We start from the raw sequence: 55,551 nt of genomic DNA on the forward strand, positions 1-55,551 counted from the left end.
GCGTCCCTACCCCATAGGCCATCGCATCGTCCCAAAGCAGCAGCGTCGTATCAGTGCCTGGAGGTGGCAACCCTTCGTCAAACCTAATGACCAGCTGGTCGATAGTTGACCAGCCGGTCCAAATAGCCTCTCCCTCAATATTCCACTGTGGTATAGGTCGAAAGAGCACGCCAGCCCGAACCGATGGCGGCAAAGTTATCGTGGTCTCTGCCTCACCGTCAGGGAAAAACGGCGTGAAAGGCCCAGATGGGATTGTGAAGTCGGCCTCAAGGTCATTGAGATCAGCCCGCACCTCGCTCCGGTACGTGAGGCCAATTTGCCATCGGTCGTTGGGCGCAATAGTAGTTCCCAGGTTGTAGCCGAAGCCCACCGCATCTCCCTCTACTTCGACAGCACCCTCTGGATTTCCGGGCACCGGCCCGAATCCCGCATCTTCTCCGACTCGAGACAAGTTGATCTGTCGTCGCTCCGTCAACTTTACATAAGCTACGTTCACACCCCCTGCCACTGCGGCCTTCGGGTTTATCTGCCAGGATACCGTCGGGGTTAACATCGTGGCCTGGACACCAACATACGTGATCTGAAACCGGCCGTCCCAATCCGTGGGCCAATCCGTTGCGACTCCGAACGGAGTATAGAGGCCGAGTCCTGCGGTCAAGTCGTGACCGATTGGCGCTGTGACGTACAATTGCGGCAGGAAAAACGCTTGGGGCTCCTCTTCCGCGCCTTGGCCTGTTTGAAGCGGGCTGTACTCGGTGTCAGGAACGATCACGGTTGTACCCACTAACACCTCCGAGGTACGGAGCTGGGAGATCCCTGCCGGGTTGTAGTAGATCGCTGAGGGGTCGTCTGCCTGTGCAGTAAACGCCCCTCCCTTCCCACTCGCCGCAGCACCCTGTGCGGTAACCGCGAATCCGGCGCCAAGTGCGCTCTGGGTAAAGAACGCTCCGCTGCAAGTCAGCACGAGAGCGTGCGCTACTACGCATCGGCTGCTCCGCAACAATGCCCAGCCACCACGAAGACCAACCAAACATTCGAGAAAACGACGGCAATTCCTTCCGAGTGCGTACGCTTCGGTACACGTCGTTTTGTAGGCCATCGCGCTCCCTCGCTCCCCGAAGACCTTCCCTGGCCAACTGGGGTCCGCCGGATTTTTAAAGTATATATCTCTTCTTTAAACGGACGCAAGAGAATATTCGGATGTGGCATATCCCGAGCTGCGGTAAAGGCACACCGGTGCCCATACCGACACCCGTGGCGGTCTAGACCCAATACCTACGGATTAGGGCTGGGGATACGAAGGCTCGGTTCTGGAGGTGTGCGCAGACCGTGGGACGGCTGTTGTGGGGAACGACCCGTCAACGCAAACGAAGGACGACTTTAGATCTATACGACAAGATTTTGGTGGGGGCGGCGGGAATTGCACCCGCGTCCGAAGACCGTCAGCTCTCAGTGCCTACGTGCGTAGCCCCGTTTCAGATTCGCCACCGCCGATGCCCGGGGCGGGCGCGACGACCGCTAGCTTGAGTCGCTCTCGCGGGCCTCCCTCAAGCGGGGAGGACCAGCCAGCCTGTTTGTCGGCGCCGTTTCGTAGGACAGGCCGCCTACGGTGAAACGACGCGCGGCTTCAGCCGCGAGTGCCAGTTCTTGATTGGCAGTGGTCGGCGTTTGATCGCCTCGCGCTTGTCGGCTGCGCATATATGCCGGGGGCACCCGACATTGACAAGCCGAACGAAATGCCTCTATGATTGCATCATTATGATGAAACATATGACGCATCGAGGTCACCGATGAAGGCGATCACGTTAAGGAACCTTCCGGCCCCAATTGCTCGTCTCATCCAGCTAAAAGCCAAACAGGACAAGAAAAGTATCAACAAAACCGTCGTGGGTTTGTTAGAGGAGTGCACGGGGGTTCGGGGGCCGAAACCCGAAAAGCCCGAGTATCACGATCTGGATAGCCTGGCGGGATCCTGGACGACCGAAGAGGCGGCCAGGTTTGAGCAGGCCTTGGCGCAGCAGCGCGAGATCGACCCCGATGTGTGGAAATGATGCGGGCGATGCTCGATACGTCGGCCTACTCCGCCTTCATGAGAGGTCACGCCGACATCCACCGCGTCCTCCAGCAGGTCGACGAGATCTGCTTCTGTCCGATCATTCTGGGAGAACTGCTCGCAGGCTTTTCGAGAGGTGGTCACAAGAAAAGGAACGAGAAGGAGCTGGAGCGGTTTCTCGCATCGCCGCGCGTCGCACTCGTGAACTTGGACCAAGAGACGGCTGAGCGATACGCCGTCATTCTGAATTCGTTGTGGAAAGCAGGAACCCCCATCCCGACCAATGACCTCTGGATTGCTGCGAGCGCGATGCAACACGGACTGCGCGTGGTCACCACGGACGCCCATTTTCAGAAAGTGACTCAGGTCATCGTGGATCACTTTCCGCCCCAGTAGCGCCCTCTCTATGGCGGGTGTGTGTTCATCCCGCAAGAGTGGTCCCCTCGCTCAAAGCGGCCCTTGTGCCCGACCGCCCGAATCCCCTAAGATCCGCGCCATGGCGTCCTCCCTGGCCACGGTAACTCTTCCGCAAGTTCGGGCCTTGGCGGCTCCGGTGGTGTTCCGCCGTGGGGTGGAGTACCAGCGCGGGGGCGCGGTGGTACAGCTGACGCCCACGGCAAGCGGCACGCTCTGGGCGCGCGTGCAAGGGACGGAGGCCCTGCCCTACACGGTCTCGGTCTCGCCGGTCGGACCTGCCGGGCTCCTGTGGGAGTGCACGTGCCCGTTTTTCGAGGGCTCGGGCGAGATCTGCAAGCACGTGGTCTCAGTCTTGCTGGAATGGATCGCTCGCCGCGAGCGCAGGACAGCTGGGCATCTCATCAGTGTCTCTCCGAGGACAGCTGGATGGGCGCCGACGTGGTCTCCGTGGTCATTTCCCGCCCAACCGGATGTGTTCTCCGCGCCGTCATTGCTCGATCCCGTGTCGTGGGTGGATCTTCGGCTGGACCTGATCGAGTATCCTGACGGTCCCCCGCAGGTCGAGCTCCGCTTCCAACCGCCTGGAACCGACGAGGATGCCGTCCTTACGCTCCCGGTGAGCCTGACGCCCGAGGCGCTGACCACGTTGCGGGGGCGCGCCAAGTTCTCGCCGCAGGCTCTCGATACTAAGCTCCTGCGAACATCGCTGCTTCCTGAACTCCGTGCCACGTACGACGCGGAGGGCCGCTTGGTGCTAACGCCTTCTTTCCGACATCCGTCTCGGACCGGCCGGATGCCTGGGCCGCGCATGGTCCGCGTCAGCCCGACGTGGATCTGGTCCGATGGCGTGTTCTTTCGCAATGAGGTCGTGCCTGACGCCTTTGACGCCTACTTCGAACCTGGAGCGCCCTCTGTTCTGGAGGGCGATACGATTCGCCGGTTCTTGGAAGAGGAGGCGCCGCGCCTGGCCCAATACCCTCGGTACCGCCCGGCACCGGACGTCGCGGCCAGCCGCCTTCTCCCCCCGCCGGAACTCAAGGCCGTGTCCGCGCAAGGCAGAGACCGCGACTGGTTGTGGCTCGATCCAACGTACGAGGTGGGCGGGCACAGCTTTACGCTGAGCGAATTGTTGACAGCCGCCGAATCCAAACAGCGCCTGCGGCGCGGCCACGACTGGATCGCCCCGCCCCTGGAGCTGGCTCCTGCCTGGGAATCGGTTGGCGGCCGCGTAGAGCAAGGGCGCGTCGCGTTGCCGCGGCTGGGGTATCTGCGCCGCCGGGCGGAATGGGCCGGAATTGACGTTCAACGGGACGCAGCGGTTCGGCGCTTTGAAGCTGATCTCGACCGCATCCACCCCCCTGCCCCGGCACCGGACCCGCCAGGCTACAAAGGCTCGCTGCGGCCCTATCAGCGAACAGGCTACGACTGGCTGTGGTTTCTGCATACCAACGGATTCCACGGCATCTTGGCGGACGAAATGGGGCTGGGGAAAACCCACATGACCATGGCCCTGTTGCTCGCCGCCGCGCAGGAGGACCCTGGGCGGCCTTCGCTCGTGGTCTGCCCTACCTCGGTGCTTGATCACTGGGAAGACAAGATCGGCGAGTATGCGCCGTCCTTGGCGCCACAGCGCTACCATGGGTTTACCCGCGGGGCTCTGGCGACCGGCACGCTGCCGCCCGTGGTGCTGACCACGTACACCCTGCTGGCCCGCGAGATCGAGGTCTTCAAGTCCTTGGAGTGGAACTACGTAGTCCTGGACGAGGCGCAGAAAATCAAGAACCCCTCGACCCAAACCGCCAAGGCCGCCAAAGCACTCTCAGCGCGCCACCGTTTGGCGCTGACCGGCACGCCGATCGAGAACCGGCTGGCCGAGCTGTGGTCGATCTTCGACTTTTTGCTGCCGGGCTATCTGGGCAGCGTCCGGTCGTTCCGCCAGGAGTTCGAGCGGCCCATCGCCAAGTACAGCGACCGGGGTAAGGAGGCCGTGCTCAAGCGCGCGATCCACCCGTTCAAGCTCCGCCGACTCAAGGCCGACGTGCTCAAGGAACTCCCGCCCAAGGTGGACGACATCCACCACTGCCGCCTCTCGCCGGCCCAGACCGCGATCTACCGGGCGCTGGTCGCGCGTGAAGGCCAGCGCCTGGCCGAAGACATCCGGCTGGGCTCGCAGCCGATCCCGTATATCCACGTCTTCGCGCTGCTCTCGCGCCTCAAGCAGCTCTGCGATCACCCCTCGCTGGTCATCAACGGACCCAAGGGACGCGCGATGCCTTCTGGCAAGTTCGACCTGTTCGCCGAACTCATGGAGGAGGCACTGGATGGGGGCGCGAAGGTCGTGGTCTTTACGCAGTATCTGGGCATGATCGATCTGATCTCGGCGTGGCTCACAAAGCACCGCGTCGACTTCGTTGAGCTGCGTGGCGCCACGCGCGACCGCCGCGCCGTGGTACGTCGGTTTCAGACCGAGCCCGCGTGCCGCGTGTTCGTCGGGAGCTTGCTCGCCGGCGGCTTGGGCATCGACCTCACTGCGGCCTCGGTCGTCATTCATTACGATCGCTGGTGGAACGCGGCGCGCGAAAACCAGGCCACTGACCGCGTGCACCGCATCGGCCAGACGCGGGGCGTGCAGGTGATCAAGCTGATCACCCGAGGAACATTAGAGGACAAGATCGACCGGATGATCCGCGAAAAAGCCCGACTCCTGGACTCGATCGTGGAAGAGGACGCGGCCACGCTCAAGGCGTTCACGCGGGAGGAGCTGATCGAATTGCTGACGAGTTCGCCCGGGGACGCGGAATAAACCGCCCTCCGTGATCAAACGATCCAAACTCCGTAAGGACTTCGCGCGCCTGCTCACTCAGGACGCGGTGGCGCACGCCAACGGGGTGCCGGTCACGTACGTTAAAGCCCTGGCGCAATGGCTTCCGAGCTCGCCGAACGCGGTGACGGCCGAGCAGCATGCTGCTCGGCCGTCACGGAACCGCGTCTTCTGCGAACGGTCTCACAAAATGGTGGAGGCGGCGGGAATTGCACCCGCGTCCGAAGACCGTCGGCTCTCAGTGCCTACGTGCGTAGCCCCGTTTCAGATTCGCCACCGTCGATGCCCGGGGCGGGCGCGACGACCGCTAGCTTGAGTCGCTCTCGCCGGGCCTCCCTCAAGCGGGGAGGACCAGCCAGCCTGTTTGTCGGCGCCGTTTCGTAGGACAGGCCGCCTACGGTGAAACGACGCGCGGCTTAAGCCGCGAGTGCCAGTTCTTGATTGGCAGTTGTGACATTCCCAGTTGTTTTACGAGCCCTCTGGGACCTCGGCACGCCACTCAGAACGTCGGAATCTCCGTCGAGCCTATTCGCCCCCCTTCGTTTGGGCCGGAATCGGCCCATCTGCTGCGTTGCGCCCTCCGCTCCGTTCCTCACGTACGAACCAGTACGCTCCGGTACGGTGCTCGGCTGCGCCTTGCATCTGGGCCGATTCCGGCCCAAACGCCGTCCTTTCGCTAACTCCTCTGTCGCTCACGAACGCCGCGCCGAATTTCGCGGTCCGCTTCGCGGCGTTTGATCGACTCGCGCTTGTCCGGGCCGGTTTTGCCCTTGGCCAGCGCCAACTCGACCTTCGCGCGACCGGCTTTATTAAAATACAGTTTCAGCGGGATGATCGTCAACCCGCGCTCTTGTGTTTTCCCCAGCAGGCGCTGAATTTCCTGCCGGTGCAGCAGCAGTTTACGCACGCGCAAAGGGTCGTGGTTTTGGATGTTCCCATGGCTATAGGGTTGAATGTGGGCGTGGTACAAGAGCACTTCGCCGTTCTCAATGCGCGCGAAGCTGTCCTGGAGACTGGCCTTGCCCTCGCGGAGGGCCTTGACCTCGGTTCCCATCAATGCGATGCCGGCTTCGAACGTCTCCAGGACATGGTAGTCGTGAAACGCACGGCGGTTGCTCGCGACAATGTGCTCGGCCCTCTGGGTTTTCATCGCGCCGATTATACCATTGACGCTTTTTGCCGCCGGCCGTAGCGCCGCGGTCAAAGCGCACGGGGGTTGCTCACACCGCAATGGTTTTCGTTTGGATTGACGCGGTTCGCGGAAAAGCCGTAGGATTCCGCGTCGGAGACCGGCGTGCGTCCTACCGAAACCCTCATCCCCTCGCTCTTCGCCTCGTTCGGACTCACGGCCAAGCTGGACGAGCACCGGTTGATCGCGGCCTGGCCTCGGATCGTCGGGCCGCAAATCGCGGCTCACGCAGCGCCGCAGGAGGTGCGCGGCAAGACGTTATGGGTCGTGGTGGACAGCTCCACCTGGCTCCACCAACTGACGCTGCTCAAGCCGCTCTTGTTGGCAAAGCTTGGCCCGCATGTGGGGAAGGCCGTGGTACGGGACGTGCGGTTCGTGATCGGGGAGGTCTCGGCCCCTGCTGACACCGGCGCCGCTCCTCCTCTATCGGCCGCGCCCCTGACTCCCGAAGACGAGGCTGCGGTGGACCAGGCCGTGTCAGCGCTGCCCGACGCCGACCTCCGCGAGAGCCTGGCCCGGCTGTTGCGCAGAGCCGCCGCGAAGCCGAGGCGGGGCCGCTGACGTCACGCTTTGGGGGGCGCCTCAGGCTCGGGACCCAGGTCCGACGAACCGGACGGGGCTTCGTCCTTTTCCCGCATGATCGCGGCGGCTGCGACGCGGTCGCCTTGGGCCATCTCGATCAGCCGCACGCCCTGCGTGTTCCGTCCGATGACCCGAAGCGTGGCCACTGCCAGGCGCAGCACCTGCGCCCCGGCGGTGACCAACATGACATCGTCCTCGGGGGCCACCTGGAGGACCGCGACCACGTCTCCGTTGCGGGCGGTCGTCTGGATCGTGATGATGCCCTTGCCGCCGCGGCTCTGCGACCGATATTCGGCTAAATCAGTGCGTTTGCCGTACCCGTGTTCCGTGACGGTCAGCAGGGTGGCTGCCTCGCGCCGGTGCACCACCTCCATGCTGATCACTTCGTCGCCCGGCTCCAGCTCGATCCCCTTGACGCCGTAAGCGGTTCGGCCCATCGGGCGCACGTTGGCTTCGGGGAACCGAATCACCAGCCCTTTTTTCGTGCCCAACAGCACCTCTTCGTCTCCGTTCGTGACGAGCGCGGAGACGAGCTGGTCGCCTTCTTCCAGGCCCAGCGCGATGATCCCCCCTGCTCGGGGGTTGGAGTGCGCCGAGAGTTCGGTTTTTTTGACCGTCCCGTGCTTGGTGGCCATGACCACGAACCGGTCCCCGCGGAACTCGGAAACCGGGAGGATCGCCGAAACGGTCTCGCGTTCTCCGAGCTGGAGCAGGTTGATGATCGGCTTGCCCTTCGCCACCCGACCCGCTTCGGGAACTTGGTGCACCTTGAGCCAATACACCTTGCCGGAGCTCGTAAAAAAGAGGAGGTAGTCCTTGGTGGAAGCCGTGAAGAGCGTGGTGACGAAATCCTCCTCCTTGGTCCCCATGCCGATCTTGCCCTTGCCCCCGCGGCGCTGGGCGCGATACAAGCTGACGGGGTTGCGCTTGATGTACCCCGAGTGCGAGACGGTGATGATGACGTCTTCCGGCGCGATCAGATCTTCCAGCGAGATCTCCGCGCTCTCCTCGACGATTTCGGTGCGCCGTTCATCGCCGTACTTGGTCTTCAACTCGGTCAGTTCTTCACGGATAATGCCGCGCACCAACGCGTCGCTCGCCAGGATCGCCTTGAGCGATTCGATCTTCTGCAGCGTCTCTTGATACTCCGTCACCAGTTTTTCCCGCTCCAGATTGGTGAGCCGCTGCAACCGCATGTCCAAGATCGCCTGCGCCTGGATCGCGGAGAGGGCAAAGCGGGTCATCAACCCGGTTTTGGCCGCTTCGGGGTCGGACGCCGCGCGGATCAGCGCGATCACGGCATCCAGGTGATCGATGGCTTTCTTGAGCCCTTCGAGGATATGGGCTTTTTCTTCGGCCTTGCGCAGCTCGTACCGCGTGCGGCGGACCACGACCTCGCGACGGTGTTCGATGAAGTGCGACAAGAGACCGTGCAGGTTCAGGATCTGCGGTTGGTTGCGCACCAACGCGAGCGTAATGATCCCGAACGTGGTCTGGAGCGGCGTGTGTTTGAAGAGCTGATTGAGGATCACGGACGCGATCTCGCCGCGCTTGAGCTCGATCACGACCCGCATGCCTTCGCGGTCGGACTCGTCTCGCAGATCGGCAATGCCCTCGATCCGTCGCTCCGACACCAACTCCGCGATCTTCTCGAGAAGCTTGGCCTTGTTGACCTGGTAGGGCAACTCGGTGACGATCAAACTTTCCTTGTCGGTTCGCGGGTGGGTTTCGATCCGCACCCGGGCGCGCAGCGTGAGCGAGCCGCGGCCGGTCCGGTACGCTTCGCCGATGCCGCGCGAGCCGTAGATAAAGCCCGCGGTGGGAAAATCCGGCCCCTTGATCACGCCCATCAACTCGTCGATGGTCACCGCGGGGTTGTCCAGCAGCAGAAGCACGCCGTCGACTACTTCCCCCAAGTTGTGCGGCGGGATATTGGTCGCCATGCCCACGGCGATGCCCGCGGCGCCGTTGACGAGCAAGTTGGGCAACCGGGTGGGCAACACCAGCGGTTCGGTCTGCGTGTCGTCGTAGTTGGGCCCAAAGTCGACGGTTTCCTTATCGATGTCCGCGAGCAGTTCGTGGCCGATCTGCGCCATGCGCACCTCGGTGTAGCGCATGGCCGCGGGCGGGTCGCCGTCCACAGACCCGAAGTTCCCCTGCCCGTCGACCAGGGGATAGCGCAGGGAAAAATCCTGCGCCATCCGGACGATCGTGTCGTAGATCGCCGCGTCGCCGTGCGGGTGGTATTTTCCCATCACGTCGCCGACGACTCGCGCGGACTTCTTATAGGCCCGATTCCACGCCAGGCCCATCTCGTTCATCCCGAACAAGACGCGTCGGTGCACGGGCTTGAGCCCGTCGCGGACATCGGGCAAGGCGCGACCCACGATGACGCTCATGGCGTAATCCAGGTACGCCGCGCGCATTTCGTCTTCGATGTTGATCAGGACGTTCTGTTCGGGCATGGGTGCGTGCGGTCTCCGCGGTGTGGCGTGGTCAGGACCGGCCCGCGTGCCTGCTGGGAGCGCTGACGGGTCGCCTCCGGATCATCAAATGTCGAGGTTCTTCACTTCCTTGGCGTGTTTTTCAATAAACGCGCGGCGCGGTTCGACTTCGTCGCCCATCAGGACGGTGAACATCTCGTCCGCAGCAACCCCGTCTCCGGGGTTCACTTTGAGCAGGGTGCGTTTCTCGGGATCCATGGTGGTCTCCCAGAGCTGCCCGGGGTTCATCTCTCCCAAGCCTTTATAGCGTTGGATGGCCATGCCTTTTTTACTGTGCTCCAGGATCGCAGCCAAGAGGCCGCACGCCGTCGAAGCGGTCCGCTCAGGGCCCGCGGCTTTAGCCTCGGCGGCTTTTTCGCGGAAACGGTACGGCGGCGTGCCCAAACCCAGAGCGGGAGGGGACACCGTGCCCAGTTCGCGAAACTCGCCGGTCGTGATGAACGCCTGGTCGATGTCCAACGTCTGTCGCAAACCCGAAGCCAGATAGCGAACCACGAGCTTGTGCGCCTTGTGCTCGTCGTCGGCCGCCACATCCACCTCGGCGGCTAGACCGGGAAACGCTGCCAGGCGGTTTGCGAGCGTCTCGCGCACACGGCGCAGGCGCTTGGCGTCGCGCAACATTTCTCGGGTCACATCGTCGTCCACCACCAGCGTTTCGATCAACTCGGTGGGAATCTGGCGCCGACCGAAGTGTCGCACCAACCCGTCGTAGCGCACGAGCTTTTTCAAGAACGTCGCCAAGGTGCGCCCCGACACCCAGCCATCGCCGGTCGCTACCTCGATATCCTCAACCACCGCCTCGAGCAGGTAGGCCTTGAGTCCTTCGTCGTCTTTGATGTATCGCTCCTGCTTGCCTCGCTTGAGCTTGTACAGCGGCGGTTGGGCGATGTACACGTACCCGCGATCGATGAGTTCCTTCATCTGCCGGTACAGGAAGGTGAGCAGAAGGGTGCGGATGTGCGCGCCGTCCACGTCCGCGTCGGTCATGATGACGATCTTGTGATAGCGCGCCTTGCTCGCGTCGAAATCTTCCGACCCGATCCCGGTGCCCAGCGCCGTGATCAGCACGCGGATCTCCTCGGACGAGATCATCTTGTCGAAACGCGCCTTCTCCACGTTCAAGATCTTTCCTTTGAGCGGGAGGATCGCTTGGTTCTTGCGGTCGCGGCCTTGCTTGGCGGACCCGCCCGCGGAGTCGCCCTCCACGATGAACAGCTCGGACAAGGCCGGGTCGCGCTCTTGGCAGTCGGCGAGCTTGCCCGGCAACGCGCCGCTGTCCAACGCGTTCTTGCGGCGGATCAATTCCTTGGCTTTGCGGGCCGCCTCGCGCGCTCGGGCCGCGTTGAGGCTCTTCTCGATGATCTTCTTGGCGACCGAGGGGTTTTCTTCGAAGTATTCGCCCAACGCGTCGTTGACCGCGGCCTCCACCGCGCCCTTGACCTCGGTGTTGCCCAGTTTGCTCTTGGTCTGGCCTTCGAACTGCGGTTGGGGAAGTTTGGCGCTGATCACCGCGGTGAGCCCTTCGCGCACGTCGTCTCCGGTGATGGTCTCGCCTTTGAGCAGGTTGTGCGACGACGCGTAGTTATTCACCGTCCGCGTCAATGCGGCTTTGAACCCCACGAGGTGCGTGCCGCCCTCACGGGTGTTGATGTTGTTGGCGAAGGAGAAGAGGTTTTCGCTGTAGCCGTCGTTGTATTGGAGCGCAACCTCCAGGATCAGCCGGTCCTTTTCCTTGGTGATGTAGATCGGCTTGTGCAGCGGGCTCTTGTTCTCGTTGAGGTGCTCGACAAACGAGACGATCCCGCCCTTGTACGCGAACTCCTGCTCCTTCTCCGAGCGCTCGTCGGTGAGGGTGATCGACAACCCGCGGTTGAGAAACGCCAGCTCGCGCAGGCGTTGGGCGAGCGTGTCGAACACAAATTCCGTGGTCTCGAAGATCTGGGAATCCGGCTTGAACGTCACGGTGGTGCCGCGCTTGGTGGTTTTGCCCGTCACGGCCAAAGGCGCGGTGGGCTTGCCCCGCTCGAAGCGCTGGTGAAAGACTTGGCCGTCGCGACGGATTTCGACCTCCAGCCACTCGGACAGGGCGTTCACCACGGACACGCCCACGCCGTGCAGGCCTCCCGAGACCTTGTACGCCTGGTTGTCGAACTTGCCGCCGGCGTGCAGTACGGTCAACACGACTTCCGCGGCCGATCGTTTCTGCGTGGGGTGCATCTCGGTGGGGATGCCGCGGCCGTTGTCGATCACGGTGGCGCTGCCGTCCACGTGCAGGATGGCTTTGATCGTATCGCAGAAGCCGGCCATGGCTTCGTCGACGCTGTTGTCCACCACCTCGTACACCAAGTGGTGGAGCCCGTCGATGCCGGTGCTGCCGATGTACATCGCCGGCCGTTTGCGCACGGCCTCCAGCCCCTCCAGGACTTTGATCTCCTCGGCTCCGTATCGCGCTGCGGTCTGGGCGGTCATCGCGCTCCTGCGCCTTGTATGGTCCCGTTCGCCACGCGTTTCATACCCGCATCGGCATCACGACGCACAGAAATCCTTCCTGGGATGGTTCCCGAATGAGGCAGGGGCTCAACGCGTCTTTGAATTCCATGACAACCTCCGGCGCGTCAACCGCGCCGAGCACGTCCAACAAGTATCGGGCGTTGAACCCCGTTGCCAGCGGTTCTCCCTCGTAGGAGACCGCGAGGTCTTCCTTGGCCTCGCCGAGGTCCGGGTTGCTCGTTGAGAGCACCGCGCGCGAGGGCTCCAACTGAAATTTGACGGCGTTGGTGCGTTCCTTGGACAGGAGGGCCACCCGCCGCAGAGCGCCCTCCAGCGCCGCCTTGTCCAGCGTGACCCGCTTGTCGCTGCCGGTCGGAATCACCTGACGGTAGTTCGGATAGTTGCCTTCCATCAGCCGCGCGATCAACACCAACTCCCCCTGCTGAAACGTCAGTTGCGCCTTGCTCATGTGCAGCGCCAGCGTGTCTTCTTCGCTGTCTTCGACCAACTTCTTCATTTCAAGCAGCGCCTTTTTCGGAACGATCGCGTTCGTATCCGCAACCGGCGGTCTGCCTTTGGGAAGGGACAGGGGGCGTTCATCCACGGCCAACCGGTGGCCGTCGGTCCCGACGAATTTGATGGTCCCGTGTTCCACCGCGCACAGGACGCCGTTGAGCACGTATCGAGCGTCGTTCTCGCCCACGGCAAACAGGGTCCGCCTCACCAGATCAAGAAACGTCTGGCGGGGGATCGTGAGCACGGGGTCTGCTCCGACTCCCGGAAACACCGGAAAGTCCGCAGGTGGAAGCCCGGCGACTTTGAATCGACTCCGCTCGCACTCAACCCTCACCGCGTGTCCCTCGTCGCCGGAGAGCCGGATCTCGGACTCGGGGAGTTCGCGCACAATCTCAAACAGCTTGCGCGCGGACACCGTGGCCGCGCCGCGTGACTTGACCGTCGCGGGATAGGTGGCGCGAATACCGAGCTCCAAGTCGGTGGCGAACAGCGTCACCCCGCGGTCGGTCGTCTCCAACAGGACGTTCGCGAGGATTGGCATGGTATTGCGCCGCTCGACGATCCCCTGGACCCGTTGCAGTCCTTTCAGCAAGGCGTAACGCGTAACAGTCAGTTCCATCGTGGAGTCCTTTTCGCGAACGCGCCACGGACGTCGCGCCGTGACCGCTCAGTGTCCGCCATGAATGGCCTTGACCAAGCTATCGATGGTCATTCGGGTTTGATGATCGCGCTGGAGTTGGTCGGTGATGAGACGGACCGCGTGGATCACGGTCGAGTGGTCCTTTCCGCCGAACTGTCGCCCGATCTCCGGAAACGAGCAGTCCGTCAGTGTTCGGCACAGATACATGGCGAGCTGTCGTGGAAAAACCACGGTCTTGGTACGGCGCTTGGACTTGAGGTCGTTCGTCTTCATTTGAAACCGCTCAGCCACGACCCTGAGAATCTGGTCGACGCCGACGACCGTCCGGCTCTCGCTGATCGTGTCGCGAAGCACCTCCTTGGCGAGGTCTACGGTCATATATCGATCCGTCAAAGCCGAGTAGGCGCTGAGACGCAGCAATGACCCCTCTAACTCGCGGATATTGGTCTTGATGTGCGTGGCCAAAAACAGCGCGACGTCGTCAGCCATTTCGAGGTGGTCCGCTTCGGCCTTCTTCTTCAAGATCGCGACCCTGGTTTCTAGATCCGGCGGTTGAATGTCCGCCATCAGACCCATCTCGAAGCGAGAACGGAGCCGAAGCTCAATGTCGGCGAGCTCTTTGGTCGACCGGTCGCAGGAAAGGACGATTTGTTTGTTCTCTTCATACAAGCTATTGAACGTGTGGAAGAACTCCTCCTGGGTTCGTTCCTTGCCGGCGATGAACTGGATGTCATCGATCAGCAAGACATCCACGGTTCGGTACCGATTTCTGAACTCGCCCATCTTGTCATTCCGAATGGAATGAATCACCTCGTTGGTGAACATTTCCGATGACAGATACGCGATTCGGATGTCGCGATTGCGCTCTTTGATCGCGTTACCGATCGCGTTGAGCAGATGCGTCTTGCCCAAGCCCACCCCGCCGTAGATGAAAAACGGGTTGTAAATCTCTCCCGGCTGCTCGGCGACTTTTCGGGACGCGGCGTGCGCAAATTGATTGCTCGCCCCGACGACAAAGCTCCCAAACACGTATTTGGGGTTCAGGTTCCGGTTCTTGACCCGGCGTTCTTGCTGAGACTGAGCCGCGGAAGGGGGCAATAGTGGCGGTTCCTGGACGGCGAAGGAAACATCCAACTCGTTGTTTGCGGTCAGTCGCCGGAGGTTGTCTCGAATAAGGCCCGCGTAATGTTCATTGATCCAATCTACGAAGAACTTGTTGGGGACCGCAAACACCGCCTCGTTATTGCCTCCCGACACAAGGGCGATCGGCCTGATCCACGCGTCAAAGCTCTGCTTATTAACGGATGCTTCCAAATCGCTGCGGTGAATTTGCCACGCCTCTTCAATGGTCATTCTACGAGCCCTACAGGTTACTAACAGGGTTGTCAACAGATGTTGATAACTTGGCGTGTCTTTGCAGGACCACGCAGAATCGTACCCCACACGACGAACTGAAACACAACCGGCATGTTCGTGGCCGGCGGTACTATAGCAGACTCAGCAGCCGCATTCAATCTACTTCGCACATCGATATTCATTGCTCTTGTCCCCAGATAACTCTTATTGATGTCCACTGCCAAGAGGCCGCATTTACAGTCGGTTGTCTTCTTACCAACCCCCTTCGACACCCTTTACTAATACGATCTTTATTGGAACATTCAAAACGAGCATTCGTTGCAAAGTCAGTATTGTCCTGTTAAGATTTTACGCGTCTCGGGAGCCTCGAATGATCACCGAATCCAAGTTCATCTGGATGGATGGGCGGCGCGTTCCGTGGAATGACGCGAAGGTTCACGTCCTGACCCATTCTCTTCACTACGGCCTCGCGGTGTTCGAAGGCATTCGCTGCTACGAGGGCGAGCAAGGATCTGCCGTCTTCCGATTGCGAGAACACGTCGAGCGTCTCTTTGCGTCGGCTCACGCCAGTTGCATCCACATTCCGTTTTCGCAAAAAGACATCGAGCACGCCGTGTGTGAGACCGTCACCGGAAACAACTTACGATCGTGTTACATTCGTCCGATCGTGTGGATCGGGTACGGGGAGATGGGGTTATATGTCAGCTCGAATCCGGTCCAGGTCGCCATTGCCGCCTGGCCTTGGGGCACGTATCTTGGAGAGGAGGGACTGACGAGAGGAATTCGGGTCAAAATCTCGTCGTTTGCCCGTCATCACGTCAATGTAAGTCTCACCCGGGCCAAGGTGTCTGGCTATTACGTCAACTCTCAGTTTGCCAAGCGAGAAGTGAAGCAGGCTGGGTACGATGAAGCGCTGCTCTTGGACACGGACGGGTACGTCGCCGAAGGTCCTGGGGAAAACATCTTTGCAGTCCGGCGCGGGGTGTTGAAGACGCCGCCTCTGACCTCGGTCCTCGAGGGGATCACGCGTGACACGATCATGACCCTTGCGCAGGAGCTACGGATTCCGATGCGCGAGGAGCGCCTGACCCGAGACGACCTGTACCTCGCCGATGAGGCGTTCTTCACCGGGACCGCGGCGGAGGTGACGCCGATCAGGGAGATCGACGACCGGCGCGTCGGTACCGGACAACCAGGGCCGATCACGCGGCGACTGCAAGAGGCGTTTTTCGCCGTGGTGCGGGGAAAAGGCAGTCATTCCGACTGGCTCACCTCGGTGTAAGCCCCGAGTTCGCGGCTCGCCCTCACCAACACATCCCACCAGCGGATGCGTCGCGAGACAGCAAGCCGTGACAGCTCGGGCTTAAACACGCGGTCCGATTTCGCGAGGCGGGCGACCTCCGTCACGGATTTCCACACCCCGGCCCCTACGCCTGCTAGAGCCGCTGCACCCCAAGCGGATGTTTCTCGAACCCGACACCGCACCACAGGCCGGCCCAAATAGTTGGCCTGGGACTGGAGCAGGGTGCTGACCGCTGACAGGCCACCACTGGCCATGACCCGGCGAAAACTCCCGGCCGGTTGAGCGGTCCGAACGACTGTACTGAGCAGAAACGCCACCCCCTCGAAAAATCCCTTTGCCAGAGCCGCGCGATCGGTCGTCAACGAAAGCCGCGCGGCAAGGCCCTCTGCTCGGACGTCCCAATACGGTGCGGCCAGACCGGCGAGTGCGGGCAGAATGGGCGCGCTACACCGAGCCCGCGCGGCGAGCCGATCCAACTCCGCGAGACCCTCCGGCAACCCCACGAGCGTTGACAGCCACTGGAGGCCCGACCCCACCGCGTTCACCCCGCCTTCAAGGACGTATGTTCGCTGGCTCGCTGAACTCCACGCGATGTTGGACAAGAGCCCGGTCCGCCTGACTAGGCGGCTTCCGGTGTACAGCAGCGCGAACGCCCCTGTTCCATAATTCAGGCAAAGATCCCCCTGGGTCGCTCCGCCCTGGCCGAAGGCCGCAGCTTGTTGGTCACCGATCGATGCCAGCACCGGGAGAAGCCTGTTCCCGGCGTGGATGGTCCCGAAGTCGGCCACGGTCGGCCGAATCTCTGGAAGCATGGCCGGGGGGATACCAAAAAGATCGCACAAGCCCTCATCCCACTGGAGCGACCGGAGATCCATCAACAACATTCGTCCGGCCTGGGTGTGATCCGTGAGGTGCAATGCTTTGCCGGAAAGGTGCCAGAGCAGAAAGGTGTTGACCGTCCCGCACAGAATGTCCCCTTGTTCGGCCCGACGCTGCCCCCGCGGGATCCGATCCAGCAACCACCGGATTTTGGGCGCCGCGTAGTGTGGGCTGAGGAACAGCCCGGTTACCCGTCTGATCTTAGGAGCGTGTGCGGCCAGAGAGCGGCACACCCCAGCCGCGCGACGGTCCTGCCAACTCACGGCCGGCGTCAGGGGACGGCCGGTGGCGCGATCCCACAACAGCACGGTCGAGCGCTGCGTCGTCAAGCCCGCCACGCAGGGTTTGCGGCCGACCGTGCGAAGCGCGGCGGACAGCGCGGCCCTGGTCCCGTTCAGTAGATCGCGAGGGTCGTGCTCGACCCGATCGGGTCGTGGAATACGGGTCGCGAGGGGACTCCTCGCTTCTGCCAACACGCGCTGCTTGGAATCGAAGACGAGGACGCGAGTGCTGCCGCTTCCCTGATCAATCGCCAACAGCAGAGGGTCCGGCCGGGTCATGGACAACGCGAGTCACAGACGCGCAACCGTCTTGCGCAGCGCGCCACCCTCTGGTAGGATCGCAAATTCGCGCCGGGCAGGCGCGCCGAAGGACTACTGACCATGTTGCAGCGCCGCTCCTCCGAAACATTCCTCCGATTCATCATCGCCGAAAAAGCGTTCATCGGCGTCCTGTTTCTCAGCCTCTCGATCGGCATCCTCGGCCTGATCAACAAGGATTTGGTGGTCATCGGGCGCCAAATCGCGGCCACCCTCAATTTGGATACCGACAACGCATACATCACGCTGGCTCTCGAGAAATTGGGGCTCGTGAACAACAAGATCATTGTCGGCATTTCGATCGGCGGCTTCGCTTACGCGCTGCTCAATCTCGTCGAGGCCTACGGTCTGCACCGGCGGCTTCGTTGGGCGGAGTGGCTCACGGTGTTGGCTACCGGGCTCCTCATCCCGTTTGAGCTCTACGAAGTCTGGCACCGGTTCACCCCGATCCGGGTGGGGGTGTTGGCGCTGAACGTGGCGATCGTCATTTATCTGGCGAAGCACAAGGAACTGTTCCCTCGGTGGTTCTGATCGCCTCGGGTCGAGGCTCCCTCAGCAACAGACAGCCTGTTCCCGCGACCGCGCACGGCAGCGCCGCGAGATTGACTACCGGAATGGCGAGGCTGACGATCAGGCCGAGACCGAGACCCACGATCATGGCCCAATGGGTCAGGATGAAGGAAAGAACGTTCCCCCAAGACCATCCGCGTAGCGTCAGCGTCGTCACGACGAGCCCGCCCCCAAGCACAAGGCAGGCGAGCACCGCCGCAGCGACCGGCCCAAAGACCGGAACCCCAGCGATCAGTGCCCACCCCACCCCGCCCGCGCCGAGCCAAGCCAGCGCAGGGCCTCGCGAGTCGCGTGGGAGGGGCGATGGGAGTGGGACCTCGCGCTGAGCCATGACGGCCCAAACGAGCCGCCGAGGCAGCGCCAACGCGACATACGCAGTGAGGGCGAACCAAGCCGCAAACTCGGCGGCGAGAACGACCGGCAGATTCGCCCAGAGCCACTCGACGAGGACCAAATACCACGGCAACGTAATAGCGGGTGGGGGGGGGAAGTGCGCCGCGAGCCAAGCCGCCGGCCACGTCGCGACCAACACACACGCAGCGGCCGCGCCAAAGTGGAGGATCAGCCGACGCGGGATGTGACGATGGGTGAGCAGGAACTCCGCCCCCTCGATCACCGCGCCGCCTCCCCGCAGCGCGTGATACGGGGCCCGGCTCAGCGCGCGCATGCGAGCCGATCTTAGCGTGTTCGCGTCACACCCACCCGCCGACACCAGCGGGAGAGTTCGCAGCGGCTGCAGTACGGCGACTGCGGGGTGCAGCGGTGCTGGCCGTACGCGACGAGCAGATCGTTGAGCTCGATCCAATACTGGGCGGGGAGGGTTCGCCGCAACGCCTGTTCGGTTTCATCCGGGGTGTTCCATTGGCGCACGTCGCGGCGTAATCGCGCGATGGCCCCGTGAAGTTGCCGGCGAGTCATCGCGCGGCCGGGATGCGGCGTGGGCCGGGGCGCACCCGCGGAGCCCGCCGGGTCGCCGACGCGCCGTTCTCATGAGGGGTCGTGAGCATGCCGTATAAGTCTGCCCGGCGGTCGGCGAAGAGGTGGTTGTAGCGGTTGATGGTCTTTCGACGCGCCTCTTTGGGATCGATCGCCACCACACGCACCTCCTCTGAGTCCGTCGAGGCCCGCACGATCACCTGGCCCTGAGGGCCGACGACCTGGCTGGACCCGATGAACGTGAGGCGCTCTTTGTCTCCCCGCTGCTCGGCGCCCACCCGATCGGCGGTGATCGCGAACACCCGATTCTCCAGGCACCGCGTGATCATCGCGTTGGGCGCATGCGGAAGCACGAGGTTCGAGGGGTGGCAGATAACATCGGCTCCGGCTAATGCCAGGGTCCGCATGGACTCCGGAAAGAACCAATCAAAGCAGATCATCACGCCGATGGTCGCACCAGCAGCCGGAAACACGCGAAACCCGCTGTTCCCGTGGGAAAACCACAGCGTCTCCTCATAGAACAAATGCGACTTCCGGTAGGTGCCGATGAACCCCCCAGGTCCGACCACCACGGCGGAATTGAACAAGGAGTGTCCCTTTTGTTCGGCCAGGCCCGCGACAATCGTACACCGACGTTGTTTTGCCAGCGCAATGAGTCGCTTGGTCGTGGTCCCATCCGGGACGCGTTCCGAGAGACGCTCCGCCTCGCGGCGCGACGTGAATTGGTAGCCCGTGGCGAACAGCTCGGGGAGCACCAACAAGTCTGCGTCGACCGCGGACAGCAGGTCGTTGACGCGGTCAAGGTTGGCCTTAACGCGGCCGAAGGTAGGGGAGTTTTGAACAAACCCGATGTGCACGTCATGCGCCCGACTCGGCCAGGTACATTAACACAGCTCCGCCCTTGGGCACAAACCCGGCGCGCTGCAGGGGACGTCAGTCCACTGCCCTCCCCAGGCTCGCCGAGGCCTCGCCAATTACGACGTTTTTATCAATGATTTCAATAGAATTGACAATGTCAGGCTGATGATGTTACAAATACTTTCGGTATAGTCAGCTCCATCCGCGGCGCGATATCAACGGTTCTACCAGCCTGAGGCTCGTGATGCTTATCCAGGTGCGCGTGCGAGGGTTGATGTTCGACCCTCCCGGCAATTACATCGTGGTCCTTCGCAGCGAGGAAGGACAGGATGTCCTGCCGATCTGGATCGGAAAGGCCGAGGCCAACGCGATCAGTTTGGCCCTTGAGAGCGTCGAGCTTCCGCGTCCCCTGACCCATGACTTGATTCGGAATGCACTGGAGGCGGTTGCGGCGAAGGTCATCAGCGTGGTGATAACGGATCTTCGCGACAACACCTATTACGCAAAGATCCATCTCTCGCACCACGACGCGGAAATTACCGTGGACGCGCGGCCCAGCGATGCGATCGCGTTGGCCCTGCGTGCCGAGTGCCCGATCTTCGTCGCCAAAGAGGTGTTCCAACGACAACAGGCGGACGAGGATGTCGCCAAATGGCTGGAGAACCTCCGGCCGGAGGACTTTGGAAAAGCCGATGCCTAGTGAACTGGTGAACGGACCTGCGATTGAGCCGGAACATGAGCGCGCGCGCGTAGAGCCCGCGAGGTCAGAGACAACCATGCAAGTGTACCTGAGCGAGAACGTTTTTATGGGAATGGTGTTGTCGACCGTGGAGGTTTACAAGAAAGAGTGTTTCGGCCTCCTGCTGGGGTATCGCTTACCGAATCGGTACGTCGTCGAACACGCGATACCATATCAGAGTGTCAAACGCGGCAGGAACTTTGCGGAACTGCGCAGCGACAAATGGCGAGTGATCCAGGAAGTCCTGAAATGTTTCCCTCGGCTGGACGTGCTGGGTGACTACCACTCCCATACCATGTACGGGAAGGTCCGCGCCGAGGTCGCGCTCAGCCGGGACGATATCGAATACATGGAACCCAACGACCTCCAAGTCGTGATCGCGGTCAACGAGAATCGTCGAACCCGGGGCTGGACCGTCAACACCGACCGCACCGTGTCGGGGTCGCTGGACCGCTACCACCTCAAGATCGCGGCGTATTACGACGCCAACCGGGTCGGGGGGCGGGCGGCGTCCCGCAAGGTCGCGAGCGAGCGCTTTCGCAGGCGGATGGCCCCGCGACTCCAACTGGCCACCATCCAGTGCCCCTTTACGCTGGCGAGCGCGGGTCGAACGTTTTGATGGGGAGGGAGATGGACGTCGAGGTGTTGGTCAAGGGTGTGCTCCCGGACCCTTCCACGGAGTCCCAGATCGTCTTGTTGGAGGAAGGGGGGACATCCAGGACGCTGCCGATCTGGGTGGGAATGGTGGAGGGCAACGCCATTCGTTTGGCCGTCGAGCGGACCGCCCCACCGCGTCCGCTGACCCACGACCTGCTCCAACACATTCTCGACCGGCTGCACGCGTCGGTCAAGCGGGTCGTGGTTCACGACGTGCGAGACAACACGTTTTTTGCCGCGATCTATCTTGACGTCGACGGTCAGGAAGTCACGCTGGACGCCCGCCCGAGCGACGCCATCGCGCTCGCGCTCAGGGCCCGGGTGCCGATCTATGCCCGTCGGGATCTGTTGGCGACGTCGGAATCGGAACGCGTTCAGGCCTGGCTGGAAGACCTCAAACCGACGGACTTCGACGCCCAGTAGCGCAGCCGGCCGAGGCCGGCTGCGTCAGAGCGACAACTCCGCGGTCGCCGTCTCGACCTCCACGTTCGACGCGTCCTCGCGGTCGGCGTGGAGTTTGACCGAGACGATCTTCGACACGCCGGCTTCTTCCATCGTGACCCCGTACAAGACATCGGCCTGTTCCATGGTTCGGCGGTTGTGCGTGACGATCAGGAACTGCGAGTGCGCGGTCATGGGACGAAGCGCGCGTGTGAAGCGCCGAACGTTTTCTTCGTCGAGGGGCGCGTCGATCTCGTCCATGACGCAGAATGGGCTGGGGTGAATGAGGAAACTGGAGAAGAGCAACGCGATGGCGGTGAGGGCCTTTTCTCCGCCGGAGAGCAGCGAAATGTGCCGGAGTTTTTTGCCCGGCGGTTGCGCGACGACTTCGATCCCGGATTCCAGCGGGTTGTGCTCGTCCACGAGATGCAAGGCGGCGTGGCCGCCCTCGAAGAACGACGCGAATACCGACCCAAACCGGGTGTTGAGGGCCTCAAACGCTTCGAGAAACAGGGCCTTGGTGGTCGCGTTGATTTTGGCGATGGCGGCGCGGAGATTGTCCATCGATTGGACCAAGTCGGTCTCCTGGGTCGCGAGGAACCGCGCGCGTTCTTCCAGTTCACGGTACTCGTCGATCGCGGCCAGGTTGACGCTTCCAATCTGAGCCAGCGTGTCCTTCAAGGCGCCGATGGTGGCGTCGACCTGATCGGGTTCGCAGGGGAGGGGCGGCAAGGCGTCGGGTGTCACGGTCTGGAGATCGACCTGGTATCGGTCGAAGATGTCCGCGGCCTGCTGGTTGGCGCGCAGCGTGGTTTCGGTCAACGAAACCGTGAGCATATGAACGCGTTCCTGCGCGGCGTCGGCCTGGCGGCGCGCTGCCTTTGATTGATCCTCCACTTCTCGCACGCGGTGAGCAGCCTCGGCGCGCGCGGCGGCGATACGCGCGACCTGTTGGCGTAGGACCTCGACTTCGCGGTCAAGAGACGCCAACGCTTCAAGGAGACGGGCTCGGTCATCGGTCGCCGCCGCCATCCGTGCGGCCAGTTGTCCGCGTGCGTCCTCTTTGGACGCGATTTGACGGGAGGCCTCCTCCTGCCGTTCGACGATGGCCCGCACGGTGGCTGAGACGTGTTCCCGTTTTTCCCGCTCGGCCGCGAGCGCAAGCCGAAGCTCGGTCAGGGAGGTCTGTTCGGCAGTGAGTGCGGCCTTGAGCTGCGCCGCTGCTTCGTACTGAAGACCCAGGGCTGCTTCGTCGCGCTGTTTGGACGCCTCGTGGGCCGCGAGAGTCGCGTGGTGGGTCGCGACCTCCTCAGCCATGGCGGTCAGCTCCGCTGCGACGGCGCTTTCCTCCCCGACCAACAACTCCAAGCGGCGATCGAGCTGCAGGAGCTCTTGCGCGAGGGCTTCCGCCGCCTTTCGGTCGTGGAGCAACTGCAGTTCGCCCTCGCGTAACTCGGAATCCAGTGCCTCCAGGGCGGACCGGTCCGCATCAAGGGCGGACCGCAGCGCATTGACCGACGCCTCTACCGGACTCAACGCCGCTTCCGCGTCGCCGACAGCCTGGTCGAGCGACTTAATGCGCCGTTTTCGCTCGAGGAGACTCAACCCGGCACTGGAGCCGGTTCCGCTATGGACCACCCCGGAGGGGTAGAACGCGTCCCCCGACAGGGATACCCAGGTCATCCCGCTGCGGTCGTTCTCCCAGCAGCGCCGAGCAATCCCGCGGTCTTGGACGATGACCACGTTCGACAGCAGGGCGTCGCGGAGAGGCTCGAAACCTGGTCGGCAACCGACCAAGCGAGCCGCCACTCCAAGGACGCCGATGTCCTCGGTGGTGTGATCCCCCGCACCGATCGCGGGCCGCGGCGACTTAGGAACAAACACCGCGCGCCCGGCGGCGTGTCCTTCAAGGGTGGCGAGCGCGGCCAACACCTCATCGTGGCCCTCGGCGACCACGCCTTGCAACCGTTCGGCCAACGCGGCTTCAACCGCTCGTTCGTATTCGATCGGGATATCGAGCACGTCGGCCACGAGGCCCAACAGGCCGGCCACGGGTGCCTCCGAACCATCGCCCAGCAGGACCCGACGCACGCTTTCGTCGTACCCCACGAGATCGCGCTGCAGGGCGCGAAGCGACTCCAACGTGGCACGCAAACGCGTGAGTTCATCGCGACGGCCGGTCAGGACCGCCTCTCCCTCCTGGAGGGCGGCCTGCCGGTTGACCGAGACCTCCCGCAGCGCCGCTCGCTCGGCGTCCCGCGTTGCCAGCGACTGCTGTTGATCGTGAGAGGAGGTCTCGAGTTCGCGATGGCCCGCCCGCTTCTGAGCAATTTCGGCTTGAACCGTCGCGAGATCGTCGCGGTAACGGGTGCGCCGGCGATCCAGTTCCTCGCGCCGCGCCGCGAGACCGGCCAAGGCGTTCGACGCCGTGGTGGCGCCCGCGACCGTCTCAAACACGCGGTGTCGGGTTTGTTCGATTTCGGCGGCGGCCTGTGCCAGACGTTGTTCGAGGCTTCGAACGGTGTCCTCGCGGGCAGCTAGGGCCGACGTCTTCTCGGCGATCGCGGTGTCCAGCGCGGTGGTTTCGGCGGTCCATCGCGCGTGCTCCGCTCCCCGCGCGGTCAGGGATTGGTGGAGCTCGTCGAGTTCGCCGGTAAGCGTGGCCTGTTGAGCCCTCCACTCCTCTGCCTGTGCGGCCAACACTTCGATGCGATGATGCGCGTCGCGCGCGGCGGTTTCGCGGGTGGTCAGGGCGGCTTGTGCGTCGAGGAGCTCCTGCTCCAGGTCGGTCACGTCGGCCTTCAACGTTTCGGCCGAAGCATCGAGGGCGCTCACCTGCGCCATCAAGCGCACGGACTCGGCCCGTTCGCGCTCCAACTCCGCGGTGAGCGACGCAGATTGGGCGGACCAATCGCGGTAACGGATCGCGGCGGCGTGAAGCTCGATCGCGCGGAGTTGATCCGCGCTCTGGCGGTACCGTTCGGCCTTGCGGACTTGCCGGTCCAGCGAGGTGAGTTGGCGGTTGACCTCTCCGATAATATCCCGGACGCGAAGCAGGTTCTGTTCGGTCGCCTCCAGCTTACGAAGCGCTTCGGTCTTGCGGATTTTGTACTTGGTGATGCCCGCGGTTTCCTCCACCAGGGCTCGTCGCTCGATCGGTGAAGCGGTCACGATCTCATCGACCTTCCCCTGTTCGAGGATCGTGTGTCCTTTGATCCCGGCACCGGATTCGATGAGCAGGTCCCTGATGTCTTTGAGACGGCACGCCACGTGATTGATGAGGTACTCGCTGTCGCCGGATCGATACAACCGTCGCGTCACCGTGACCTCGCTGTAGGCTCCGGGCGCGCCGTCGATCTCACCCGGCCGCACGCCCCCCAGCGTTAGGGAAACCTCCGCCAGCCCCGTGGCCCCCCGTCGATCGTTGCCGTTGAACAACACGTCTTCCATCCGGTCGCCGCGGAGCGTTTTGGCGGACTGTTCGCCGAGGCACCACAAAATGGCGTCGGCGATATTGCTCTTCCCACACCCATTCGGCCCCACAATGGCGGTGATTCCGGGTTGAAACGTCAACACCGTTCGCTCGCCGAAGGACTTGAATCCAACGATCTCTAGTCGCGTAAGTCGCATCGTATCTTGGCCCTTTGGGGTGACGGCGCGATCTATAACACAGGGGTTGGAGCGATGTAAAGCGGAAAAAGACAAGTTTTGACATAGTTGTGTGATTTTTAGCGCACACCCCTGGTCGACTTCTGGTATAGTACGACCGTGGCGCCCCCGTCTTCTGAAGGTGACTCCGCTCCCGGCAAGGTGACGGTCGTTTGCCCGGGCTGTCGCGCGGAGCTTACGATCGACACGGCCACCGCGAGTGTGGTCTGGCACCATCCCGAGCCGCCAGCTCCTCAGCGGTCGTTACGCGACATGGTCAAGGACCTCGAAACCAAACGCCAACAGGTGGCGGATCGGTTTGAGCGGGAACGGCGCTCCCTTCCGGATCGCGGGCGTGTTCTCGAGGAGAAAGTCAAAGAGTCCTTGAAGCGGGTGGACCCCGACGCTCCCCCGCCCCTCCGACCGATCGACCTCGACTGACGCGGATCCGCATTCTCGCGCCGTTTCTTGCCGGTGAATGGGGCGTGTGTTATCTTTCCTCCGCTCGGAGCCCGGCATGCCACCGCAGTGGGAAATCGTCGTCCTGATCGGGGTATTAGGCGCCCTCATCGGTAGTTTTCTGAACGTCTGCATCCATCGTCTGCCTCGGGGCGAATCCATCGTGCGCCCGGGCTCACGGTGCCCTGAGTGCACCACCCCGATCCACCCTCTCGACAACATTCCAATCGTCTCGTTTCTCTGGTTGCGGGGGCGATGTCGTTCGTGCGGGGCACGGATTGCGATCCGCTACCCCGCGGTCGAGGCGCTCAACGCGGCGGGGTACATACTTATCTGGTATCGCTTCGGTCCGACACCGGACGCCGCGGTGTACGCGGTGTTTTATTCCGCGCTGCTCATCGTGACATTTATCGATTGGGATCACCAGATCATTCCGAACCGCATCACCCTTCCCGGCATCGCCATCGGGCTGCTCTCCGCCGCCACCGTGCTGGCCGGAGGGTTCGTGGACGCGCTGCTGGGTGCGGTGTTGGGCGGAGGGTTGTTATACGCCGTCGCGGTCGGAAGCGAGTGGCTGCTCAAGAAAGAAGGCATGGGGCTGGGTGACGTCAAGCTCCTGGCGATGATCGGCGCGTTTCTCGGCTGGAAAGCGGTCTTGCTGACCGTGTTTGTGGGCTCCCTTTCGGGATCGGTGATCGGGCTTATATTGATGGCGACCCGTGTGAAACAGCGGGGCGACCCGATCCCCTTCGGGCCGTTCCTCGTGCTGGGGGCGATGGCGGCGCTGTTCGCCGGGCCTGAGTTGATCGGGTGGTATCTGCGGCTGGGGGCGTGATGGGTGATATGCGGCCACGATCCGGCGTGATCCGTTCGATGGTCTCCCTCGCCGCGTTCGGCCTGCTGATGCTGGCCGCCCTCGGACTCCGCCGCCAGTGGTTTCCTCACCCGATTGCCGAGCGCGCGGTGTCCGCCGCAGACCTGTCGATCGTGGTTGGGCTCACGGTGCTCGCGGTCGCGGCGGTGTTGTTTCGCCGGTGGGGTCGGTCGTCATCCCCACCCTCGTGCCACGACGAGGAGCGGGCCGGCTTCGTGATGCAGACGTTTCAGGAGGTCCTTCGTCAGCTCAAGGACAAGGAGGCGGAGCTCGAGCACCTGCGGGCCCGCGCCGTGGCCCGCGCCGAAGACGTTGAGAGTTACCACCAGAACATCCTCCACAGTATCGCGAGTGGCGTGATCACGTGCGATCCCACCGGACGCATCACCACCTTCAACGTGGCTGCGGAGCGGATACTGGGACGCGAGGCGGTTCAAATCGTCGGCCGGACCTGCCAGGAGGTGTTCGGGAGCGAGAGCCCGATCACCGAGATGGTGCGTCGGTCGGTGGACACGCTCACCCCGATTTCGCGTCAGGAGTGGCGATTCGCCCGCGGGAACGACCGGGTGTCGGTAGGATTCTCGAGCGCGCTGTTGCGCGATCGCTCCGGAGGGCTCATCGGAGCGGCGCTGGTCTTCACGGACCTCACGGAGATCAAGCGACTGGAGGAGCGGGTCGAGGCCGAGCGCCGGCTCGCCGTGCTCGGAGAGATGTCTGCGGCCATCGCCCACGAGTTTCGAAACTCCATGGGCACGATCCAAGGGTGGACGAAATTACTCGGCAAACACGCGGGCGCCGACACCGGCGCGCGTCCCATGGTCGACGCCATCGTCCGCGAGCTTGGGGTGATGCAACGGCTGATCGACGATCTCCTGGCGTTTGGGCGGCGTATGGAGCCGCAATGCCAGCGGGTCCACCTCCGTGAGTTGGTCACCGAGGGCGTCACGGCGCCCACGGATCGTCCCGATGTCCGGCTCGATGTCAGCTGGGATCCTCAGTCGCCCGCCGTGGTGCAGTGGGATCCCACCCTGATGCGGCAGGTGTTGAAGAACCTGGTGCAGAACGCGGTCGAGGCCATGCCGGACGGCGGCCAGCTGCGTCTGGCGGTCTCGCCGTCGCGCACCGATCCCGCGGAGGTGGACTTCGTCGTGTCGGACACGGGGATCGGCATCCCCAACGAATTCCGAGATCGGATTTTCGACCCGTTTTTCACCCTCAAGGCCCGGGGCCATGGACTGGGGTTGGCCTTGGTCCGAAAAATCGTCGTCGCGCACGGTGGACGAATCACCGTACAGAGCACCGAGGGGGCGGGAACAACGTTCCGCCTGACCATTCCCACGCACGCGCGCCAAGCCACCGAACCGGCGGCGCCGCTCGACCAGGCAGCCTAAGGGGCCTCAGAACATGTTGACCGTGTTAATCGCTGAAGACAACGAAGGGATGGCGTCGATGCTTACCACTGCGGTGAGCGCTCACGGGTACGAGGTACTCTGGGCGCGGGACGGCCGGGAGGCCGTGGCGCGGCTGCGCGACCGCAAGATCGACCTCGTGGTCACCGACTTGAAGCTCCCGTACAAAACGGGGCTGGAGGTTCTCGAGGTCGCCCGCGACCAGAACAGCCTCTTGCCCGTCATTGTGATGACCGCGCACGGGACGATCGAAACCGCGGTGAAAGCGGTAAAGGACGGGGCCCACGACTTCCTGACCAAGCCGTTCGACCCCGACCATCTGCTCCTCCTCATCGAACGGGCGCTGGAGAAGCAGCGGTTGGTCGCGGAGAACCTGCTTCTGAAAGACGACGCCGCGACGCAGGCCGGGCTGCCGCGCATCATCGGCAAACATCCGCGCGTACTGGCCATCGTCGATCAAATTCACAAGGTGGCGCCCAGTCGGACGACGGTGCTGCTGTTGGGGGAAAGCGGAACCGGGAAAGAGCTGTTCGCCCGCGCGCTGCACGGGCTGAGTCCACGGAAGGACGGGCCCTTCGTGGCGATCAACTGCGCGGCGATTCCCAGGGAGCTGTTGGAGAGCGAATTGTTTGGTCACGAGCGCGGCTCGTTCACCGGCGCCACCGATCGTCGCATCGGCAAATTCGAGCTCGCTGATCACGGGACGATCTTCCTCGACGAGATCGGCGACTTGGATCTCGGCCTGCAAGCCAAACTCCTCCGTGTGCTGGAGGGGGAAGAATTCTGCCGCGTCGGCGGGACCACCCGGGTCAAGATCGACGTGCGCGTGGTGGCGGCGACCAACAAGGACCTGCGCGCGGCGATCACGCAGCAGAGCTTCCGGGAGGACCTGTTCTTCCGGCTCAGCGTGCTCCCCATTACGATCCCCCCGTTGCGCGAGCGGCGCGACGACATTCCGGCGCTGGTCGAGCATTTCTTGGTCCACTACTGCCGGGAGCTGAAGCGGCCCCTCAAACGGCTTTCAGAAGGTGCGTGGAAAGTGGTCACGAACCACCCCTGGACCGGCAACATCCGGGAGCTGCAGAATTGCATGGAGCGCGCCGTGATCCTCACCGACGGGGAGGTGATCGAGGAGGAACATCTCGGCTTTCGCCAGGGGGAGTTGACCGAAATTCATGCCCGCGAGATCCCGCTCGAAGGGACCTTGCACGAGGTGGCCGCCGCAGCCACCCGCATGGCGGAGAGCCGGATGATTCGAAAAGTCTTGAAAGGCACGGGTGGAAACAAGAGCCGCGCTGCCCAAATCCTCAGCGTCAGTTACAAAACTCTCCTCACCAAGATCAAAGAGTACGGCATCGAACGTCCCGGCGCGTCGACGGAAAGTGCGCCGGAAGCCCCCCCTCGCGCGGCCTGACGCGCGCCGCCAGCCAGCGTTCGCCAACCCCCACACGTTCCAAACTGTCCATTCCGAGCTAGATGGCTCTAGAAGCCGTTCTATAGCGACATCACAGCCCTGACTGGACTGGGTCATCGGTTACCCAACTCGGACCTGGCCGATAGAACCGGCCCCGCCAAACCGGCCAGCGGGGCTGAAAAACTGCCCTGGTGGCCTAGGGAGCGGGTGGCATCGCCGATGCAATACCCTGGGACCGAGGTGGAGGGGTAAGGCCCATGCGAACACCATACAGGACAACCGTGAGGGAGAATGAGCAAGGTTACGTGCTCATTACGAGCCTGATTATGCTCGTCGTGCTGAGCCTGCTCGGCGCCGTGGTGCTGAACTTGTCGGGCGCCGATCTGCAGACCGCCGCGTATGAAAAGATGTCCACGCGCGCGTTCTTTGCCGCAGAAAGCGCGGTGACGCAGGCCCGTAACGACATGCAACGCTACGTTGCCGGAGTCCAGAGCGGCCAGTGGCCGGCGCTTGATACGACGGTTGTCGCCGATGTGTTAGCGGGGATAGGGGGACCGTATGGAATCCCTAGCACCATCCCCGGCCCGCCCGTTGTGAGCTACCGAAACTACTCGACTGCGGTCGCCGGTTCGTCGCCGCTGACGTTCAACTACACGATGAGCGACGTGGGCGCAAACAACGACAAGACCGTGCTGGTCACGGCCACGGGTACGGTGCAGGTTGGCGGCCTGCAGCCCGTCCAGCAGCGCATCGAGGCCGTGGTCCGCTACGAACCGCCTGACCAAGTGGGCGCCCAGGAGTGCGTTTCGTCTGCGTGTACGAGCGCGGACCAGAGCTCCGGGGCAGCGGTGGGCAACGTTGTGAACAGCACCGTGACGCTGTAAGGCACGGATGAAGCATCGACGCGAAGGAGGAACTGCGATGAACACGCTGGCGAGAATAGTAGTGATGGGCTCCTTGCTGTGGGGAGGGGCCGCGATCCCTGCTCACGCGGCGATCGAACGCACGTTCGGCGCAGGGTCGCTCATCATCCCGATGGACGGCGACACCTACCAGCCATCCGCAGACGGGGGCGTGTACGAAGCGTATGGTTTTATCTACAAACTGCTCGACCGCAAAGCGGCAGACGGCACGCCCGACCCCATTCCCGTGTATTGGATTATCGACGATTCCAAGACCGTGATCACCGGGGTGGACCTCACGATCTCGAACGTCGCGACCGACCCGGTGGCCACTGAGCACAAAGCGTTGGGAGAGATTGCGATCTCCGGCGTGGGCACCCAGATCACCTACAACGGCGGGCCCTTTGTGATCGACAGCAACTACGCGGCCGCGGCCAAGACGATCTGGGCCAGCGGATTTCAGGACGTGAACCTGCACGTGGCCAAGGTGCCGTTCACGGGCAAGGTCCAGCGCGAAATGTTCGGCACGCCGCCGAAAATCGCGCTGATGAACGATTCCGAATCGCGCACCGGGAACGCCACCAAGATCCTGGAAGGGTACCTGAAGATCGCAGGGATTCAGAACCCCGCCACGGATGATCTGGGCAACGCCTGCGCCTACACCGACGCCAGCGGCACCTATTTCCCGGCGGATCCAGTCGTGGGGAGTCACTGCACCTACGACGTCTTGACGCCCAATGAGGTGGGCGGGATCCAGACGCTGGCTGGCACCGCGTTGAACGGCAAGAGCAAACTGTTCGACTACACGTGCACAGGGTGCGCCACCAAACCCAAACTCAACTACCGCGTGCTGTGGGTTCCGCACTGGGTGGGCTTTTCCGACTACAACGTGACGAACGGGCAGTACATTTCGGTCAACACGAACGTGGGAACGATGAGCGTGACCAAGGCCGATGTGCACGACATTGTCATGGCGGTTCGCGACTTTGTGGACCTGGGCGGAAGTTTGTTTGCAGAGTGCGCGGGCATCGAAACGTTTGAGTGGAGCGAGTACGGCCGGTTCATCACCAAATACGATTTGGGTCACAACGGCGGGACCAATGACAGTACCAAGATCTACTACAACAAGGACGCGTTGGATCAGCCGTACGTCCAGATCGGGGACATGGCGTTTGACCCCGAGGGCGGACACCTGCACAACTGGCGGCCGTTTCAGACCGGGGACCCGCGGGCGGACAGCTTGGCGGTCAACGCCATGGCGTTCAACCCCTCCGCCAGCAACCCCAAGTCCACGTACACCCAGAGCAACACGGGCTACGACGGGACCGTCACCGTGTTTACCTACGACGACAACAGCGTTCCCGCTGGAACCTCGCCGGCTCCGAATGTCTGGAACTACGGCAACGGGGATCAGGCCAAGCAGCAGTGGCACTACTACGTGGCCGGGCACATGGACGGGGATCAGACCAACGGCTACGTGGTCTATCTCGGCGGCCACAGCTACGTTAACTGCAGCGGCGGTGGCGGCGGCGGCGGTGGCGCTGCGCCGGCCGGACCCAATCGTGAGATCGACTTCGAGTTCAGGGACAACGTTGACAACAGCATGGACGGAACCTTCACCATCACGTTCTCGTATACCATCGCGGGAGATTCCACGGTTTATACCGTCACCCAGAGCGGCATCACCAAAGACAACATCACGACTCTGACCGCAACCGGGAATAACCCCGGCGGCGGGGTGGAGCTCGTCTTCACCACCGCGGCGTTCGAAGCCAAAGGCTCGTCAGGCACTGACGCCACCAAGCTGAAGAAGATCAAAGGCGTCCACTTCAAGAACAACCGCACGACGGACGTCAACATCACGCAGGTGCAGGTCTCGGTCACCGGTGTTTCCGGGCTGAAGCTTAGGAAGATCAAAGACGTCACCGAGAATGACACCAAGTTCGGCACCGAGACCACCCTCCCCGTGACCGCCAACATCAACTCGAATGAATGGATTGTTGAGGGCAGCGGTGGGGGCGCAGGCGGAGGCGCGGGGTCGTACGATTCCGGCTGCACGCCCAAAGGGACCTCGGGTGCTGGCATCCGATACGTGCTCAACACCGTGTTTCAGCTCGATGCGGTCACGGATCGCGAATTTGTCAGATCCGGCCCCGTGGTGTTCAAGGATTTCTTGTACCAAGGGTCGTTTGACTATCCGAGCTTTGGTGGACACTTCCGCAAGTTCCAGGTCAACGCGGACCTGGGTGCTGGCAGGTCTGGACTTAAGCGCGTGGATGACTTTGGCGGCAATGATCCTAGCAGCCCGGGCGATGCCGCGCCCAAACTCACCTCGACCACGGCGTATTCGGACAACAACAGCAACCGGCGGGTCGATGCCAACGAACTGACTGGCCGCAAAATCTACGCGTGCGCGACCACGGGTCTCAAGAACGCCGACGGGACCGAGAACGCCGAGGTGCTGGACTCCTCAAACTGTGGGATGACCCAGTTCAAGTACGAAACCGCCGCCACGTTCCAACCCCGGATGCTGACCACGGGTCTCGCCACCACGCAGGAGGTCATCGTCAAGCGCTACGGGATGCAATACGATGCCAACAACGATGAGTGGGAGAAGAAGGACAATGTGATGGGAGGCATCGAGCACTCCACGGCCGCGATCATTGGGCCTAGCGCCCTGACGAGCATGAGCAGGCCCACGGTGGCGTACCTCGGCGCTTTGGACGGGATGCTCCACGCGGTCAAGGCCGGGGTGAAGACGGAGGTTGAGCTGCCAGAAGCCGCGGACGCTGGGACCGAGCTCTGGTCGTACATTCCCAGCAGCCAGCTGCCGCGGTTACAGTACTTCCGCGATCCCAACGCGATCAGCACGTACCCCGCGGTCGATGCCTCGGTCGCCTTTGCCGAGGTCGAGAGCTCCGTCGGCTCAGGGACCTACAAGACCGTGCTGCTGATCACCATGGGGGTGGGCGGCAACAGCATCGCGGCGCTTGACGTGACCGACCCCACCGTCACGCCCCCGGTCCTGCTGTGGGAGCGGAGCGGCGTGGACGACGACACGGCGGTGTCCAAGACCGTGGCCATGGGGAATGGCTCCAAGGTGGCCATCGGGCGGGTGGTCAACGCGTCGGGCAGCCGCGAGTACCGGGCGTTCGTGACCACCGCGCTCAAGGACAAAGAGGCCTGCCAAGACGCAAACGGCTCGCCCCTGGGTGACGGCAGCCTCTGCGGCGGGCTGCAGATCTATAGCTTCGATCTGCTGACTGGTGAGCAAAAGTGGCGCTTTGAGCGGGTGTACCGCTCGGGGATCAATGACGTGCCGGGCAGCCTCGCATTGGTGGACGCGGATCAAAATGGGGACGAAGACTACGTGGTGGCTGGCGACATGGAAGGCAACCTGTGGCTGCTGCCGACTGCGCCGGACTACGACGGCAACGGCACGGAAGATAAGAAGATCTTTGCCGACTCCACGTTCACGGACGGGGCAAGCTCCACCACGGCAGACATCATCAGCGATATTCCGCCACTCTACGCCCCATCGCGCGACGAGAACGCGTGCACGACCTACCCCGGCACCCCTGATCCGTGCTACGAAGCAGGCCACGACCAACCGATCGGCGCGTCGCCCACCGTGGTGGTGAAGGACGGCCGCATCTACCTTGCATGGGGCACCGGCGGCGCGCAATGGGCGCGCGCCGGCGACTACTACTCGGTGTACGTACTCGAAATTACCGGCTTGGACCCCTACAACCTGGTGGATGGCAGCGGAGCGCTGCGCGACGCGCAGTTCGGCTTCAAGTTCGTCCTAGACCAGGGCGAGAAGGTCTTTGGCGCGCTCACGTACTCCCAGGGGTTTGTGTACTTCGGGACGGCGTTCGGGAGCGTGGAGGGCCTCAACCTCAAGGACGATGTCGCGACCAACAACACCGGCAATATCCGCGGCATCAGCCTGACCGACAAGTCGAACAAGTGGAAGTACACGGCCAGCGGGAAGTTCCGGGGCAGCGTGTACGTATCGCGGGGTCACGTTTATGGCACGACGCTCGATGGTAATGTGGTGGACATCGGCGACCCCGGCTATGTTGAGCCGTCAGCCCTGCGGTGGTTCAAGCTCAAGAGCTGGCGCGAGATCTTCAACCTCGGGACGAACCAGTGAGCAGGGCGGGGGTAGAAGCGACCGGCGGTCGGGGGTTTCCTCCGACCGCCAGTCGCGTGCTCAGTGCGCTAATCCTGGCGGGCTGGCTGGCTGGCGGGGTGGCCTGTTCGTCAGGGGGCGAGGGGGCGCGGCAGGCGGCATCCGTAAGTTCCGTGCCCACGCCGACACGCGCAACAGCCGTCTCACCCGAGGACCAGCGTGCGTGGATCCAATCTATGACGCTTTCACCAACGTTACCGACCAAGGACGGGACCCTGGTCGCCAGTGTGGTCTGGCAACCCCAGGGCCGACCAGAGCTCGCGGTGAAGCACCACTGGTTCGTCAACGGGATCGAAGTCGTGGACCACAGTGGGTCCGAGCTGGCGCTCGCTGACTTCCAGACGGGTGATCGAGTCCACGTGGTGGCGGAGGTGCGGGCGAGCGATGACCGCGTGCTGGCGAGCGAGCGCTCATTGTCGGTCGTGATCCAGAACCGGCCACCAACCATCGTGTCCGGGCTCGACGCCCTGACTCAAACCGACAAGGAACTGACCGGACGAATCGTGGCGACTGATCCAGACGGGGAGCCGGTGACGGTCACGCTTCGCGAGGGGCCACCAGGCCTGGTCATTCAGCCCGATGGCACGGTCCACTGGCCGCTCGCCTCGGTCAAGCCCGGTCAACACCAGCTCGCCGTGGAGGTGGAGGACAGCCGCGGCCTGGGTTACCAGGGAACCATGACGTTTACTGTGGGGGCTGGAGCATGAGCGCAAGACGGAACGCCGAACAAGGCATCACGTTGGTCGAACTGCTGTTTGCGGTTGCGGTGGTAGGCATCCTGATGGCAATCGCGGTACCGCAAGTCCGCACGTGGTCGGTTCAGCACCAGCGCTCGGCGGCGGCCACTGAAATCTTTGCGTTAATCAACCAGGCGCGGTCGATCGCGGTGAACACCTCGACCCAAGCCACCATCACGGTCACCACCACGGCCACGCCCCCTGGGGGGAGCATTGTGGCGCAGATCGGCGCTCCGACCAACTGGACAAAACAAATTACCCTCGGGACAGGGCCTTACAGCGGCGTCGGACTTGTCGCCGCTGCACCTGCAGGAACATACACGATCACCCCTCGTGGAACCGTACAGCCGGGCTCCTTCACGTTGACGCTTCAAGACCTAAACAGCAAACAGGCAACAGTCGCTACCGGGATCTTGGGCGATGTCACAGTTTCGATCCTGTAGAGGAGACGGTATGAACGGTATGAGCGGAACCGAATCAACAGCGACTCCGCCCCACCGGCGAGGCGCAACCGCGGGCTTTACGCTCATCGAAGTGTTGATTACCATCTTTGTCCTGACCGTCGGCTTGCTCGGCTTGGCCGCGCTACAGGCCCAGGCGCTGCGGGCATCGGGATCTGGCGGCGCGCAGACCACAGCCAACGCCTTGCTGCGCAACGTGGCGGATCGCATTCTCTACAACGCGGGCAACATCAACGCGTATAGCGGGATGGACACCAGCTCGGGCGCGCGGCCGAACTGCCCGGTGCTGATCCCGGCTGCGGTGTGCCAACAGGACTTTACCAACTGGCAAAGTTCGGTCGCGGCGCTACCCAGCGGGAGATTGACGATCGCCGTTGTCGCCGGCGCGACGTTCAACACCGCGGTGGCAACTGTTACGTGGCAGGACCGAATGGGCGGTCATACGGTGACCATTCCAATTCAGGTGGCGCAATGAAGACGATGATGCGGAAATCGAGCGAAGACCGAGGATTCACCATGGTGGAGATCATGGTGGCAACCCTGATTGCCGCCGTGGTGCTCTCGGCCGTGGCGATCACCTACACGGGTTCGGTCCGTGGCTACACCCGCAACCGAGAGATGGCCCAGACGCAGATGCGGGCGCGGGTGAGCCTAGAGTTTGTGGCACAGGAGCTTCGGAACGTTGGCTATCTGGTCAACTGGGACCCCGCCCCGTCGGTTCCGCCGCTCCTGCTCAATCCTGCGGCGCTGGCCGCGATGATGGACCCAGGGACCGATGCCGTCACCGTTTCAGCGGCGGTTGGTCCCTTTTCCGGTACCGGAACACGCATTGCCACACTCAATGCTCCTCCCGTTGTCGGGGCAACCGACACAACGCTGAACCTAAGCGCGAATAACCTGCCAGTCCCGATTTCCGCTGGGACGCCTCTGTTGGTCTTCACCCCCCCAACCACGGCCAACGTGCGAAATGCGGCAAATGCGATCAGCGGTAGCGACACGTCAATCGTGCTTGCAACGACGTCTATCACCAGTGGGTTCGGCAACGGCACCCCTGTCCTACTGGTCCAGCAAACGTCGTTCTGGATACAGGGTGGCAACCTCATGATGAGCATAGGCACCCCAGGTGCGACGCCACAACAGCTTGCAGCGAATGTCGAGGATCTCCAGATCGTCCTGCTGGACAACAACGGCGCAGTGCTGGCTGCACCGAACGGAAGCGAGCGCGCGCTGCGGCTGTCTGTCACCGCGCGAAGCACCCGACCGGTCCAAGACAAAACGGCCCAGGTCCCCCCCAGCCTCGAGGACCACGACCGGTCCGGGCAGCCTGCGGATCAGTTCCTGCGCCAAATCGATCAGACCACGGTGTACCTCAGAAACTACGGCACACTGGGTTGACGGCTATCAGCCGTCAACGCATCCCGCCCACCCATTCATAGTTGTTCGGCTTTCTGGAACAGCCGATCAGGGTCTCGCCCTCGTTTTCACCGAGCGACCGATAAGATCTCAGTCTTTGGCGTGGCACGCCTCTTGGAAGACGAGCAGGCATGGACCTTGTCGCACACCGAGCAATTGCGGGTTACACCCTCATGGAAGTGACCCTGGTCGTCGGCATCATGGCTGTCTTGGCTGCGATCGCGTGGCCGTTGACGACCGATCTGCTTGATCGCGCCACGCTCGCCACCACTGCGGAGACGATCAGGGGCGAGATCCGCAAGGCCCAGCGTCAGGCGCACGCGAGCGGGCAGGCGCTCGAATTGCGCGTGGACCCGCGTGCCGGTTCGTACATCGTGGGTCCCACCGGGGGCCCGGGCCTCCTGAGCCGGCTCCCAGCCGGGCTGACGTTCGGTTCGCCCGACGACGGGGACTCGGACGGCGTGACGTTTCGCCACAACACGGCGCGGTTCAGTCCGCGTCCCGGCCTGCAGAACAGTTTCGGCTCGATCACCGTGCGATCCCGGGCAGGGGCCAGGAGAGTCACGGTGAGTATCACCGGGCACGTTTCAATCACCGCATGGAACGGACGGGCGTGGCAATGACCGGCTCATCCACAACCGGAGACGCTGGATTCAGCCTGATCGACACCTTGGCGGCGCTCGGGTTGCTCGCCATCGGGGTCGCGGCCGTGACCACGGGATTCACCGAGGGGCACCGGCTTGCCGATGAGGTTGGTCGACGACAACGGGCGATCGTGTTGGCGCAGGACAAGTTGGCGGAGAAACTCTCGGTGAGTGACAACGCGATCATGCTGCCGAGTGAGATGGGCGAACGCGTCGAGGCGGGCGTGCTCCTCGGAGAGGACCAGGTGAACGGGGTGTCCCGACGCTGGGTGGTTGAGCCGGATTTCCCCGCGCCAGGCCTCTTCCGCGTGTGGGTCACCACCCGCTGGACGCAACGGAGCGTGGCGCATGTGTTTCAGGTGGCCGGTGTGCGCGGCGAGGGGCTCGTACCATGATCCAGGGACGCGAACACGATCCGGGGCGCGGAGAACGCGGAACCTCGCTGGTCGAGCTATTGGTCGCGACGTCGATGGGCCTCAGCGTGGCGGCCTTATTGGGCCACACGATCAGCGCGTATCAGACCAACTACCGCCACGCCGTCACGCGCATGAGCGATGATCAGCAGGCCCAGTTCGCCTTGGCGCTGATGACCGACGAGATGGAAACTCTGCTGCAGGCGCCGACGTCCGCGACGTGCTCTGTCGGCGGCGTACAGGTGGCGGACGGGCGCGTGTGGTTCGCGGCGAACCTGTATGATCGCTCGACCGCCTTGCGGGAACCGGTACCGGCGGGCGGAAGCGCGGTGGTGGTCGAGTCCATCGGCGCGTTCGAAGCAGGCGACCTGGTGATGTTCGTGAACGTCAACGATCCCACCGACCCCGGGGACGATGTCGCAGATTGCTCACGGATCACCGACATCAGCGCCGACCAGTGGACGTTGGAGCCGGCGTTCGCCCGCCCGTTCCCGGCCGGGAGTCCTGTGGCGCTCGTGAACCAGGTCGCGTATGTGCTTGACCGGCGCGGTCGCCTCATGCGAACGCAAGACGGGGGGACACAACGTATTGCACAGGACGTGACGAGCTTCGATGTCCAACTCGATGGCGGCTCGTTGGTGGTCCGACTGGTGACGCGTGAGGCGCGGCAGTGGACCCGTCGCGTGGCCGTGGAGCAGCGGTGATGCTGGTGGCTGAGCGAGGCGCGATCGCAGTGCTGGCGTTGGCGGTGCTGGGCGTCCTCTCGGTCTTGATTGGCGCGTGGCTGCGTCTGGTTGCGGGTGAGCGGGAGGCGGTGCGTCTGGGGGAGAACGACCTGCAGGCGCGATCCTTGGCTCAGGCCGGTATTGACCGTACCCTGGCCTGGTTCGCTGATCCGGCCTCGTTCGGCGACCCGTTTACGATTGGGGCAACATCCACCTGCGGGTCCGCAGGCACTGCCGCAGAGGTGTTTCGCAAGCGATGTGTCGCAGGCGACGGTTTACCGAGCTTTCGCGCCGCGAACGGCTCGCCGCAATTCAGCGGAACCGTGGACAGCCCGGCGATCCTCGTGCAGTGGAGCGATGCCCCGTTGCTGCTTCGCTCGCCCACGGTCGTGGGGATCGACCCCGGCGCCTCGCGCCCCGCGATCCGGGTCGAGGTGCAACTCTCCGCGCCGCTGAGCCCCGACGCGGTCGCGACCGTGGTCAGCCGCGCGTCCGTGGGTCGTGCCACAGCGGCGGTCCGCGCGGAGTTAGCCGAAGGCCCGTGGCGCGGTGCCGCCCAAGCCGTGTTCGCCGGTCCGGCCAACACCGTTCCCCTGCGCATCCACTGGGGCGGCGTGGCGATCACTGGCGGGTGGGATGCGAGCGAGGTGCTCGACCGCATCCCCCGCCGCTCCGACGCGGCTCCGGTCACAGGCCAGGCCTACGCGGTCGAGCCCGGCGCGGATCGCTGGGTCGGCTTTGCCGCGAGCGGGTCCATTCTGGGCCCCTCGCGCACCGCCAGCGGCTTTGCCGCGCCGTTCGAGCACCTCCTCCAGGACGCCGCTATCCCTCGCATGGCGATGTGGAGTTACGAGGCCTTGAAAACGTACGCTCGGCGTCACGGCCGGTATTTTACGACGCGAGGCACCGGACTCGTGTATCCGGACGACGCGGAGACGGGCATCTCACCCACCGCGGCGTTCTCGTCTCGCTCCGGTTCAGGGCGCCTCGTGTTCATCGACACCTTGGACCGCACACCGCCCCGGGCAGACAACATGGAGGAACTGCGCGCAACCATGGACTTCGTCGAGATGGATGCCTACGTTGGGGCGCACCTAACCGTGACGCCCGGTCTCGGTCGATCCACAGTGCGCGATTCGCCCGGCGCGCCTGAGGACCCGAGCGGTCCCCCGGTCACCCGCAACGTGGCCATCGCCGGGGTGCATTACCACGGCGTGTTGACCATAGCCGGCGCCTTGGACGCCACGGCCCGCACCACGATCGTGGGGTCACTGGCCGCGATGCACGGCGTGCGCGACCCTGGTGCGATCGAGGTGTGGTACGACGCGGCATTGCGCACGGGGTACCGGACAGGGTTCCCACCCGTGGTCATCAAGCCAGGCAGCCGTCGCGCGATCGTGCCCGACTAACCGACGGCCGCGCCGGAGGGATCGTGAAACATCAATGCGCAGCTTCTCGCGGCTTGTGATTCCCCGCGCGCAGCCGCTATAATTTCGCCACACCAGGAACCGGCTCCCGCGCGTGACCGTTCGATTCAAACTCAAAGAAGGCCTCGATACCGCAGCGCTGTTTGGGACGTTCGATCAACACCTGAAGGACGTTGAGGACGCGTTCGGCGTCACGATCCGGGCGCGCGGCGACGAGGTGCGGATCGACGGCGAGCCGCACGCGGCACGGCGTGCGGAGCGGCTGCTGGCGAAGCTGACGACCCGCCTGCAGGAGCGCCCCGACCTGCAGCCCGACGACATCGCGGGGATGATCCGTTCGGCCCGCGGACACCTGGACGATGCATGGGAGGCGGGTTCCCCCGAGACGGTGCTGCGGACCAATAAGCGGCTGCTCACGCCGAAATCTCCCCACCAACGAGACTACCTGGAGGCGCTCAAGACCTCGGACATCGTGGTGGGCATCGGTCCGGCCGGAACAGGTAAAACGTATCTCGCGATCGGCATGGCGGTCGCGGCCCTCGCGCGGCGAGAGGTGAGCCGCATCGTGCTGACGCGCCCCGCGGTCGAGGCCGGAGAAAAGCTCGGATTTCTCCCGGGGGACATGTACGCCAAGGTCAATCCGTATCTGCGGCCGATGTACGACGCCCTGTACGACATGATGGATCTCGACCACGCCAACCGTCTGGTCGAACGCGGCGAAATAGAGATCGCGCCGCTCGCCTACATGCGCGGCCGCACCTTGAACGACGCGTTCATCATCTTGGACGAGGCCCAGAACGTCACGCCCGAGCAGATGAAGATGTTCCTGACCCGGATGGGATTTCGCTCCAAAGTCGTGATTACCGGCGACATCACGCAAGTAGACCTGCCGGCGCACAGCCCCTCGGGCTTGATTGAGATTCAGTCCGTAGTCCGCGACATTCCCGGCATCCGCTTCGTGTATTTCGACGAGAGCGACGTGGTCCGCCACCGGCTGGTCCAGGAAATCATCAAAGCCTACGAACGTTACGAGGGCAAGCGACCCTCCCGCCGCAGACGGTGACGCCGGCCCGGCGAATGCCGATTTCTCCGCGATGATCCAGGTCTCGGTCGCCAACCGCCAGCAGTCGGTCAAGCTGAGCAACACCCGCGTCAAACGGAAGGCGCGTCAAGTCCTGCTCGAGATGGGATTCGTGAAGGCCGAACTGAGCCTGGTGTTCGTGGATGACGGAGAGATGCGGCTGCTGAACGCCACCTACCGCCGTCTGAACGAACCCACCGACGTGCTCGCCTTTGCCATGAGCGAAGGCCGCTTCGGCGGCATCAACCCGCACGTGTTGGGCGACGTGGTGATCTCGGCCGAGACCGCCGCGTTTCGCGCCAAGGAGGAGGGCCGCGAGCTGGATGATGAGCTGGACGCGTTGCTCGTCCACGGCATCCTGCATCTGATCGGTTACGACCACGAACGCTCGCCCGCAGACGCCCGTCTCATGCGCGCCAAAGAGCGGAGCCTCCTCCACTCGCTCGGGGCGCGCGCGTAACGCATGGCCGTGTATCGGATGGTCGCGTAGCCGATGGCAGTCTGGGACCGCATCGTCGCCGGGTTGGCCAAGACCCGGCGCGCGTTGGCCGACGGGTTTCACGGCGCGTTGGGCGCATCCCCGCGTGGTCGGGTGGTCTCGTTCGAGGATCTCGAGGCGGCGCTGATCCAGGCCGACATCGGGGTACGGACCACCGAACGCCTCTTGACCGAACTCAAGCGCAGCGGGGATCACGAGGAGGGCGCGGTTCGCAAGCGGCTGCGGGAGGTGATCGCGGCAACGCTTCGCCCGGCGGTCGACACTCAGCCGCAGACTGCTCGCCCCCTGGTGGTGCTGGCGGTGGGCGTGAACGGGGTGGGCAAGACCACCACGGTCGCTAAGCTCGCGGCGCGGGCGCGGAGCGAGGGCCGATCGGTGCTGCTCGCGGCGTGCGACACGTTCCGCGCCGCGGCAATCGAGCAATTGCGTGTCTGGGGCGACCGGCTCGGGGTCGACGTCGTTCACCAGCAGCCGGGTTCTGACCCCGCGGCGGTGGCGTTCGACGCAGTCACGGCTGCGAAGGCGCGAGGCATCGACGTGGTGTTCATCGACAGCGCGGGACGATTGCACACCAAACATTCGCTGATGGACGAGCTGGCCAAAGTCAAACGCGTGATCGCCAAGGCTGAACCCGGCGCGCCCCACGAAATCCTGCTGGTGCTCGACGCGACCGTGGGACAAAACGGTCTGTCCCAGGCGCGCGCGTTCCACGCGGCACTGGGCGTGACCGGCGTCGTGGTGACCAAAGTGGATGGAACATCCAAAGGCGGGATCGTGCTGTCGGTGGTCGAGGAACTGGGCGTGCCGGTGAAGTGGCTGGGGCTCGGCGAGAGCGCGGACGCCCTGGTCCCGTTCGACGCCGACGCGTTCGCCGAAGGCCTGGTGGGCGCGACCGCCTCATCCGCCGGGCCTTTGGGTTGAGGTCCGTGACCGTGGTGAGCCTAGGGTCCTATTGGTCGGGTGTTCCATACCGATCGGAAAACGTACGGCGCAACCTCCCCTCTGATTCGGGGTGGAGCCGAAAGAATCCGTCCGGATAGCGCAATCGCGCAGTCATGCGGTCATAAATCTTCCCCTCGTCGTACCGATTGAGCGCTTCGCCGGCGAGGTACTCAAGCCGCAGATTCCTATCGAGATTGGGCTGGTAGTCTTCGAGCCAACCCATCACATCATCGCGTCGGCCGGCATACGCGCGTAATAGATCGACGGACGTTGCGATGTCCACATCCGCCAGCGATCGACGGACCGCCTCATTGCGATCCAACCGGTTCTGCAGCTCGCGTGCGTCGATGACCAACGGCTCGACGTGGCCGAGCAGCGTCACGTCATACCCCTTGAGGTCGATCTCGCTGTTCCAGATACTGCCGTAAGGAAACACCTCGAGAAACGTGCCCACTTGGCTTTTCACGGCTGCCGCGCTGGTTTCGTACAACGGCACCCACTGGGAGATGAACCCGCCCGGATTCAGGTGCGCTCGACCGAGCTGGAAGAATTCTCGGGTATAGAGCGCCGCCGCCCCTTTTGTCCAGGGGTGAATCGGATCCGTCGTGATCAGATCGAACGTGTCCTTCGTGGTCGTGATGTAGTGACGGGCATCGTCGTAGATGAGTTCAGTCCGAGGGTCGTTGAGAACATCGTAGTTTTCGTCTCGAAAATACACCCCCGAGGCCGCGGCAACCGCGGGTTCGATCTCAACGATCACGATGCGTTCGATGCCGGGATACCGCGTGAAGACGCCGGCCGTGATCCCTGCACCGAAGCCCATTATCAACACCGACTTGGGATCGGGGTGCATCAGCGCCGGAAGGTGCCCCAGCATGCGCTGCAACCGCATGTCTTCCGGCCAGGTGGAGGCCTCGGTTTTGCCGTTGATGTGGAAGCTCCGGTATCCCTGTTCCTGGGTCCGCGACACCGCGATGGACGCGTAGCGGCCTTCGCGGGTGTGCAGGTACGCAGCCGGCTCGTTCCAGCGATCAACCTCTCGGCCGAACGCAATCATGCCGGAGTGGTTCTCCGGTATCACGGACCCTGCGATGAAAGTGGTGACGAGAGCCGCTGTTGCGGCCGTTACGCGCCCCGCACCAAGACGCGGCCAGAGCCTCGATGGTTGTGGGCGCGGCTCCGGCGCATGGGATGCGCTCAGCATCAGCGACGCGGCCAGGCCGGCACAGAGCGTCAGCAACACCTGGGCCTGGCGGGTCCCCAGCAGCGCGATGATCACGACGCTGAGCCCCAGCGCACCCAGAATCGCTCCGATGGTGTTGGCCGCATAGAGGTGTCCGACCAATTGGCCGGGATCGCGATGGGTGTGGCCGGCCGCGGCTATGGCGACCGGAAAGCTCGCGCCCCAGAACAGAGTGGCCGGAACAAGCGCCACCGCGACGCGCAGCACATCGTCCATGCCACGCAGGAACCAGCTCTCGGTCGATGCGACGAAGTGAAGGTCGGGGAGGATGGTGGTCATCGCGTAGGCGGCATAGGGAATAGCCAACACCAACATCAATTGGCAACCCACCAGCAGCCGCGCGGGGTTCTTCGAGGTCCTGCAGCCGTACGATCCCAGGGCACCGCCAGCACCGAGTCCGATCAGGAACACCGCCAGGATCACGGAAAAGGTGTAGACCGTGGTTCCCAGTAACAACGACAAGAGCCGCGTCCAGACGACCTGGCAGCCGAGAGCGGTGAGGCCGGACAACCCGATGACCACATGGACCGCCGACAGGGCCTCCCGGGGATGTTGCTCGTCTGCAGAATCCTGGGGCGCGTAAGGAGAACGCGCCGCGAGCCAGTAGGCGGCGAAGGCGATCACGAGGTTCAGGGCCACGGCAACTGCCGATGCGACGTAGACGTCGAAGGTCCTCAGGAGATAAAACCCCGCCAGGGCGGTTCCGATGACCGCGCCGACCATGTTGGCGCTATAGCACAACCCGAGACGTGAAACGCCGATGGACGTCAACCGCATCCACCGCGAGATGGCCGGCAAGGTCGCGCCCATCAGGATCGTGGGCGGCAACAGCAGGAGCGCGCACACCAGGCTACGCAACACGATCCCGCTGGTTCCGTATCCACCTGATGCCACGTACACCTGCGTCACGAACGGCAGGGCCAGCGGGATGGCAACTCCGCACAGCCCGATGCAGCACTCGATCAACGCGTAAACTTTGAGAGGGTGATACCGGACCGCAACGGCCCGGTGATACCACAAACTGCCGATACCCAGCCCGCCCATGAAAGAGCCGAGGAGGATCCCCAGCGAGAGCGTGGAGGAGCCGATGGTAAAGCGCAGCAGATGAAACCAGACGACTTCGTAGATCAAGGCTGCGGCGCCGCTGGCGACAAACAGCGTCAGCAAGAGCAGCAACACCCGGGGGTTGTCCGAAGGCTCGGGTTGCGAGCCGCGAATCAGGGTGAGGCGTGGCGATCGGGGGGACCGGGAGCTGCGGTCCGTGAATACCGGTGAGGCGTTAGGAAGTGCTCCCTGCCGTGAAGCCAACCGTCACCTCTGGCAGGTTGCTGAAAAAGTCCATCCGCGGCGTTCTCGTTCGTCGGAAATCCTCACGTACGACCCAGTACGCTCCGGTTTCCTCCTCACTGCGGCCTTGCGGCTGGAGCTTTTTGAGCAACCTGCGCGTTTGTGCAAGTCTTTCAGCGCCTGCTAGAGCGAGACAACAAGTATAGCTCACGGTTATCAACAGGGAAGTAATCACCGTCAGGCAACCTACCCGCCGCTCAAGGCCTGCACGAGTTGCACCACATCGGTTGGGCGCAAGGGGCGTGTCAGGTCAAAGACCTGCTCGCTGTTGACAAAGAACCGCATGTGCGGCCGCATCCGGTCCTGCTCGTCGATCACCCGGAATCGCAGGCCGGGGTATTGACGGTCGAGATTCGCGAGCAGGGCGGCGAGCGTTTCGCCGGACGCTTCGACCTCGCGCACCGTGGTGTAGGAGAGCAGCGGGCTTGGAATCAACACCTTCATGTGGCGAGCTGCCGACAACTCAACGCAATTCCGCGGTCTCCACTGCGTAGATTTCGGGAAGGTGTTGCGCCACGCGCGTCCACCGACGGCCTTCGTCACGGCTCATCCACAGCTCTCCGCTTGTGGTCCCGAAGTACAGTCCCACGGGATCCTGGGCGTCAGCGGCCATGGCCTGGCGTTTGACCGTCCACCAGGCTTGGCCCTTGGGCAAACCGGAATCAAGACGTTGCCAGCTCTGTCCGCCATTGCGCGTAACATAGGCGGCGGGCTTGCCGTCCGGGCTCGTGCGCGGCCACACGGTCGAGCCGTCCATGGGGAACACCCACGCAGTGTCCGCGTTGCGGGGGTGCACGACCATGGGAAACCCGATGTCTCCGACCTGTTTCGGCATGTTCTTGCCGACGCGCACCCATTCATTGGACGGCCGATCGAGTCGATAAATGCCGCAGTGATTCTGCTGGTACAGCCGGTCCGGGTTGCTCGGACAGAGCCGGACGCAATGGGGGTCGTGAAAGGCGATGTTGGTGGCGTCGAACCCCTCGACCACCTCCATGCCCTTCACCAAAGGCGTAAAGGTTCGTCCGCCGTCGACCGATTCGTGCACGCCGCCACCCGACATGGCGAAATAAAGGTGGGCGGGATCGCGCGGGTCCACGATGATCGAGTGCATCTTCGGTCCATCCGGCGTGCCGTCCTGCACCGTCCCCATCCACGTCCGGTACTGCGGATCGTCGTTGATGTAGGAAAACGGCTCCCACGTGACGCCACCGTCCTCGGACCGGAACAAGCCCTGCGGCGAAGTGCCCGCGTACCACGCGTCCGGCTCGTTCTCATGGCACGGCGTGAGCCAGAACGCATGATCGACGGCGCGCCCGCTTTCGCCATCCCGGGCCTTGTCGAACGCCGGGGGCTTGGCGGCTTCCTTCCACGTCTTGCCGAGATCCGTGGAGCGGAAGACGGTCGGACCAAGGTGACCGGTCTTGGCCGCGGCCAGGAGCGTGCGCCCGTCGCGCGGGTCGAGGACAATGTGATTGATGATGTGGCCGAGAAAGTGCGGTCCGTCGGCCCGCCATGTCCGTCGCGTCGTATCCCCGTGGAACAGCCACGCGCCCTTGCGCGTGGCCGCGAGCACCAGCACGCGGCGCGATGGGCGGGGGCGGGCGGCTCGCTTTACGCGGGCAGTGGGCTTCTGGGTTCGCGTTGCTGACTTCTTGGTCGTGCGCGCCATACGTACTCCTCTCTGTGTGGATGAATCAGTAGCGCCCGTACATCACTCGGGCCAGCGCATCGTCATCTCGGGCAACTAGCTTCGCAGGGGAATGAGCGCGCGCAGCCGCTCATCGCGCAGGTACAGCCCTCCCCAGACCAACACGCCCATCACGATCGCCATCACAAACGGCTCGCCGACTCGCACGTGGGAGGCGGTTGCGCCGCCAAGATAGCCAGTCAGCAAGATCGCCCCGAGCACGGCGGTGCGCGGAATCACGTAGAGCACGACACAGGCGAGCTCGGCGATCCCGATGCCGAGTGCGACGCTGGCAGGATATCCCAGGTGAGCGAACCCCTCGACGACTGGAGCCGGCTTCAATAATTTCATGACGCCGCTAAAGAGCAGTAGCAGGACCGGCAGGGCGGTCATACCCCATCCGGCCCAAAGCACCTTTTTGGAAACGCCAGCGGTTTGCATAAATTGCCCCCTCCATGGTGTTGCGCGCTAGGGTTGAGCGACGCTCGTGACTGCTGAGCCCAAACTCGCGAGCCCCTTTTCGAACTGGCTGCCGACCATTTCATCCATGTCCATGACCAGTCCGAAGGCCTTAGCGATGAAACTGTTCCTGCCATAGAGACTCCACGTCACGGTGGTGTGATCACCGTCGGGCTTGAACGTGAACTCCGCGGTGTTGGTGGCTTTAAAGGGCCTGAGGTATTCGAGCTTGATCCTGATCAAATCGTTGGGACGGCTTTCAGTGATCGTTGCGCGGCCTTCGCCGACTTGGTCATTTCCGGCCCAGGTGGAGACGGCGCCGGTTCCAGCCGGCGCGCCCTCGTACGTCTTTTTCATCGCGGGATCGAGTTTTGCCCACGGGGACCAGGCATCCCAATTGTGGAAATCGTTCACCTGGGCAAAGACGACCGGTGCAGAAGCCGAAATGGTGGCCGTCCGCTCGATGCGGAACTCGGACGGCTGCAAGGCCACCACGATCACCATTACCACAATAATGACCGCGAGCGCGATGAGAATCTTTTTGAGCATGGGATCCTCCTAGCTGAAAGGGCATTGAAGGCGCATTCCCCGCAGCTGCTGTGGGGGGTAAGCGGCAACGTGGAGATCGTGCCTTGCCCTTCCTCCAGTGGTCGCGACTTGTTTAGGCTTGCCCGTAGGCCTTCTCGAGAGCCTTGATGTCGATCTTCTTCATCTGCAGCGTGGCGTTCATGACTCGTTCCGACTTGGCGGGATCAGGATCGCTCAACATCTCGCCCAACACCGACGGATTGATCTGCCAAGACAAGCCGTATTTGTCCTTCAACCAGCCGCAGGGCCCTTCTTCTCCGCCGGCGGAGAGTTTCTTCCAGAGTTCGTCGACCTCTTCCTGGGTCTTGCAGTCCACGGACAGCGAGATGGCTTCGGTGAATTTGAACTGCGGGCCGCCGTTGAGGGCGATGAAGTCTTGCCCCTCGAGCTGAAATGCCACGGTCATCACCGATCCTTGCGGTCGCCCCGAGGCCTTGGCGCCTGCTTCACCATAACGAGCCACCTTGCCGATTTTAGAATGTTTGAAAATCGACACATAGAACTTGGCCGCTTCTTCGGCTTGGTGATCAAACCACAGAAACGGGGTGATTTTCTGCATGTCGTGGTCCTCCTTTTCAGCACTCCGGCATTGCAACCGGACGCACCTCGATCGCCCCGCCCGCCGGCAGCGTCGGGATGCGCGACGCGATCGCAATGGCCTCATCCAGGTCCGCGCATTCGACCAGGTGGTACCCGCCGAGTTGCTCTTTGGTCTCTGCGAAGGGCCCGTCGGTCAACACCGGCTTGCCGTTTTTCATGCGCACGGTCGTGGCTAACCTGGTTGGATGCAGTTGCGCGCCGCCGCGGAAGTTCCCGCTCTTGACCAGGCCCTGGATCACTTCTCCGTACTGCGTCATGATCTCGCCCTTCTGCGCGTCCGACAACTTCTCCCACGCATGCTCCTCGAAACAACACATCAGCATGTACTGCATGGCGTTCTCCTTTGGGATGGCACCCCGGTGCCAAGCGTGTTTCTTGCGTTATGGTCTTTGTGCTTTTGAGCGCCGCCGTTCGCTTGCCGCCACCATGTCCGTGAGGTCCGCGGCCGGGCGAATCTCGAAGGGCCCGCCCCGCACACCCGGGTGTTTCGACATCAATTGGATGGCATGGTTCAAGTCCTCGGCCTCGAGGATCAGAATGCCGCCCAACTGCTCTTTAGTTTCCGCGTACGGGCCGTCGGTAACAGATACTTTCCCGTTCTGAAACCGCAGGGTAGCGGCGTTCTGGGGGGGCTGGAGCGCTTCCCCGCCCGCAAAGTGCCCGTTTTTGCGAAGCACGTCGTCGTACGCGAAACACTCGTCGACAAACGCGTTGATCTCGCGTTCGGACATGTTTTCCCACTTTTTCGGATCCATGTAGCCCAGGCAGATGTATTTCATAGGCCCCTCCGCTTCGGTGTGTGACTCGTGGATCGCCCTGTTCACCCGTTAGTCGTTCGGGGAGCCCTCGAATCGACATCGGGACCACAATCTTTTTTTGCGGTCTCAGTGCGGCAACTCGGCCAACCGTCGCTTGAGGAACCGTTGCTCCGGTTCCTGTTGAGTAAGAGTCAACGCCTGTTGGTAGGCGGCTCGGGCGTCGGTGGTTCGCCCCAATCGCCGACAGAGATCCGCGCGCGCGGCGTGTGCCAGGTGATACTTCACGAGATCGCCGCGCCCGAGGATGGCGTCGATCAGAGCCAGCCCCGCCAGCGGCCCGTCGCGCATGGCCACGGCCACGGCGCGGTTCAACTCCACTACGGGAGACGGATTCACCCGTGCCAGCACGTCGTACCAGGCGACGATCCGGGCCCAATCTGTTGCCGCGGGATTGGGCGCTTGGGCGTGCACCGCCGCGATCGCAGCCTGCAAGGTGTACGGACCGAACCGTCGCGACGAGAGCGCCTGTTCCACCAGCGCCAGGCCCTCTGCGATGTGCTCCTGGTTCCAGAGCGAACGGTCCTGATCATCCAGCAGCACCAGGTCGCCGGTCGGCGTGGTGCGCGCGGCGCGCCGTGACTCGTGCAGCAGCATCAGCGCCAGGAGCCCGACGGCTTCGGGCTCGGGAAGCAACTCGACGAGCAGCCGCCCGAGGCGGATCGCCTCGCCCGACAGATTGTGTCTGGTCAGCGACGCCCCGGACGACGCGGCATACCCCTCGTTGAACACCAAATAAATTACCCGCAGCACCGCGTCGAGCCGATCCGGCAACTCGGACTGGCTCGGCACTTGATACGGGATGCGCGCGTCGCGAATCTTGGCTTTGGCGCGCACGATGCGTTGCGCCAGCGTGGGCGGAGGGGTCAGGAAGGCGTGGGCGATTTCCTCGGTGGTGAGGCCGCACACCTCGCGCAGGGTCAGGGCGATCTGCGCATCGGGCGACAGGGCCGGGTGGCAACAGGTGAAAACCAGCCGCAGGCGGTCGTCTTCAACGCTCTCGTCTTCCCTGTCCGCCGGGTCGGTGATCGTTGGGTCGACCGGCTCCGGGATGTCGTCCAGCGCCTCCAACCGGGCGCGGCGTCGCACGCCGTCGATGGCCTTGAACCGTCCGGTCGAGACCAGCCACGCCCGGGGATTGGCCGGCACGCCGTCAGCCGGCCACTGCTCCAACGCGGTCCGGAACGCCTCGTGCAACGCCTCCTCGGCGAGCTCGAAGTCGCCGAGCAGGCGAATCAGGGTGGCGAGCACGCGGCGCGACTCATCGCGGTAGAGTGCGTCTACCATCTCACGCACGTGCTCCAGGGCCTGCTCGCTCACTCCCGCATATTCTCACTGACCCCGGGCAATTCTCAAGTCGAGTTGGGAACTGGTCGCGCTACAACCAGCGGTTACGTCTGAACCAGACCGCCATGCCCACGCCGATGTGGGCAGGAGAACGCGGGGGGACGAGCCCCAGGACGGTCTCCGCTACGGGACCCAGCCGGGCAACGCGGCCGCCTGCTTCACCCACGTCGTCATCTGCGCCTCGTTGAGATCGTCCTCGTGGAGGTCGATCCAGCGCGCGTCCTTGCCCGTGCCTCCGGGTGGAACGGGTCGCAGCGACGTGCCGCGGAAGAAGGTCACCTTGACGTAGTGGGTGAAGACGTGGAACGACAGGAACCAACCCTGGCCCTCGATGCCGTAGAACGGCGAGTTCCACTTCACGGCCTTGCGCACGTTGGGCACGTTGCGCACGATGAGCGCGTCGAGGCGCTTCCCAATGTCGCGCTTCCAGCCCGGCATCGCGGCGATGTACGCCTGCACCGGGGCGTTGCCGTCGGCCTTGGCGATTTGCGGATTGCCGCCTGAAAGGAGTTTTACCGGCTTGGCCGTCGCGCCTGCCTTCGACGAGGACTTGGACTTCGGAGCGCCGGACCGGAGATTCTTCGCGACCGCGGCCTGGATCAAGGCCTTGAACGCCTGAGCATCGAGCACCTCTCCCTCCCCGATGTCGATGGCGCGACGCGTGTTTCCCTCGAGGCTGGAGTTGAAGAGCCCCCGAGGGTCCTGCAAGGAGGCGCCCCGGGCGAACGTCAGCTTGACCACCTGCTTGTAGGCCTCTCCCGTGCACACGATCCCGGCGTGGGACCAAACGGGCACCCCCAGTGGGTTGCTGGGCTTGATCCATTTGCACTCCTCCAGGATGTCCGGGGCCGCCTCGTGGATAAGACGGCGAACCTCCGCGAGGGTCTCGGCGCGCCAGCCACCCAGAGACCGGATCCGCTCGTCGATGAGACGAGAAGCCGCCGTCTCGGTCGCGCGCTCCGCTTCCGCATCTGGCTTGGCCTTCGCGCCTGCCTTCGGCGGGGACTTGGTGGCCGACTTGCGTGGCTTGCTTGCGCGCGACGTGCCCTTGGCCTTCGGCTCACCTTTCTTTGGTTTTAGCGCCACGGGTTATTCTCCAACTTGGTGTAACGCCCGACGGCCTGGCGATCAGCGGCCGGCGGGGCCGGTCCGCTGCCTTGGCATGTTATGCCGCATCGTTGCCCTCAAGGTTCGCCACCAGTCGCTGGAGAGAAGAAAACAGGGTCAGGGTGACCCCAATTGTTCCCCACGATCTCATTTCTCCACTGGGGATAACGTGTGGGCATCACGGGCCAGGAGCCAGCGGCCGTCGGGCTGTTCGCGGTATACCGTTATACGATGCCCGGCGAGCCGTGTCGCTTCCCCACCGGCGCGCGGGGTCACGGACAACTCGTCCCGGCTCCGCGTGTAGGCGACTTCGCCGACGACCACGACCTCTTCCAACTCGCTGATGCAACGGATCGAAAACTGTTGGTGGGCGGCCGGGAAGTTGGCAAAAAATCCTTCCCGGCCAAACGGCGCTTGGCCCGGATTGAGAAACACGACATCGTCCGCCATCAAGGTGAGTAAGCGGACAAGATCTCCGGAGTTGACGGCATTGATCCAGGTTGAATGCACCTCGCGGATTTCTCCTTCATCAGGTCCCATCTGCGGCCTCCGTCGCCAAACAGCATGATCACGCGGAAATCAGAGTGCTAAGGCTCGTCTCTTCGAGAAGCAGTAAGCCAGCGGTCCGCCTCCGCTGCATGCTGTTGCCAGGCGGCTTGAAGACATATCCTAGGCGCTGATGGGGACGCATCTTAGAAGGACCGTGCCAGAGGAGAAGGTGCGAGTCTCCACCGGCTTGAGCCTGACCCTGTTCTGAATCTGCGAGAACGCTGCCTTGCCGGAACCCAGGAAGATCGGGACATAGTAGAGGCGGTATTCGTCGATCAGGCCGGCGGATGCCAAGGCTGAGGCGAGAAGGAGCCCCCCGACGCCTATGGCCCCGCCGCCGGGCTGCGCTTTGAGTCGTGCGACTTCGGCAACCGCATCCCCTCTTATCAGCCGCGAGTTCCAGTCGACTCTTTCGAGCGTCGATGAGAAGACAAGTTTGGGGACTGGCTTCCAGATCTGAGCGTACTCAACGATGACGGCAGGCGCCGAAGGGTCCTGGTCGGCCGTTGGCCAATATCCAGCCATGAGTTCGTACATGCGGCGACCGTACAGGAGGGTATCGGTCTCGCGCTCAACGTCATTGAAATGCCTGTGGAGCTCCTCATCGGGCACGACCCAGCCGGGGTCTCCGGCCGCAGAGTCGATATAGCCATCGAGTGAGAGGGAGGTCGAGTACACGAGTTTGCGCATATCGTCCACCTTGGGAGGGGAGATCCGTCAGGCTGCCTAACGCCAGAACTAACACCCGCCGGCCTCCGACAAAACGAGCGGAGCGAGTGCGCCCCGCTGGCACCCGGTCGGGTTGAGTGATTTGTTAGGCCTGCACCGGTTTTTTTGTTAAACGCCGTGGCATATGACGGAACATTTTCCTGACCACGCGGGAGAAGAGCAGCAGCGTGTATACAAGCGGCATCAGATACCAGTATTGCTGACGCATAAAACGTCGGAAGAGACGCCTTTCCCAACGCTCCGCAACATCTTCTGGCTCTCTGTGCTCTGGCGCACTGGTCGCGTGAATGTGATGACCGAGTTCGTGGAACAGAGTTTCCGCCAAGGTCACCCTCCGAATGATTGATAGCCGCAGTGCCCATGAGGGCGTGCCTCTGAAGATCTTATCAAGGTGTAGATCTATAGTGGCCGGATGGTTCTGCTGTTCCCGAAAGTAAAGCCCAGCGGTATGGACGAACGCGACCTTTCGGCCGCGCGATGGTGTCTTCGCGCGCCGTTGACCTCGCGTAAAGCCTGTTGTTGCGGTGAGGCGTACGTATCGGAGACCCGTCAGAAAACGCGGCGGAACTGTGGAAAGAAGCACATGAACATCGTTCGGTACGGTCGGGTGGGGCACATTCGAGTCATTCTGCACGACGACTTCTGGAAACACCGATCGGTTGCCTCCGTTGCCTAACGTGAAAACTAACCCGCCGGCCCCCGAGCCAACGAGCGGCCGCGAGCCGCCGCGCTCAGACCGGTCGGGTTGAGTGACGGGTTAGGCAGCATTATGTACGGTCGGCTCCACATCTCCAACACTCGGTAAAGGTTGATCCTATAGTTTCCCCACACCGCACACACTTCCACTTGCTCCCCGATCCGGACGAGGCGTCCTTCGTGTGCTCGTACTCTTCCACAATCGCCTTTGCCCGAGGAAGATCACTGTCTCGCAAGACGCAAACTGTGGGTGGTAAATAGTTTCCGGCACCCTGGTTCGAGACAAGCGTGTTTGGAATACTTTCAGCATCCAATAAGCTCATCACCAGTGCCGCATCGCCTTGGTCGTATGTTCTGTAAACCGGAGTTACAGACATGATGTGGACCGCTGCCTAACGCCAGCGCTAACCGGCGCGCGCTGTTCGCGCGTCCGTGTTCAGCGTCTTGTTGGGCGCGGAGTCAGCTGCGAATCGCTTCGGCATGCAACTTCAATCCCAGAGCCGCGATAACCTTGAGGATGGTGTCGAAGCCGGGGCTGCGCTGGCCGGAAAGCGCTTTGTAGAGACTTTCTCGGGAGAGGCCGGCGTCACGCGCGACCTGTGCCATGCCTTTGGCACGCGCAATATCTCCCAGCGCCTTGGCAATGAAGGCCGCATCGCCGTTCGCTTCTTCCAGGCACGCCTCAAAGTAGGCCGCCATTTCCTTGGGGGTTCTCAGGTGCTCGGCAACATCGTAACGACTGGTCGTAGTTTTTCGCATCGTACACTCCTACAGATTGCGGGCAAGACGTAACGCGGATTCGATATCCCTGGTTTGAGTGCTCTTGTCACCACCTGCCAGGAGAATCACCACCTCACGTCCGCGCTGTGTAAAATACACCCGGTATCCCGGCCCGTAATCGATCCGCAATTCTGAGACACCTTCGCCGACCGGCCTGACATCTCCCGCATTGCCAGCCGCCAGGCGCTCGATCCGGGCTTGAACGCGCGCCCTTGCCCGAATGTCTCGCAGGCGGTCGAGCCACCGGGCGAACACATCGGTCTTGCGAATTTCGATCACGACGGGAAGAGTGTATCCTAGTGGCTACACTTTATCAAATGCTACGAATCGGCACGTCGGAGTGAGCTGCCCAACGTCCCGCATGAGCGGCCGAGCGTAAGCGAGGTCCGGCGACCCAAAGGGGCGCGAACTCGATGCGGTTGTTAGGCGTTTTTAAGCTGTTCGAGCCAATCATTAAACCACTCCAGCGGCATTCTCTCTTTAGAAAAATCTAGTTTCTTCAATTGCTCAAGTGAATAACTATTCGCTAAATACATATCCCATTGAGCATCTACATCTGCGGCAACGCCCGTGGCAACATTTATTGCCTTATCTGTATCTACATCAAACATGGCCATATGAAATCGATCACACCAATGAGCAATGTCTTGATGCGTAAATTGTGACGCATCGGGGTTTGCGCGAGTCAATCCCTTTTTTAGTTGAGATTTGATCACGGCTCCCTGTGGTCTACCTACGCGGCCTGGGTGATCCGCGCCGAATCCGGCTCCGCGAGGCGCACCAAGGCCGCGCGGAGTTGGGGTAATGC

54 protein-coding genes and 1 other RNA gene (1 of these 55 cut by a window edge) are annotated in these 55,551 nt (G+C 63.1%); 26 read left to right on the plus strand and 29 right to left on the minus strand.

Annotation, left to right across the window (positions count from 1 at the left end; translation table 11 throughout):
• Nucleotides 1-1,099 carry the 5' portion of an outer membrane protein transport protein gene (locus tag AB1451_05710; protein ID MEW6682403.1) on the minus strand. The gene continues 320 nt to the left of window position 1, outside the view, so 1,099 of the gene's 1,419 nt are visible here — the first part of the coding sequence; it begins with the start codon at nt 1,097-1,099; its stop codon lies off the left edge, out of view.
• A gap of 691 nt (nt 1,100-1,790) precedes the next feature.
• Between AB1451_05710 and AB1451_05715 the strand changes: the two genes are divergently transcribed.
• From AB1451_05715 to AB1451_05725, 3 genes are all read left to right on the plus strand, one after another.
• On the plus strand, nt 1,791-2,051 hold the full coding sequence (locus tag AB1451_05715) for a hypothetical protein (protein MEW6682404.1): 261 nt from the start codon (nt 1,791-1,793) through the stop codon (nt 2,049-2,051).
• Nucleotides 2,052-2,059: 8 nt separating this feature from the next.
• Complete coding sequence (locus AB1451_05720; GenBank protein MEW6682405.1) at nt 2,060-2,449, plus strand: type II toxin-antitoxin system VapC family toxin; 390 nt, start codon at nt 2,060-2,062, stop codon at nt 2,447-2,449.
• A gap of 100 nt (nt 2,450-2,549) precedes the next feature.
• Nucleotides 2,550-5,273 carry a DEAD/DEAH box helicase gene (locus tag AB1451_05725; protein ID MEW6682406.1) on the plus strand — a complete coding sequence of 908 codons (2,724 nt, stop codon included), beginning with the start codon at nt 2,550-2,552 and terminating at the stop codon, nt 5,271-5,273.
• A gap of 209 nt (nt 5,274-5,482) precedes the next feature.
• Here the strand turns inward: AB1451_05725 and ssrA are convergent.
• Both ssrA and smpB read right to left on the minus strand, forming a co-directional pair.
• Nucleotides 5,483-5,828, minus strand: a transfer-messenger RNA (tmRNA) gene (gene ssrA / locus AB1451_05730).
• Nucleotides 5,829-5,967: 139 nt separating this feature from the next.
• Nucleotides 5,968-6,441 (minus strand): SsrA-binding protein SmpB, encoded by a 474-nt coding sequence (gene smpB, locus AB1451_05735; GenBank protein ID MEW6682407.1) that lies wholly within the window; start codon nt 6,439-6,441, stop codon nt 5,968-5,970.
• Nucleotides 6,442-6,585: 144 nt separating this feature from the next.
• On the opposite strand from smpB, the gene AB1451_05740 reads away from it, so the two are divergent.
• Nucleotides 6,586-7,041 (plus strand): DciA family protein, encoded by a 456-nt coding sequence (locus AB1451_05740; GenBank protein MEW6682408.1) that lies wholly within the window; start codon nt 6,586-6,588, stop codon nt 7,039-7,041.
• A 2-nt stretch (nt 7,042-7,043) separates the two neighbouring features.
• Here the strand turns inward: AB1451_05740 and gyrA are convergent, their stop codons facing one another.
• The 4 genes from gyrA to dnaA form a co-directional block, all read right to left on the minus strand.
• A complete protein-coding gene (gyrA, locus tag AB1451_05745) occupies nt 7,044-9,527 on the minus strand; it encodes a DNA gyrase subunit A (GenBank protein MEW6682409.1) in 2,484 nt (827 codons plus the stop codon).
• Between the two features lie 84 nt (nt 9,528-9,611).
• Nucleotides 9,612-12,035 (minus strand): DNA topoisomerase (ATP-hydrolyzing) subunit B, encoded by a 2,424-nt coding sequence (gene gyrB / locus AB1451_05750; GenBank protein ID MEW6682410.1) that lies wholly within the window; start codon nt 12,033-12,035, stop codon nt 9,612-9,614.
• A 40-nt stretch (nt 12,036-12,075) separates the two neighbouring features.
• Nucleotides 12,076-13,191, minus strand: a complete 1,116-nt coding sequence (gene dnaN / locus AB1451_05755; GenBank protein MEW6682411.1) for a DNA polymerase III subunit beta — start codon at nt 13,189-13,191, stop codon at nt 12,076-12,078.
• 48 nt (nt 13,192-13,239) lie between these two features.
• Complete coding sequence (gene dnaA / locus AB1451_05760; protein MEW6682412.1) at nt 13,240-14,559, minus strand: chromosomal replication initiator protein DnaA; 1,320 nt, start codon at nt 14,557-14,559, stop codon at nt 13,240-13,242.
• A 379-nt stretch (nt 14,560-14,938) separates the two neighbouring features.
• On the opposite strand from dnaA, the gene AB1451_05765 reads away from it, so the two are divergent.
• Entirely contained in the window at nt 14,939-15,850 is a 912-nt protein-coding gene (locus AB1451_05765) for a branched-chain amino acid transaminase (GenBank protein MEW6682413.1), read from the plus strand.
• Here the strand turns inward: AB1451_05765 and AB1451_05770 are convergent.
• On the minus strand, nt 15,823-17,310 hold the full coding sequence (locus AB1451_05770; protein ID MEW6682414.1) for an FGGY family carbohydrate kinase: 1,488 nt from the start codon (nt 17,308-17,310) through the stop codon (nt 15,823-15,825). The genes AB1451_05765 and AB1451_05770 overlap by 28 nt on opposite strands.
• A 102-nt stretch (nt 17,311-17,412) precedes the next feature.
• Between AB1451_05770 and AB1451_05775 the strand changes: the two genes are divergently transcribed.
• Nucleotides 17,413-17,880 carry a DUF2127 domain-containing protein gene (locus AB1451_05775; protein ID MEW6682415.1) on the plus strand — a complete coding sequence of 156 codons (468 nt, stop codon included), beginning with the start codon at nt 17,413-17,415 and terminating at the stop codon, nt 17,878-17,880.
• Here the strand turns inward: AB1451_05775 and AB1451_05780 are convergent.
• The 3 genes from AB1451_05780 to AB1451_05790 are packed head-to-tail and all read right to left on the minus strand — an operon-like array spanning nt 17,834 to nt 19,712.
• A complete protein-coding gene (locus tag AB1451_05780) occupies nt 17,834-18,586 on the minus strand; it encodes a hypothetical protein (protein MEW6682416.1) in 753 nt (250 codons plus the stop codon). The two genes, AB1451_05775 and AB1451_05780, sit on opposite strands and share 47 nt — an antisense overlap.
• Nucleotides 18,587-18,597: 11 nt before the next feature.
• The gene (locus AB1451_05785; protein MEW6682417.1) at nt 18,598-18,837 is read right to left on the minus strand and encodes a hypothetical protein; all 240 of its coding nucleotides are present in this window, start codon (nt 18,835-18,837) and stop codon (nt 18,598-18,600) included.
• Nucleotides 18,834-19,712 (minus strand): nitrilase-related carbon-nitrogen hydrolase, encoded by an 879-nt coding sequence (locus AB1451_05790; GenBank protein ID MEW6682418.1) that lies wholly within the window; start codon nt 19,710-19,712, stop codon nt 18,834-18,836. The genes AB1451_05785 and AB1451_05790 overlap by 4 nt, the downstream gene beginning before the upstream one ends.
• Before the next feature lie 245 nt (nt 19,713-19,957).
• Here AB1451_05790 and AB1451_05795 point away from each other — a divergent pair, with 245 nt between their 5' ends.
• The 3 genes from AB1451_05795 (at nt 19,958) to AB1451_05805 (ending at nt 21,532) form a co-directional block, all read left to right on the plus strand.
• The gene (locus AB1451_05795) at nt 19,958-20,413 is read left to right on the plus strand and encodes a bifunctional nuclease family protein (GenBank protein ID MEW6682419.1); all 456 of its coding nucleotides are present in this window, start codon (nt 19,958-19,960) and stop codon (nt 20,411-20,413) included.
• A 76-nt stretch (nt 20,414-20,489) separates the two neighbouring features.
• A complete protein-coding gene (locus AB1451_05800; GenBank protein MEW6682420.1) occupies nt 20,490-21,071 on the plus strand; it encodes a hypothetical protein in 582 nt (193 codons plus the stop codon).
• Between the two features lie 11 nt (nt 21,072-21,082).
• Nucleotides 21,083-21,532, plus strand: coding sequence for a bifunctional nuclease family protein (locus tag AB1451_05805; protein ID MEW6682421.1), 450 nt, complete (start codon nt 21,083-21,085; stop codon nt 21,530-21,532).
• Between the two features lie 24 nt (nt 21,533-21,556).
• Here the strand turns inward: AB1451_05805 and smc are convergent, their stop codons facing one another.
• Complete coding sequence (smc, locus tag AB1451_05810; GenBank protein MEW6682422.1) at nt 21,557-25,180, minus strand: chromosome segregation protein SMC; 3,624 nt, start codon at nt 25,178-25,180, stop codon at nt 21,557-21,559.
• 180 nt (nt 25,181-25,360) lie between these two features.
• Here smc and AB1451_05815 point away from each other — a divergent pair, with 180 nt between their 5' ends.
• The 17 genes from AB1451_05815 (at nt 25,361) to ftsY (ending at nt 42,772) form a co-directional block, all read left to right on the plus strand.
• Nucleotides 25,361-25,639, plus strand: a complete 279-nt coding sequence (locus AB1451_05815; protein ID MEW6682423.1) for a 2-nitropropane dioxygenase — start codon at nt 25,361-25,363, stop codon at nt 25,637-25,639.
• A gap of 76 nt (nt 25,640-25,715) precedes the next feature.
• Nucleotides 25,716-26,492, plus strand: coding sequence for an A24 family peptidase (locus tag AB1451_05820; GenBank protein MEW6682424.1), 777 nt, complete (start codon nt 25,716-25,718; stop codon nt 26,490-26,492).
• A 26-nt stretch (nt 26,493-26,518) separates the two neighbouring features.
• Nucleotides 26,519-27,922 carry an ATP-binding protein gene (locus AB1451_05825; protein ID MEW6682425.1) on the plus strand — a complete coding sequence of 468 codons (1,404 nt, stop codon included), beginning with the start codon at nt 26,519-26,521 and terminating at the stop codon, nt 27,920-27,922.
• Nucleotides 27,923-27,935: 13 nt separating this feature from the next.
• The gene (locus AB1451_05830; protein MEW6682426.1) at nt 27,936-29,354 is read left to right on the plus strand and encodes a sigma-54 dependent transcriptional regulator; all 1,419 of its coding nucleotides are present in this window, start codon (nt 27,936-27,938) and stop codon (nt 29,352-29,354) included.
• Between the two features lie 257 nt (nt 29,355-29,611).
• Nucleotides 29,612-30,238 carry a pilus assembly PilX N-terminal domain-containing protein gene (locus tag AB1451_05835; GenBank protein MEW6682427.1) on the plus strand — a complete coding sequence of 209 codons (627 nt, stop codon included), beginning with the start codon at nt 29,612-29,614 and terminating at the stop codon, nt 30,236-30,238.
• A 37-nt stretch (nt 30,239-30,275) separates the two neighbouring features.
• Entirely contained in the window at nt 30,276-34,412 is a 4,137-nt protein-coding gene (locus tag AB1451_05840) for a hypothetical protein (GenBank protein MEW6682428.1), read from the plus strand.
• A 215-nt stretch (nt 34,413-34,627) separates the two neighbouring features.
• Complete coding sequence (locus AB1451_05845; GenBank protein MEW6682429.1) at nt 34,628-35,158, plus strand: putative Ig domain-containing protein; 531 nt, start codon at nt 34,628-34,630, stop codon at nt 35,156-35,158.
• Complete coding sequence (locus AB1451_05850; GenBank protein MEW6682430.1) at nt 35,155-35,631, plus strand: GspH/FimT family pseudopilin; 477 nt, start codon at nt 35,155-35,157, stop codon at nt 35,629-35,631. Before AB1451_05845 ends, AB1451_05850 begins: the two co-directional genes overlap by 4 nt.
• A 10-nt stretch (nt 35,632-35,641) precedes the next feature.
• On the plus strand, nt 35,642-36,124 hold the full coding sequence (gene pilV, locus AB1451_05855; GenBank protein ID MEW6682431.1) for a type IV pilus modification protein PilV: 483 nt from the start codon (nt 35,642-35,644) through the stop codon (nt 36,122-36,124).
• Nucleotides 36,121-37,044: a prepilin-type N-terminal cleavage/methylation domain-containing protein gene (locus tag AB1451_05860; protein ID MEW6682432.1), complete on the plus strand. Its 924-nt coding sequence runs from the start codon at nt 36,121-36,123 to the stop codon at nt 37,042-37,044. Before pilV ends, AB1451_05860 begins: the two co-directional genes overlap by 4 nt.
• A gap of 149 nt (nt 37,045-37,193) precedes the next feature.
• Nucleotides 37,194-37,685: a GspH/FimT family pseudopilin gene (locus tag AB1451_05865; protein MEW6682433.1), complete on the plus strand. Its 492-nt coding sequence runs from the start codon at nt 37,194-37,196 to the stop codon at nt 37,683-37,685.
• Complete coding sequence (locus AB1451_05870; protein MEW6682434.1) at nt 37,682-38,101, plus strand: hypothetical protein; 420 nt, start codon at nt 37,682-37,684, stop codon at nt 38,099-38,101. Before AB1451_05865 ends, AB1451_05870 begins: the two co-directional genes overlap by 4 nt.
• Entirely contained in the window at nt 38,098-38,823 is a 726-nt protein-coding gene (locus tag AB1451_05875; protein ID MEW6682435.1) for a hypothetical protein, read from the plus strand. The genes AB1451_05870 and AB1451_05875 overlap by 4 nt, the downstream gene beginning before the upstream one ends.
• Complete coding sequence (locus tag AB1451_05880; GenBank protein ID MEW6682436.1) at nt 38,823-40,253, plus strand: hypothetical protein; 1,431 nt, start codon at nt 38,823-38,825, stop codon at nt 40,251-40,253. Before AB1451_05875 ends, AB1451_05880 begins: the two co-directional genes overlap by 1 nt.
• A gap of 112 nt (nt 40,254-40,365) precedes the next feature.
• Entirely contained in the window at nt 40,366-41,334 is a 969-nt protein-coding gene (locus tag AB1451_05885) for a PhoH family protein (GenBank protein MEW6682437.1), read from the plus strand.
• A 31-nt stretch (nt 41,335-41,365) separates the two neighbouring features.
• Nucleotides 41,366-41,812, plus strand: a complete 447-nt coding sequence (gene ybeY / locus AB1451_05890) for an rRNA maturation RNase YbeY (protein MEW6682438.1) — start codon at nt 41,366-41,368, stop codon at nt 41,810-41,812.
• Between the two features lie 33 nt (nt 41,813-41,845).
• Nucleotides 41,846-42,772: a signal recognition particle-docking protein FtsY gene (gene ftsY, locus AB1451_05895; protein MEW6682439.1), complete on the plus strand. Its 927-nt coding sequence runs from the start codon at nt 41,846-41,848 to the stop codon at nt 42,770-42,772.
• Between the two features lie 28 nt (nt 42,773-42,800).
• On the opposite strand, the gene AB1451_05900 is transcribed toward ftsY, so the two are convergent.
• The 17 genes from AB1451_05900 to AB1451_05980 form a co-directional block, all read right to left on the minus strand.
• Nucleotides 42,801-45,215 (minus strand): fused MFS/spermidine synthase, encoded by a 2,415-nt coding sequence (locus AB1451_05900; protein MEW6682440.1) that lies wholly within the window; start codon nt 45,213-45,215, stop codon nt 42,801-42,803.
• A gap of 354 nt (nt 45,216-45,569) precedes the next feature.
• Nucleotides 45,570-45,827, minus strand: coding sequence for a MoaD/ThiS family protein (locus AB1451_05905; protein MEW6682441.1), 258 nt, complete (start codon nt 45,825-45,827; stop codon nt 45,570-45,572).
• Nucleotides 45,828-45,846: 19 nt separating this feature from the next.
• Nucleotides 45,847-47,055: a glycosyl hydrolase gene (locus tag AB1451_05910; GenBank protein ID MEW6682442.1), complete on the minus strand. Its 1,209-nt coding sequence runs from the start codon at nt 47,053-47,055 to the stop codon at nt 45,847-45,849.
• Between the two features lie 75 nt (nt 47,056-47,130).
• On the minus strand, nt 47,131-47,466 hold the full coding sequence (locus tag AB1451_05915; protein ID MEW6682443.1) for a DoxX family protein: 336 nt from the start codon (nt 47,464-47,466) through the stop codon (nt 47,131-47,133).
• Between the two features lie 75 nt (nt 47,467-47,541).
• The gene (locus AB1451_05920; GenBank protein MEW6682444.1) at nt 47,542-48,081 is read right to left on the minus strand and encodes an SRPBCC family protein; all 540 of its coding nucleotides are present in this window, start codon (nt 48,079-48,081) and stop codon (nt 47,542-47,544) included.
• Nucleotides 48,082-48,193: 112 nt separating this feature from the next.
• Nucleotides 48,194-48,679, minus strand: coding sequence for a VOC family protein (locus AB1451_05925; protein MEW6682445.1), 486 nt, complete (start codon nt 48,677-48,679; stop codon nt 48,194-48,196).
• A 16-nt stretch (nt 48,680-48,695) separates the two neighbouring features.
• Complete coding sequence (locus tag AB1451_05930) at nt 48,696-49,052, minus strand: YciI family protein (protein ID MEW6682446.1); 357 nt, start codon at nt 49,050-49,052, stop codon at nt 48,696-48,698.
• Nucleotides 49,053-49,100: 48 nt separating this feature from the next.
• Complete coding sequence (locus AB1451_05935) at nt 49,101-49,499, minus strand: YciI family protein (GenBank protein MEW6682447.1); 399 nt, start codon at nt 49,497-49,499, stop codon at nt 49,101-49,103.
• Between the two features lie 105 nt (nt 49,500-49,604).
• Nucleotides 49,605-50,822 carry an RNA polymerase sigma factor gene (locus AB1451_05940; protein MEW6682448.1) on the minus strand — a complete coding sequence of 406 codons (1,218 nt, stop codon included), beginning with the start codon at nt 50,820-50,822 and terminating at the stop codon, nt 49,605-49,607.
• 183 nt (nt 50,823-51,005) lie between these two features.
• A complete protein-coding gene (locus AB1451_05945; protein ID MEW6682449.1) occupies nt 51,006-51,968 on the minus strand; it encodes a DUF1801 domain-containing protein in 963 nt (320 codons plus the stop codon).
• Nucleotides 51,969-52,136: 168 nt separating this feature from the next.
• Nucleotides 52,137-52,529, minus strand: a complete 393-nt coding sequence (locus AB1451_05950; GenBank protein MEW6682450.1) for an SgcJ/EcaC family oxidoreductase — start codon at nt 52,527-52,529, stop codon at nt 52,137-52,139.
• Nucleotides 52,530-52,658: 129 nt separating this feature from the next.
• Nucleotides 52,659-53,228 carry a dihydrofolate reductase family protein gene (locus tag AB1451_05955; GenBank protein ID MEW6682451.1) on the minus strand — a complete coding sequence of 190 codons (570 nt, stop codon included), beginning with the start codon at nt 53,226-53,228 and terminating at the stop codon, nt 52,659-52,661.
• Nucleotides 53,229-53,352: 124 nt separating this feature from the next.
• The gene (locus tag AB1451_05960; GenBank protein MEW6682452.1) at nt 53,353-53,592 is read right to left on the minus strand and encodes a hypothetical protein; all 240 of its coding nucleotides are present in this window, start codon (nt 53,590-53,592) and stop codon (nt 53,353-53,355) included.
• Between the two features lie 442 nt (nt 53,593-54,034).
• Nucleotides 54,035-54,340 carry a DUF2007 domain-containing protein gene (locus AB1451_05965; protein MEW6682453.1) on the minus strand — a complete coding sequence of 102 codons (306 nt, stop codon included), beginning with the start codon at nt 54,338-54,340 and terminating at the stop codon, nt 54,035-54,037.
• 82 nt (nt 54,341-54,422) lie between these two features.
• Nucleotides 54,423-54,722 carry an addiction module antidote protein gene (locus tag AB1451_05970; GenBank protein ID MEW6682454.1) on the minus strand — a complete coding sequence of 100 codons (300 nt, stop codon included), beginning with the start codon at nt 54,720-54,722 and terminating at the stop codon, nt 54,423-54,425.
• A gap of 9 nt (nt 54,723-54,731) precedes the next feature.
• A complete protein-coding gene (locus AB1451_05975) occupies nt 54,732-55,022 on the minus strand; it encodes a type II toxin-antitoxin system RelE/ParE family toxin (GenBank protein ID MEW6682455.1) in 291 nt (96 codons plus the stop codon).
• Between the two features lie 143 nt (nt 55,023-55,165).
• Nucleotides 55,166-55,551, minus strand: a 386-nt coding sequence (locus AB1451_05980; GenBank protein MEW6682456.1) for a hypothetical protein, incomplete at its 5' end; no start/stop codon positions are given.

This window comes from Nitrospirota bacterium (assembly GCA_040757335.1).
Lineage (GTDB): Bacteria > Nitrospirota > Nitrospiria > 2-01-FULL-66-17 > 2-01-FULL-66-17 > JBFLXB01.

Excerpts from the sequence above, each read along its gene's own strand:
- AB1451_05715 (MEW6682404.1), top strand. The coding sequence starts at position 1,791 with ATGAAGGCGATCACGTTAAGGAACCTTCCGGCCCCAATTGCTCGTCTC.
- AB1451_05720 (MEW6682405.1), top strand. The coding sequence starts at position 2,060 with ATGCTCGATACGTCGGCCTACTCCGCCTTCATGAGAGGTCACGCCGAC.
- AB1451_05725 (MEW6682406.1), top strand. The coding sequence starts at position 2,550 with ATGGCGTCCTCCCTGGCCACGGTAACTCTTCCGCAAGTTCGGGCCTTG.
- smpB (MEW6682407.1), bottom strand. The coding sequence starts at position 6,441 with ATGAAAACCCAGAGGGCCGAGCACATTGTCGCGAGCAACCGCCGTGCG.
- gyrA (MEW6682409.1), bottom strand. The coding sequence starts at position 9,527 with ATGCCCGAACAGAACGTCCTGATCAACATCGAAGACGAAATGCGCGCG.
- gyrB (MEW6682410.1), bottom strand. The coding sequence starts at position 12,035 with ATGACCGCCCAGACCGCAGCGCGATACGGAGCCGAGGAGATCAAAGTC.
- dnaN (MEW6682411.1), bottom strand. The coding sequence starts at position 13,191 with ATGGAACTGACTGTTACGCGTTACGCCTTGCTGAAAGGACTGCAACGG.
- AB1451_05765 (MEW6682413.1), top strand. The coding sequence starts at position 14,939 with ATGATCACCGAATCCAAGTTCATCTGGATGGATGGGCGGCGCGTTCCG.
- AB1451_05770 (MEW6682414.1), bottom strand. The coding sequence starts at position 17,310 with ATGACCCGGCCGGACCCTCTGCTGTTGGCGATTGATCAGGGAAGCGGC.
- AB1451_05775 (MEW6682415.1), top strand. The coding sequence starts at position 17,413 with ATGTTGCAGCGCCGCTCCTCCGAAACATTCCTCCGATTCATCATCGCC.
- AB1451_05780 (MEW6682416.1), bottom strand. The coding sequence starts at position 18,586 with ATGCGCGCGCTGAGCCGGGCCCCGTATCACGCGCTGCGGGGAGGCGGC.
- AB1451_05785 (MEW6682417.1), bottom strand. The coding sequence starts at position 18,837 with ATGACTCGCCGGCAACTTCACGGGGCCATCGCGCGATTACGCCGCGAC.
- AB1451_05795 (MEW6682419.1), top strand. The coding sequence starts at position 19,958 with ATGCTTATCCAGGTGCGCGTGCGAGGGTTGATGTTCGACCCTCCCGGC.
- AB1451_05800 (MEW6682420.1), top strand. The coding sequence starts at position 20,490 with ATGCAAGTGTACCTGAGCGAGAACGTTTTTATGGGAATGGTGTTGTCG.
- AB1451_05805 (MEW6682421.1), top strand. The coding sequence starts at position 21,083 with ATGGACGTCGAGGTGTTGGTCAAGGGTGTGCTCCCGGACCCTTCCACG.
- smc (MEW6682422.1), bottom strand. The coding sequence starts at position 25,180 with ATGCGACTTACGCGACTAGAGATCGTTGGATTCAAGTCCTTCGGCGAG.
- AB1451_05820 (MEW6682424.1), top strand. The coding sequence starts at position 25,716 with ATGCCACCGCAGTGGGAAATCGTCGTCCTGATCGGGGTATTAGGCGCC.
- AB1451_05830 (MEW6682426.1), top strand. The coding sequence starts at position 27,936 with ATGTTGACCGTGTTAATCGCTGAAGACAACGAAGGGATGGCGTCGATG.
- AB1451_05835 (MEW6682427.1), top strand. The coding sequence starts at position 29,612 with ATGCGAACACCATACAGGACAACCGTGAGGGAGAATGAGCAAGGTTAC.
- AB1451_05840 (MEW6682428.1), top strand. The coding sequence starts at position 30,276 with ATGAACACGCTGGCGAGAATAGTAGTGATGGGCTCCTTGCTGTGGGGA.
- AB1451_05845 (MEW6682429.1), top strand. The coding sequence starts at position 34,628 with ATGACGCTTTCACCAACGTTACCGACCAAGGACGGGACCCTGGTCGCC.
- AB1451_05850 (MEW6682430.1), top strand. The coding sequence starts at position 35,155 with ATGAGCGCAAGACGGAACGCCGAACAAGGCATCACGTTGGTCGAACTG.
- pilV (MEW6682431.1), top strand. The coding sequence starts at position 35,642 with ATGAACGGTATGAGCGGAACCGAATCAACAGCGACTCCGCCCCACCGG.
- AB1451_05860 (MEW6682432.1), top strand. The coding sequence starts at position 36,121 with ATGAAGACGATGATGCGGAAATCGAGCGAAGACCGAGGATTCACCATG.
- AB1451_05865 (MEW6682433.1), top strand. The coding sequence starts at position 37,194 with ATGGACCTTGTCGCACACCGAGCAATTGCGGGTTACACCCTCATGGAA.
- AB1451_05870 (MEW6682434.1), top strand. The coding sequence starts at position 37,682 with ATGACCGGCTCATCCACAACCGGAGACGCTGGATTCAGCCTGATCGAC.
- AB1451_05875 (MEW6682435.1), top strand. The coding sequence starts at position 38,098 with ATGATCCAGGGACGCGAACACGATCCGGGGCGCGGAGAACGCGGAACC.
- AB1451_05880 (MEW6682436.1), top strand. The coding sequence starts at position 38,823 with ATGCTGGTGGCTGAGCGAGGCGCGATCGCAGTGCTGGCGTTGGCGGTG.
- ybeY (MEW6682438.1), top strand. The coding sequence starts at position 41,366 with ATGATCCAGGTCTCGGTCGCCAACCGCCAGCAGTCGGTCAAGCTGAGC.
- ftsY (MEW6682439.1), top strand. The coding sequence starts at position 41,846 with ATGGCAGTCTGGGACCGCATCGTCGCCGGGTTGGCCAAGACCCGGCGC.
- AB1451_05905 (MEW6682441.1), bottom strand. The coding sequence starts at position 45,827 with ATGAAGGTGTTGATTCCAAGCCCGCTGCTCTCCTACACCACGGTGCGC.
- AB1451_05910 (MEW6682442.1), bottom strand. The coding sequence starts at position 47,055 with ATGGCGCGCACGACCAAGAAGTCAGCAACGCGAACCCAGAAGCCCACT.
- AB1451_05915 (MEW6682443.1), bottom strand. The coding sequence starts at position 47,466 with ATGACCGCCCTGCCGGTCCTGCTACTGCTCTTTAGCGGCGTCATGAAA.
- AB1451_05920 (MEW6682444.1), bottom strand. The coding sequence starts at position 48,081 with ATGCTCAAAAAGATTCTCATCGCGCTCGCGGTCATTATTGTGGTAATG.
- AB1451_05925 (MEW6682445.1), bottom strand. The coding sequence starts at position 48,679 with ATGCAGAAAATCACCCCGTTTCTGTGGTTTGATCACCAAGCCGAAGAA.
- AB1451_05930 (MEW6682446.1), bottom strand. The coding sequence starts at position 49,052 with ATGCAGTACATGCTGATGTGTTGTTTCGAGGAGCATGCGTGGGAGAAG.
- AB1451_05935 (MEW6682447.1), bottom strand. The coding sequence starts at position 49,499 with ATGAAATACATCTGCCTGGGCTACATGGATCCGAAAAAGTGGGAAAAC.
- AB1451_05940 (MEW6682448.1), bottom strand. The coding sequence starts at position 50,822 with ATGGTAGACGCACTCTACCGCGATGAGTCGCGCCGCGTGCTCGCCACC.
- AB1451_05950 (MEW6682450.1), bottom strand. The coding sequence starts at position 52,529 with ATGGGACCTGATGAAGGAGAAATCCGCGAGGTGCATTCAACCTGGATC.
- AB1451_05955 (MEW6682451.1), bottom strand. The coding sequence starts at position 53,228 with ATGCGCAAACTCGTGTACTCGACCTCCCTCTCACTCGATGGCTATATC.
- AB1451_05965 (MEW6682453.1), bottom strand. The coding sequence starts at position 54,340 with ATGTCTGTAACTCCGGTTTACAGAACATACGACCAAGGCGATGCGGCA.
- AB1451_05970 (MEW6682454.1), bottom strand. The coding sequence starts at position 54,722 with ATGCGAAAAACTACGACCAGTCGTTACGATGTTGCCGAGCACCTGAGA.